At 35.8% G+C, this 54,370-nt stretch carries 33 protein-coding genes (1 of these 33 running past the window's edge); 11 read left to right on the top strand and 22 right to left on the bottom strand.

The window, feature by feature from the left end:
* Positions 1 to 328 precede the first annotated feature (328 nt).
* On the bottom strand, positions 329 to 2,122 hold the full coding sequence (locus tag AVL50_RS32550) for a hypothetical protein (protein ID WP_062622266.1): 1,794 nt from the start codon (positions 2,120 to 2,122) through the stop codon (positions 329 to 331).
* A complete protein-coding gene (sbcB, locus tag AVL50_RS32545; protein ID WP_062622265.1) occupies positions 2,122 to 3,585 on the bottom strand; it encodes an exodeoxyribonuclease I in 1,464 nt (487 codons plus the stop codon). The genes AVL50_RS32550 and sbcB overlap by 1 nt, the downstream gene beginning before the upstream one ends.
* Positions 3,586 to 3,770: 185 nt before the next feature.
* On the opposite strand from sbcB, the gene AVL50_RS32540 reads away from it, so the two are divergent.
* Positions 3,771 to 4,205, top strand: coding sequence for a hypothetical protein (locus tag AVL50_RS32540; RefSeq protein WP_044209801.1), 435 nt, complete (start codon positions 3,771 to 3,773; stop codon positions 4,203 to 4,205).
* 243 nt (positions 4,206 to 4,448) lie between these two features.
* Here AVL50_RS32540 and AVL50_RS33775 read toward each other — a convergent pair whose 3' ends face one another.
* Positions 4,449 to 4,580: a hypothetical protein gene (locus AVL50_RS33775; RefSeq protein WP_256366148.1), complete on the bottom strand. Its 132-nt coding sequence runs from the start codon at positions 4,578 to 4,580 to the stop codon at positions 4,449 to 4,451.
* A gap of 657 nt (positions 4,581 to 5,237) precedes the next feature.
* Between AVL50_RS33775 and AVL50_RS32535 the strand changes: the two genes are divergently transcribed.
* Together AVL50_RS32535 and AVL50_RS32530 are read left to right on the top strand one after the other, a co-directional pair.
* On the top strand, positions 5,238 to 5,837 hold the full coding sequence (locus tag AVL50_RS32535) for a GNAT family N-acetyltransferase (protein ID WP_062622263.1): 600 nt from the start codon (positions 5,238 to 5,240) through the stop codon (positions 5,835 to 5,837).
* A gap of 175 nt (positions 5,838 to 6,012) precedes the next feature.
* Positions 6,013 to 7,554 (top strand): SDR family NAD(P)-dependent oxidoreductase, encoded by a 1,542-nt coding sequence (locus AVL50_RS32530; RefSeq protein ID WP_062622261.1) that lies wholly within the window; start codon positions 6,013 to 6,015, stop codon positions 7,552 to 7,554.
* A 158-nt stretch (positions 7,555 to 7,712) separates the two neighbouring features.
* Here AVL50_RS32530 and AVL50_RS32525 read toward each other — a convergent pair whose 3' ends face one another.
* Both AVL50_RS32525 and AVL50_RS32520 read right to left on the bottom strand, forming a co-directional pair.
* The gene (locus tag AVL50_RS32525) at positions 7,713 to 9,482 is read right to left on the bottom strand and encodes a DUF5060 domain-containing protein (protein ID WP_172826969.1); all 1,770 of its coding nucleotides are present in this window, start codon (positions 9,480 to 9,482) and stop codon (positions 7,713 to 7,715) included.
* Between the two features lie 16 nt (positions 9,483 to 9,498).
* Positions 9,499 to 10,386: a family 16 glycosylhydrolase gene (locus AVL50_RS32520; RefSeq protein ID WP_062622257.1), complete on the bottom strand. Its 888-nt coding sequence runs from the start codon at positions 10,384 to 10,386 to the stop codon at positions 9,499 to 9,501.
* Positions 10,387 to 10,664: 278 nt separating this feature from the next.
* Between AVL50_RS32520 and AVL50_RS32645 the strand changes: the two genes are divergently transcribed.
* Complete coding sequence (locus tag AVL50_RS32645; protein WP_063851056.1) at positions 10,665 to 13,565, top strand: carbohydrate-binding protein; 2,901 nt, start codon at positions 10,665 to 10,667, stop codon at positions 13,563 to 13,565.
* Positions 13,566 to 13,635: 70 nt separating this feature from the next.
* On the opposite strand, the gene AVL50_RS32510 is transcribed toward AVL50_RS32645, so the two are convergent.
* Complete coding sequence (locus AVL50_RS32510; RefSeq protein ID WP_062622255.1) at positions 13,636 to 15,870, bottom strand: glycoside hydrolase family 3 N-terminal domain-containing protein; 2,235 nt, start codon at positions 15,868 to 15,870, stop codon at positions 13,636 to 13,638.
* Between the two features lie 437 nt (positions 15,871 to 16,307).
* On the bottom strand, positions 16,308 to 17,927 hold the full coding sequence (locus AVL50_RS32505; RefSeq protein ID WP_062622253.1) for a tetratricopeptide repeat protein: 1,620 nt from the start codon (positions 17,925 to 17,927) through the stop codon (positions 16,308 to 16,310).
* A gap of 251 nt (positions 17,928 to 18,178) precedes the next feature.
* Between AVL50_RS32505 and AVL50_RS32500 the strand changes: the two genes are divergently transcribed.
* The 5 genes from AVL50_RS32500 to AVL50_RS32480 all read left to right on the top strand — a co-directional run bounded on the left by AVL50_RS32500 (position 18,179) and on the right by AVL50_RS32480 (position 26,303).
* Positions 18,179 to 21,346 carry a DUF1553 domain-containing protein gene (locus AVL50_RS32500; protein WP_253764349.1) on the top strand — a complete coding sequence of 1,056 codons (3,168 nt, stop codon included), beginning with the start codon at positions 18,179 to 18,181 and terminating at the stop codon, positions 21,344 to 21,346.
* A gap of 5 nt (positions 21,347 to 21,351) precedes the next feature.
* Positions 21,352 to 22,833, top strand: a complete 1,482-nt coding sequence (locus tag AVL50_RS32495; RefSeq protein WP_062622250.1) for a DUF1501 domain-containing protein — start codon at positions 21,352 to 21,354, stop codon at positions 22,831 to 22,833.
* Positions 22,834 to 22,839: 6 nt separating this feature from the next.
* A complete protein-coding gene (locus AVL50_RS32490; protein ID WP_062622248.1) occupies positions 22,840 to 23,952 on the top strand; it encodes a hypothetical protein in 1,113 nt (370 codons plus the stop codon).
* Positions 23,953 to 24,268: 316 nt separating this feature from the next.
* Positions 24,269 to 25,570 (top strand): c-type cytochrome domain-containing protein, encoded by a 1,302-nt coding sequence (locus tag AVL50_RS32485; protein ID WP_063851054.1) that lies wholly within the window; start codon positions 24,269 to 24,271, stop codon positions 25,568 to 25,570.
* Positions 25,571 to 26,036: 466 nt separating this feature from the next.
* Complete coding sequence (locus AVL50_RS32480) at positions 26,037 to 26,303, top strand: hypothetical protein (protein ID WP_062622244.1); 267 nt, start codon at positions 26,037 to 26,039, stop codon at positions 26,301 to 26,303.
* A 280-nt stretch (positions 26,304 to 26,583) separates the two neighbouring features.
* On the opposite strand, the gene AVL50_RS32475 is transcribed toward AVL50_RS32480, so the two are convergent.
* From AVL50_RS32475 to AVL50_RS32430, 10 genes are all read right to left on the bottom strand, one after another.
* Positions 26,584 to 27,435 (bottom strand): IS3 family transposase, encoded by an 852-nt coding sequence (locus AVL50_RS32475; RefSeq protein ID WP_062617404.1) that lies wholly within the window; start codon positions 27,433 to 27,435, stop codon positions 26,584 to 26,586.
* 32 nt (positions 27,436 to 27,467) lie between these two features.
* A complete protein-coding gene (locus AVL50_RS33595; protein WP_062617403.1) occupies positions 27,468 to 27,863 on the bottom strand; it encodes a transposase in 396 nt (131 codons plus the stop codon).
* Between the two features lie 112 nt (positions 27,864 to 27,975).
* Positions 27,976 to 28,719, bottom strand: a complete 744-nt coding sequence (locus AVL50_RS32465; protein ID WP_062622242.1) for a hypothetical protein — start codon at positions 28,717 to 28,719, stop codon at positions 27,976 to 27,978.
* A 22-nt stretch (positions 28,720 to 28,741) separates the two neighbouring features.
* Entirely contained in the window at positions 28,742 to 29,218 is a 477-nt protein-coding gene (locus AVL50_RS32460) for a hypothetical protein (protein ID WP_062622240.1), read from the bottom strand.
* 4 nt (positions 29,219 to 29,222) lie between these two features.
* The gene (locus AVL50_RS32455; protein ID WP_062622238.1) at positions 29,223 to 30,569 is read right to left on the bottom strand and encodes a RagB/SusD family nutrient uptake outer membrane protein; all 1,347 of its coding nucleotides are present in this window, start codon (positions 30,567 to 30,569) and stop codon (positions 29,223 to 29,225) included.
* 11 nt (positions 30,570 to 30,580) lie between these two features.
* Positions 30,581 to 33,595 (bottom strand): SusC/RagA family TonB-linked outer membrane protein, encoded by a 3,015-nt coding sequence (locus AVL50_RS32450; RefSeq protein ID WP_082796109.1) that lies wholly within the window; start codon positions 33,593 to 33,595, stop codon positions 30,581 to 30,583.
* Between the two features lie 8 nt (positions 33,596 to 33,603).
* Positions 33,604 to 36,387, bottom strand: a complete 2,784-nt coding sequence (locus AVL50_RS32445) for a pitrilysin family protein (protein ID WP_082796108.1) — start codon at positions 36,385 to 36,387, stop codon at positions 33,604 to 33,606.
* Between the two features lie 556 nt (positions 36,388 to 36,943).
* Complete coding sequence (locus AVL50_RS32440; RefSeq protein WP_062622233.1) at positions 36,944 to 38,047, bottom strand: phosphatidylserine/phosphatidylglycerophosphate/cardiolipin synthase family protein; 1,104 nt, start codon at positions 38,045 to 38,047, stop codon at positions 36,944 to 36,946.
* 303 nt (positions 38,048 to 38,350) lie between these two features.
* A complete protein-coding gene (locus AVL50_RS32435; protein WP_062622231.1) occupies positions 38,351 to 39,685 on the bottom strand; it encodes a hypothetical protein in 1,335 nt (444 codons plus the stop codon).
* A gap of 30 nt (positions 39,686 to 39,715) precedes the next feature.
* A complete protein-coding gene (locus tag AVL50_RS32430; RefSeq protein ID WP_062622229.1) occupies positions 39,716 to 42,484 on the bottom strand; it encodes a TonB-dependent receptor in 2,769 nt (922 codons plus the stop codon).
* A 1,189-nt stretch (positions 42,485 to 43,673) separates the two neighbouring features.
* On the opposite strand from AVL50_RS32430, the gene AVL50_RS32425 reads away from it, so the two are divergent.
* Positions 43,674 to 44,732: a hypothetical protein gene (locus tag AVL50_RS32425; protein WP_062622227.1), complete on the top strand. Its 1,059-nt coding sequence runs from the start codon at positions 43,674 to 43,676 to the stop codon at positions 44,730 to 44,732.
* Between the two features lie 743 nt (positions 44,733 to 45,475).
* Here AVL50_RS32425 and AVL50_RS32420 read toward each other — a convergent pair.
* Positions 45,476 to 47,257, bottom strand: a complete 1,782-nt coding sequence (locus tag AVL50_RS32420) for a sulfatase-like hydrolase/transferase (RefSeq protein ID WP_062622225.1) — start codon at positions 47,255 to 47,257, stop codon at positions 45,476 to 45,478.
* A gap of 1,073 nt (positions 47,258 to 48,330) precedes the next feature.
* Between AVL50_RS32420 and AVL50_RS32415 the strand changes: the two genes are divergently transcribed.
* Positions 48,331 to 49,884, top strand: a complete 1,554-nt coding sequence (locus AVL50_RS32415) for an arylsulfatase (RefSeq protein WP_062622223.1) — start codon at positions 48,331 to 48,333, stop codon at positions 49,882 to 49,884.
* A gap of 91 nt (positions 49,885 to 49,975) precedes the next feature.
* Here the strand turns inward: AVL50_RS32415 and AVL50_RS32410 are convergent, their stop codons facing one another.
* From AVL50_RS32410 to AVL50_RS32395, 4 genes are all read right to left on the bottom strand, one after another.
* A complete protein-coding gene (locus AVL50_RS32410) occupies positions 49,976 to 51,349 on the bottom strand; it encodes a DUF4493 domain-containing protein (RefSeq protein ID WP_082796107.1) in 1,374 nt (457 codons plus the stop codon).
* 273 nt (positions 51,350 to 51,622) lie between these two features.
* Entirely contained in the window at positions 51,623 to 52,189 is a 567-nt protein-coding gene (locus AVL50_RS32405) for a YdcF family protein (protein WP_062622219.1), read from the bottom strand.
* A 1-nt stretch (position 52,190) separates the two neighbouring features.
* On the bottom strand, positions 52,191 to 53,018 hold the full coding sequence (locus AVL50_RS32400) for a hypothetical protein (RefSeq protein ID WP_157491798.1): 828 nt from the start codon (positions 53,016 to 53,018) through the stop codon (positions 52,191 to 52,193).
* A 179-nt stretch (positions 53,019 to 53,197) separates the two neighbouring features.
* On the bottom strand, positions 53,198 to 54,370 hold the 3' portion of the coding sequence (locus AVL50_RS32395) for a hypothetical protein (protein WP_157491796.1). The gene runs 429 nt beyond the window's last position; 1,173 of the gene's 1,602 nt are visible here — the last part of the coding sequence; its start codon lies beyond the right edge, outside the window — the gene reads right to left on this strand; it ends in the stop codon at positions 53,198 to 53,200.

Below are 54,370 nucleotides of genomic sequence, written 5' to 3'. Positions count from 1 at the left end.
TAGAAACTTAATTTGCATTGCTGATTTTCAACTGAATCAAATACCTTTTCATTATATCAATCACCCTGAATCGGGTTATCACATAGGATAACCCCTACGTGTTTTTTTCAGTACCTTCCTTCTGAAGACGGATGCAAAGGTAAGGCGAAGATTTAGATTTCCAAACTTTAGGTGAAAGTAATTTCTAAATGCACGTTAAGTTCATAGATTCTTCATTTTTATTCTTCATTAAATACCTAATCATCAAAGAGATACACAAAAAACACTTTATGAATCTTTTTTCAAGAAAACATAAAGTGCTTTTAAAGAACTACCAAATGGGTGTTCACTATTCGTTTTTATCTAATTCCTTTTTCAAAAAGGTTAGGCCTTCTTTAAAGGACACATCTTCTAAAGAGGACTCTTTCATAAGGTCTTCCATTTCTTGATACAATTCTTTTTTATGCTTTAATGCCACCTCTTTTTTATAGTCAGCATATTTAGATTTTACGAGACTAATAATTCTTGGAGATAGAATACCTAAAACAATAAGTATAATTAATACAATCCCTAAGACAATTTCCATTAGGTAATCCTTTAGAATTTCTGTCCAAGGCTGTTGAATTAATTCAATACTTGTAGTCGTGTTTGTTCCATATATATTTAATGAAAGGGTATCTACCTTGGTCTTATGAAAATTAATAGAATCATAAGGTGTCAAATAAATAGATACATACCCTTTCTGCCAAGGACGAACTCTTGGTGTACCATAATACATTTGTATGCCTTTTGGAACTTGAAGCTCATTAATAAAGGTTTTGGGTGAAGGATATACTGCATTTTTTCCTGTATTCAAAAACGGAACCTTTATCTCGAAGGTATCTTTGTGTGATGTAAACTGTAATTTCTCTGGTATATTATTCTGAACTTCCTTCATCAACTTTTCAAATGGCTTGTATTCAAATTTATGTGATGTGGAAGAAGAGTCCTCTTTTACTGTTACGGTGATCTCTCCTTTTAGATCTTTAGACAAATCATATGATTTTACCAAAGTCAATGGAATTTGTATGGCATCCGCAGATCGAGGTTGTATGTTTTTTGCATTCCACTGATACTTTAAACTTGGTGGTAATTGAATATCAATCAAAGAATCTATAGTGAATAAAGTATCATAATCACTATCATTATAAAAGGAGGCATTCAACCAAATTGTGTCTAATGGTGAATATAATTTTTCTTTAGCAAATGTAATATTATCTGAAAGTACTGCTGTAGTATCTTTCCAGAAGATCTCTCCTCTAATTTTAGATACTCTACTTGTGATAAAAATGTGTTGCTCAACATAATTATTTTTTAGAATCAGTTCTCCATATTTATCACCCAATATAGTGGCAATAGGAAAAAATGAAAGTACAAGGCTATCTGAAGAAGGAACGAATGTTTGTTTTACGTTTTCCTTTATAGTATCTCCTTCAATCATGAAAATAAAAGCGTCATGATCTCCAGAATACTGTACTTCTAGAGGTAATTCGCCTAAAGTTGTAAAACTAAAATCAGTAAATCCTGTTGAATCTGCTTCGACAAGTCCCAAATTCAAGTTCACATCTTCCCTATCACTTAATACAGCATTCTTTGTTTTTGACTTTAATGCCACTCGATAAAGTTGCTTATCTATTCTAAAAGCAAGGAAAGCTTTATGTTGCCCCTTTTCTAAATTCTTTGCTCTTATTTTGACTTTCAAGTCTTTTAATGGCCTTTTTATAAACTTAGTTTCATGAAACTTTTGCCAAACATTTTGTACTGTATCTATATCTATAGAGAAAAAATCCGTATTGCCTACATAAAATACCTCCACCTCAGCATCAGAAAACCCACCAGTACAGAATAAGTTCACTTCTTTTGATTTTCCATCAATAACTCCAAAATCAACCATTAATGCATCAGTAATCAAGCTATTGGATTTGGATACTTTTGATTCTTTAAAAATAACTTGCTTCCATCTTGTATTTTTATTCCCATTAGGAAGAACTTTTGTTGTTATTTTTTCTGATGGTTTAGGCTTCTCAAATTTAAAAACTTGAGCATTTACGTTTTCTAGTGAAAAAAGGAAAACTAAAATGAGACTGAGGTAAAAATATTTCATTATTTGCTTATTTCTTTTTCTAATAGTTCAGCGTATTTCAAAAGTGAAGTTAAAATGCCTTTATCTCTATTACTTTCGGAAGCATTGAGCATGTCTGATACTTTCTCAACATATTCTGACATTGGCGTTCCTCCTCCAAAACCGTCGATCACTTTTGCTCTACAGTAAGATTTAAAAACCTTCAGTTCATCTGCTTCCAAAGCATCGTAAAAATTACGACCTTTGTATCTGAAAAGTAATTCTTTCAAGCGATCGTCCCTGAATGGAAAATATTCCAAGGAAAGATTTCTTGGATCTGTTTTTCCCATTGATGTAATTCGATCGCCCAGCCTCTTATCATCCCCACCGATAAAACCTTCATAAAGTTGCCCATCAACATCCTCATTTGTTGGATAAGGTGTGTTGTAAACCTCATTGATTTTTTTGATAAACGAAGAATCCTCCTGTATTATTTTTTCTAACTCTTGCTGATGCTTTTTGATTTTTTCCAAATCAATTCCTAAAGATTGAGCTCTTTGTGGATTTAACGTTTTTGGCGTCACAAACATGGAAGATTTATTGATAACTACCTGTCTTAATCCAGGTCTGTTTATTACTTTTTCATCTCCGTTGGACTTTTCATACAGCTTGTCTCGAATTTCATCAGCAGACAGTTCTTTCAGTACTAATGGTGAAGTAGATACATCTACACCGTTGTACGCGTTATTATTTTTTAAATCCTTTGATAAAGGCACAAAAAAAGATAAATGTCCATTGACTAGAGGAACGAAAGGCGTGATGTAAAGAATTGGAGAAATAGTATCTATACTCTCCTCAACCATTTTTTGAGTCACTTTTTTATCTCTTAAGCCAAAGGCATATTTAAATAGTTTGGGATTTACTTTCTCTACCAATTTAGCCATATGTATAGTAGCCCACACATCTGCCAAAGCATCGTGTGCGTTTTCATGTTCTATACCGTTTACTTTAGATAAATTTTCAAGTTTTAGGTTGATGGAACCGTCCTCATTTTTAGGCCATTGAATTCCTTCAGGACGCAATGCATATGTCATCCTTATAATATCCAATAAATCCAATCTTGAATTCTGATCCGCCCACTCGTGTGAGTAAGGGTCAATGAAGTTTTTATAAAACCCGAAACGAGAAAACTCATCATCAAAACGAACGTTATTGTAACCAATATGACAAGTTCCCTTTAATCCCAACTCATTTTTGATTCTTGCCATGAATTCATATTCACTGACACCTTGAGCTTCAGCAATTTGAGGTGTAATACCTGTCACTAAACATGCTTCAGGGTCAGGCAAAAAATCTTTTGAAGGTTTGCAGTATAAAACAATTGGGTCCCCTATTGGGTTAAAAGATAAATCAGTTCTAATTCCAGCAAATTGAGCGATTTTGTCTTTTTTGGGATCTTTACCAAAAGTCTCATAATCATAAAAGAAAAATGAAGTTGTATTCATAAAAATTACCGTTCGATTATTGTGTGTTACGAAGCTATAAAAAGTATAGAATTATTGAAATAATTTAAGGTGAAGATATGAATATTAAACTTTTTTTTATGTATTCACAGAATTTTTTGCTGAATAGTTGGAATTGCAAAAAGAAATTATCTATTTGTATATAACGTAATACGAATATATCTCATATGGCAAAGTACATTTACTACAAAAAACCTTTTGAAGAAGTCGATAAACAGGCCAAAGAGTCTAATAAATCTATGAAAGAGTTTATGAAAGACGTGCCTGCCAGTGAAACAAAAAGCTTTGAAACTAGGAAGGCTTTCTTCCAAAGTTTCACATCAAAAAGAAAAGCTTCATGGAAAGGCTCTGAGGAAGGTTCAATGATTTACGTGGACGGGGTTAAACCTTATGCATTATCAACAAGAGATTTTCTTGAAGAATATCGCATTGCTATCCAACATCGTGGGAGAAAGCCTCGAAAAACGGGAGGTTCTAACAAGATTGTTACTTTCAGAATGTCAGAAGATGAATACGCTGCACTGGAAGAACAAGCAAAGAAAAAAAGCATGAAAGTGTCGGATTATATCCGAAATTTAATTGAATCTGATTTGATTCAATAGTCGCTTTTACAAAGACACCTAGGGAAATCTTGTTTTCGCATTAAGAAAGACTGTTTTTTTTGGAAAGCAGTCTTTTTTTTATGAAAAAAGACTGAAATTTAATTCCAGCCTTTGTGCTTTCTAGTTAAAAAAATAAGTATCAAAAACAGCTAAAAAAATCATATTACCCCTTTTATGTAATACCCTTAACAATTAAGTTTCTTTAGAGTATGTTTGAAACATCTCTTATATATTCATCTTCAATTACTCTAATAGGTTCTGCTTTTCCTTCTTTTGTCTTCTCAAAACCCATAGTGCACCGATTGTCATTACTAATGTTTTTATTGCTTCCCCTCCTACCGTAGAGACTGTATACAGATCCAATAGGTCCTCCATTTTTTTCAAATTTAGTGATTAATAATATCCTTTATATGAGATAATATCAATTGTAAGAAAATGTCACTCTTTTAAATTACAAATCATTATATATAAGCATATTACCACTGAAATGAAATAATGTAATAACAACTATGAAGAGATTTTAGTCATCGTTATACTGCTATTAATTTCGTATATTGATAGTATAATAACCTATCAACACCCTGAACTTTTAAAGTTCAAAATTTCTAAAATTAGGAATTCAAAATTTGAAACTTCTAATCCAATATTAGAGCATTTTTGAAACAATTTTTTCTCTTAGTTAGAGAAATATTCCAAACATGCTAATATCAATAAATAACACACAACCATGATTGCTAAAGTAAAATACACCGTATCGAAAAACGAAGGAATACTCTCCGTAATTTGCAGACCAACTGACACTGTGAAAACGATTTTAAAAAAAGCCAAAACAATGCTTGTCAGATCTGGGCATATTGCCTCTAGTATTCAACAATTGAGTTTTTTAGGTAAAGCTTAATTATAAACACTATGCAAACGAGAAAATTAGGCGGATTCACCATTAAATCATATCTATAACCACCAACCTTCGCTAAATTTTCTCGTTTTTATTCCATCATTTACTTAATTTTCACTTTGAACCAAACGATATAGATGATGGACTTCAAATGGCTAAATGAAACTACTCTTCAAGGAAATACAGTAACACTTATACCTCTTAGTAGTACGCATCAAGATGAATTAATTGAAGCCGCTAAAGACGGTAATTTATGGGGATTATGGTACACCAGTGTTCCTTCTGAAAGTGATATAGAAGATTATATTTCAACAGCATTCCAACAATTTAATAATGACACAAGCCTTCCTTTTGCTGTTTTTCACAATGAAACTCAAAAAGTGATTGGTTCCACACGCTTTCTTAATGCCAATTCAAAGGTAAAAAGAGTAGAAATTGGTTACACATGGTACGCAAAATCTTTTCAGAGAACCGCCGTTAATACGGAATGTAAATATTTACTGCTTCAGTACGCTTTTGAAATCTTAGGTTGTGTTGCTGTGGAGTTTAGAACTCATTTCCATAATCAGAAATCTAGAAGAGCCATTGCCAATTTAGGAGCAAAACAAGATGGTATTCTTAGAAATCATACGATTGATAAAACGGGCAACCTACGTGATACCGTTGTTTTCTCGATTTTGAATACAGAATGGAATGTTGTCAAAACATCTTTAATGTATAAATTGAATAGTCTGTAACCTAAACTGCAGACCACTAATAATTATTGTTGTAAAAAATTTTCAAAATTCTTTTCCATTCTTCTTTTTAACTGGGCTTGTAGTTTACTTATCTTTTGAGTCTAAGTTGAAAATGAGGCTTATTATTGGGCGGAAATCCTTATATTTGGCGATGTTTTTTATGTAGTGAAGCATTATGGAGGAAGAGAAGAAAAAAATAAGTCTTGAAGAGGTTGAAAAGTGTACTTCTATTTTAGAAGATATTCTTGAAAATACCAATATGTTATATGAATTACCTGAAGAAAAGCGTATTGCGCTGATGAAGGCGGCAGGACGTTTGACTCGTCCAAACCGTGAGGAATTCGATAACAGAAGAAAGGATAAAAAGCGCGCAGCAAAGCGTAAGCAACAGGAAAAAGATAAACACTCTAGAAAATTCACAGGAATTAGAAGTGCTAGAGAAAATCATATTTTCATTGCTCCAAAAATCTTGGAGGATCAGGATATCCCAACAGAGATGCCTGAATTGGAATCACCTAGAAACTGCTATGTTTGTAAGAAGGAATATACACAATTGCATCACTTCTATGATCAAATGTGTCCTGAATGTGGCGACTTCAATTACGCAAAACGTTTCCAGGAAGCTGATTTAACAGGTCAGATTGCCGTAGTCACAGGATCAAGATTGAAGATTGGTTATCATATTACATTAATCCTTCTTCGTTCAGGTGCTACCGTAGTGGCAACCACGCGTTTCCCAGTGGACTCTGCCAAACGTTTTTCTAAAGAGGAAGATTACCATATTTGGAAAGATCGTTTAAAGATCCATGGCTTAGATTTAAGACATATTCCAAGTGTTGAAATTTTCTGTAACTACATTGAGCAGAAATATGGTCGATTGGATATTCTAATTAATAATGCCGCTCAAACCGTAAGACGTCCTTCTGGGTTTTATGCTCATATGATGGAGGATGAAGAGAAGCCTTTTGCTGCTTTGGATAGCGATACGCAACATCTTTTATCAGAACATCATTACTGTTTAGAACAGTTGGGCGAACTTTCTGATGGAAGTTCTAGTGCTAAAAATAGGAGACTTCCTGTAAAGTGGAGTACAACTGAAGCTGGCATTGGTATTAGAGCATCAGCTAAGTTATCTCAGATCCCTTATAGTTTTGATAATTCTATCCAAACAAAAGAGGTGTTCCCAGAAGGGAAACTTGATGTGGATTTACAACAGGTCGATCTTCGAAAAACAAACAGCTGGCGTTTGAGAATTGGTGAAATTGAAACTCCTGAAATGGTGGAAGTACAATTGGTGAACTCTATTGCTCCTTTTGTGCTTTGTAACCGTTTATCGAAGTTGATGCAGAATGATAGTACTGGGAAAAAGCATATTATCAACGTTTCTGCGATGGAAGGTAAATTCCACCGTTTCCATAAAGAAGACAGACACCCTCATACAAATATGGCAAAGGCTGCATTAAATATGTTGACGCATACTTCTGCAGGCACACTTGCTAAGGATGGTATTTATATGAATGCTGTAGATACGGGTTGGGTGACGGATGAAGATCCTGCTCATATTTCTGCAAAGAAACAAGAAGTTCATGATTTCCAACCTCCTTTGGATATTGTGGATGGTGCCGCTAGGGTTTTAGATCCATTGATTGACGGTATTAATACAGGAAAACATTGGTCGGGTAAATTCTTGAAGGATTATTTCCCTATAGATTGGTAAATTATTTGATGTTATAAATAGAAACAGCCTTTCAGATTTTTAGTTTGAAAGGCTGTTTTTTTGTGCTTGTTCATTTAAGTACTAGCAGGCGTATCATTTGCGTAGCAGGCTACCCTACTACAGAGATCCAATAATTAAGATAACGGAAGAGACTATGATTATAATTTTCGAACTAAAACTACCCAATCTTCATTCAATGTTGGTGAAGGGCCTAATGCTACCTTACTACCTGCATTGACTGTTTTAATTTTGGTTTTGATTAAGTTCCCTCCACTTCTTGGATTATGCCAATGCACACTGAACTTACCGGATTGTCCTTCCAAATTCAATGTAGGCTGTCCTCCTTCTTTCAAATAGACACAATACGTATCACCTTCTTTCGCAAAAGTATAACTGTCTTTCACATCTGCCAATGTATTATCGGCCTTCATCTCTGTAAATGGCAGATACTTCTGGAAGAAATCTGTGGCTACGTATGTCATCTTCCAAATACGATCTCTAGTATGCCAATCTTCACAGTTAAGGTCATTGTGAGGATATTTATAACCGAAGTAGTGTTCTATTCCACCACCCCCAGCCATGAGGTTAGCCCAAATCACATCTTTTCTTACTGTATCCTGCTGTGCTGGATAATTATCTGGTAATACACCTGCTTTTGCTGGGCCAATTTCATCTAGCCAAATCACCCATTTTTTCCCTGCCTTTTCTGATTCATTTCTCCAATGCAGAGTAGTTTCATAAGTATGGTGAAGGTTGTGAATTTGGAATGAAATACCGTCCAATGATTGATTTCCTAATAATGGCTTTACGGTATTTTCATGGTCTTTCTTATTAGGTAAAGTATGAATGTCTACCATATTGCCATAAGGGTCCAATGCTTTCATGTATTCAATCATTGCAATCCTCATTTTGTTAGTCTGACCAACCGGAGACCAAGTTGTAATACCACTTTCTTCTCCCATGTTCCAAATGATACCTGGGTGATGTGCAAATCGTGCGACTAGTTCTCTGTAATACAACTTTCTCTGAATACCTGTGTGACCAATATCCAAAAGGTTTTCATTTTCAGTTTCCTGAGTGATCACATGTTTTACCAAACCCACTTGATCCATATGAGAAAATAGTAATTCCCATTGCTCTAGTTTACTTACATCGAAACGATAACGCTCATGTTCTTCTGTCCAAGGCCACACATTTTTACCGTCACCCATTACATTCATCGTAAGGAAATAAACAGTATTAATACCAGTAGAAGAAAGGTAGTTCATACCTCCTACTATTCCTTTTCCTTTACCATTTTTCCAAGTTAAATCACCTTCTTTCCATTCTGGAATGTGGCTTTCAAACTTATGTTTCTTTGGAGTTCCGTCAAATTCATGATAACCCAACAAATCCTCTGGACTATTAGCACCACCTTTGATAAAGTATTCTTTATTTCCTTCAAATTGAAGATAATGCGTATCTGATGGCTTCAATCTACCTTTCCCTCTGAGATCCAAACCGGTTTTATCAGTAGCGAGGACATCAAAGGTTCCCGATGTACCATCTGCCGATAATTTTTCTGCTTTTGAAATATCATCTGCAACGGCAACATTCTTCCCTTTGACAAAAGATGCTTTGTAAGACCACTGACCTGTTTTGTTGGGAGCAAAGCGTACTTTCCACTTATTCCCTTTGTCTGCACTTGACTCTGCAGCATTACCATCTGCCGCATAAAAACCTGGTATTACAAATTGCTCTTCGCCATTTGTAAAAGTGACATCGAGCCGGTAGTCAAGAAACGGGTTTGTAGGATCTTGTTCGTACGTTTCAGGGCCGTCAAAAATGAGTGTTACAGTATGCCACTCTTTTAATTCACCTGAGATTTCCTGTGCGTGTAGTTGATGAAAAAATAAACTACAGATTAGTAAAATTAGTTTTAGTTTCATTTGTTTAATAAGGTTGTTACTTTCCATTTGAAGCATTCCTTTTCTCCCAAACTCTGAAATATTTCACATGAAATTCCCCATCTAGTCTGTTATCATCAGGAAGGGCTCCAAACCATTTATTCGATTCGTTGTTAAAATTCACTTCAAGGGGCTGATGCCAATGTGTGTTTTTTGCTTCTCTAAATAAGATACCATCGATGTAGAATCGAATGTATTCTTCTGTCCATTCCAAGCCCCAAACATGATAATCTTTTTGTAATTCTACAGGAATGTAATATTTTTTAGTTCTTGAGAAATGCTCTTTTACATTACCCTGATCTTCAGGTGCTCTGAAAACATGGATATTTGAATTCAAATCATTTCTATTGTAAGATAGTCCTGGAGCGTTTTCACAAATATCTATTTCTGTCCACCAATCTTTGCTGACATTTGTCATCCAAAAACCAGAAACCCAAGGCGCATCCATTAATTTCATTTCTGCCTCAAAGTAACCATACAAGAATTTGTTTTTACTTTTTATGAAACCTGCTGTATGTGTATAACCTTCTGGAATTTCTTCATTGTGTTTATTCACACGGAAAACTGCCTCACCATTTTCTAATACTACATTTGATCCATGAAAATAAGTTGGCTTTCTTCCTTTCCACTTAGGATTATTGGGATACCAAATCTTCTCATTGATTTTTGGTTTATCAAACTCATCAGAATATTTCTTCAATAATTTCCATTCACCTTTGTTGTTTTGATCTGAAAGTGGAAATTTGTTATTGGCCCTTTGAACTGACAGACTTACATCAACAGTGTCAACATAATTTTTGGGTGGAATTGTTAAATTCTGTGCCTGAAGTGCTCCAATTGAGAAGTATAAAATTATTATACCTACTAAATAGAATTTTGATTTCATAATTCGTGAAGTGATTGTTAGAAGTAAGGTTGATCATTCATTTCTGAAGCAATTTAGAGGGCTTTTGTAAGATTTTAAGTAAAAAACTATTCTAACTTAAGGGGGTAATTTTTCCAAAGTGAAACTTTTCAATTAGTGTAAGATTAACAAATAAAAAATTCCCCCCACTTATTTCAAAAATTTTTTGAACCTCCTTCCATCTCTGTAAAAGTAGATTGGCATTATAAACTTTAGCAGAACTCCTTTGTTCTGCGATGATTAACTACCAATAAATACTTATGATTAAATATTATTTCAAACAACCAGTTTTTACGACAACACTACTGGCATCTCTCCTTTTAAGTCTGTTAGTCAATGATGTAACTGCACAGACTACTGCGACAATCAACCACAAAGTCCGAAGGTACATCGGTGGAGTATCTAGCCTCGACCGAAGCAAGTTTTTCAATTTACATTCCAATTGGAAAGACAGCGAATTGAATAAATTCTACAATGACTACAACGCTTATCCGAGCCGTGGTTTTTGGGGACCTTATTCCTATTCTAAAAGCAAAGGAAATGCTGTTGGCACTTACCCTGGAGACAAATCAGGAAACAACAATCTTAAAAATGTCACTCGCTTTGTGGCCACTGAACACCCATATAATCTTTTCAAAGATGGGTTGAATGCTACCGCTGCAGCCAATTGGGCGGCAGAGTACTATAAAGATTATGTAAGTGACAGCGAAAGGCCTGAGTATTTTGAGCCCATGAATGAACCTTTTGTTCATGCAAATGATTACTATTCTGGTGGATGGAACTTGGCCGAAGAGGACCGTATTAAATTACAAATGGCAAAAGTTTTTGCTGCTATCGGTAAGAAAATCCATGATACGCCTGCTTTAGCTAAAATGAAAATCATTGGATATTCTTCAGCCTGGCCTTCTATGGAACTGAATAATTTTTCACATTGGGATGAAAACCAGAAGATGTTCATGGATATTGCTGGAGCAGACATGGATGCTTTTTCAACTCACCTTTATGACGGTGTAAACGTAACGGGCCAAAACAATCAGCGTTCGGGCAGTAATTCAGAAGCTATCCTGGATTTGATTGAGACTTACTCTCATGCTAAATGGGGCACTGTAAAACCTCATGCAATTACAGAATATGGAGCTATCGCAAGCGGTTATGGTGATAACTATTCGGATATTGAAAGTATTCAAACGGTAAGAGGTATCAACCATATGCTTTTTAATCTTTTAGACCGTGAAAATAAGATTGAAATCTCTATTCCATTCATTACGGATAAATCAACTTGGCATCTTACACCCGGCAACAACTATCAGCCTTATGGTGCGGCTTTATTTATCCCAACTAATATAGGGCAACCTACCGTGGCTGGTTGGAAATATTCTCCAAAAATTCATTTCTATGAGCTATGGAAAAAGGTGAAAGGTAATAGAGTACATGTAACAACTGACAATCCTGATGTTCAAATTCAAGGTTTTGCCAGCGGAAATATGTTGTATGTAGCTTTGAATAACCTTGATGATGCCAATCAAAATGTGGCTTTAGATTTTGTCAATGGTTTAGGTGGATTGCAAAGTGTTACTAAAAAATCATTGAAGATCTACAGTAATTCAGCACCGAATATGAATATTTCCACATCTGGAGCTGCTCCTAGTGCTCTTACTTTAATTGCAGGTGAGACTGTTGTTTTAGAATACAAATTCTCAAGTGCTATCAGCTTTGATAATACTATTCGCGACCACAAATATTACACAAGCAAACATCTTCAAGCCATCAATGCAAATACTGCTATTAACTTTAGCTTCAGTGGCGTTCAAACGGGAACGGGGCTTGCATCCATTCAATTAGGTATAGGTAGAAAACATGACCGATCTAAGAAACCAATTGTAAAAATCAATGGTACTACAGTGGCTGTTCCGAATAATTGGAAAGGATACGATCAAGCTAACCGTAAAGATTTCTTCGGTGTGATCGAAATACCTTTTGATATTAGTCTTTTACAAGCTTCTAACACAGTTTCAGTTACGTTTCCTGATGGTGGAGGACATATTAGTTCTATGATTTTGGAAGTAAAGAAATATGATCAAGCTGTGGTTGAAAATGAATCTGTAAAAATTGTTACACCAACATCAAGTGTGGAAAGTGCGAATCAGGTGAAAGTTTCATTATCTTATACTGCTAATTCTAACAGAGATATTGTGGCAGAATTTTGGTCGGCTAATTCATGGTTAGGTCAAGCAGTAAAAACAGTTAGTGCTGGAAGTAAAACGGAGTCACTGACAATTAATCTTAACAATGCTCCTGCCACAGGAAGCGGTTATATTGTGAAAGCAAGTATCCGTCCTGTTGGTACAAATTGGACATCTAATATAGGTTCTGATCAAGTCAATAATATTAATGTTGTTCCACCTGTTATTCAAGATCCTTATGGAGGAACACCTCATAAGCTTCCTGGAAAAGTGGAGGCTGAAAATTATGACACAGGTGGTGAAGGTGTTGCTTATCATGATAGCAACGCTACTAATCAAGGTGGCAAATACCGTACTGATGGAGTAGATATAGAGACTTGTTCCGATACAGGAGGAGGATTTAATATTGGTTGGATGGATGCTTCTGAATGGTTGGAATATACTGTTAACGTAAGTACAACTGATAATTATGACTTTTTCCCAAGAGTTGCAAGTCCTTCTACAAATGGTAAGTTCAAGCTTAATGTTGATGGTGTGGATGTAACAGGTAATCTCAGTGTACCGAATACTGGTAGCTGGCAAACGTTCCAAACATTACATATCAGAAATATCAACCTTACTGCAGGAAAGCATATTATTAGATGGGAAACAGTAAGCGGGGGTTACAACTTTAATAATTGGGCGGCTTGGCAATCTTCTACTTCAAACAGTAGAGCATTACTAGCTGATGATGCTTCAACTACTGTTTTAGTTTATCCTAACCCAATTACAAACCATCAAGTTTTCATCAGAGTTCCTGATCATAACGGCAACACCTCAGAAGTGGAAATTATCGATCTTCAAGGAAGAATTGTTAAGGTGGATACTTTTAATGGAGGCCAACACTCTGTTGATGTGAAGGGATTGACAAATGGTATTTATATCATCAATATCACTACACAAACAGAACAATTTACCAAAAAAGTAATTATCAAATAATAAAAAATCCCGACTTCAAGCCCTAAGTTTTGGGTTTGAAGTCGGGAGTATTGTTTATTACAATTGAGTATTATAACAACTCAAAAGAAACAGGTTTTGACGCTAATGCATTTGGTGCCAGCCAAATATTAAAATCACCCTTCTCTAATACATGTTCCAAATCTCTATTATAAAATTTCAATTGATCAGTGTGGAGTTTGAAAGTCACTTTCTTTTGTTCTCCTTTTTTCAATTGAATTTTTTGATAGTCCTTCAATTCTCTTACTGGTCGTGTAATGGAACCGATAACATCTTGAACATAAAGTTGAACGGTTTCTACTGCATCATACTCACCTTTGTTTGTAACAGTTACCTCCACTGTCAATTCTTCGCCTTCCTTTAATTGAGTTGAAGATATTTTTGTCTCTGAATATTCAATTGTTGAGTAAGAAAGCCCATAACCAAATGGATATTCCGGAAGATAACCTGCGTCTAAATAATGTGATTCATTACCCAACGAACTTTGCCAAGCACCTACAGGAATATCATACATAGAAACAAACTTTTCTTCCATTGCAGGTCTTCCTGTATTCTTGTGGTTATAGTAATAAGGCAATTGTCCTGAAGTTTTTGGCCATGTCACAGGCAAACGTCCCTCTGGTTGCATCTCTGCATAAAGCACCTCTTTCAATGCTGGACCTGCCATAGTACCGCCATGCCAAGCCATCACTATACCATCTAGTTTATCTTTGATTTTCCCAATTGTAATCGGACGTCCTGCCATGATCGTCAACACAATTGGTTTTCCTAATTTGGCTAATTCAAGGATCAAATCTTCTTGTGCACCTGGAAGGTCAATCTCTGCTCTACTGTGAGCCTCTCCAGAAAGGATGGCTTCTTCACCCCCTACAAATAAAATAACATCCGCTTTTTTTGCTAATGTAATAGCTTTACTAAACGACTGTTTGTTTTTATCTCTACTATAATCAAGTGTCTTTTCAAAACCAATCACATGATCTTTCAAAGCGGAAAAAGGAGTCTGTGAATGCTCTTTTTCTCCATCAAATGACCATGTTCCCATTTGATCCAAAGGCGCGTCTGCTAATGGTCCAATCAAAGCCACTTTTTTGTTTTTAGTAAGCGGTAAAACTTGATTTTCATTTTTTAAAAGAACAATACTTTTCGCGGAAGCTATTTTAGCCTTCTCTAAATGATCTTCAGCATACAGCTTACCATCGTGTTTTTTATCTCTAAAAGGTGTCTCAAATAGCCCCATTCTGATCTTTACCCTAAGAATATTTTTCACTAGAAAATCAAGTTGATCCATTGAAAGTTTCCCTTCATCGAGCAATGCCTTAATGTGCTTTTCATAAGATTGGCTGGTCATTTCCATATCAACACCTGCATTTGTTCCCAATTCAGCAGCATGCTTTTCATCTTTAGCATAGCCATGAGGAATCATCTCCGTTACAGAATTCCAATCACTGACCACAAAGCCATTGAAATTCATTTTCCCTCTCAATAAGTCCATCATGATTTTTTTATCTCCTGAAGCCGGAACACCATTCAACTCATTGAAAGAAGACATAAAAGTTTGAACATTTTCAGCAATTGCAGCCTTAAATGGAGGAATGTAGACATTATACAATAACGGATCGTGAATAATCGCCGTATTGTAATCACGCCCTCCAATAGCCGCACCATAACCTAAAAAGTGCTTTGCACAGGCAATCATACTCGTCTTGCTCGTCAAATCATCTCCCTGAAAACCTTTTACATAAGCGGCACCCATCAAACTTCCTAATAATGGATCCTCTCCTGGTGACTCGGCAATCCTCCCCCATCGGCTATCTCTAGCAATATCCAGCATGGGAGCAAAAGTCCAATTTACCCCTGAAGATGTCCCTTCAAAAGCGGAAACCTGACCTGTGATTTCTGCTTGTTTAGGGTCCCAAGTTGCTGCAACAGCCAATGGAATAGGGAACATTGTCTTGAACCCATGAATTACATCTCTGCCAAAAATCAGCGGAATCTTATTAGGACTTTCTTCTACGGCGATCCTTTGCAGTTCATCTACATAATCAGTATTCATGATGTTTAGAAAAGCACCGATTTCGCCTTTCCTTACTGCCTCTTTCAGGGACTCTGGCAAGTCACCTTTTACCCTGCTTGAGGTTCCTCTTAAGGCCGTTTGGCCAATTTTCTCTTCTATTGTCATTTTAGACAATAGACCCTCTACTTTTTGTTCAACTGGATCGAGTTGTTGGTTGGTAGTACATCCAAAAAAAAGTGTAGCTAATAATAAAGAATAATAATACAGTTTCATTTAAAAAAAAGATTGTCTTAGTTAGTAAAATAACCTGAGGTTAATGAACTCAGGCATAAAAAATCATTTCATTTAGATTTCTTAAATATAATGATAGTAGGATATTGATTGGGGTTTTTAGGAAAATTTATTATTTGGGATGCAACTTAGAGCATGTTTAGAATATATATTTTGAAAGGGATGCTTCAAACATGCTCTTATTAAGTTGCACATCATTCTTTATGTGGTATCAAAGCAAATTTTAAAGTTGCTACTTCCAAAATTTGCATTTAGGTATGCTTCGCGATTAGAAATAATTGTGTAAAATGACCTGCATAACCATTACACTGCAACAGTCATACATCAACTGCAATACACAGTCGCACTAGTCTCTATTCGAAGGGTAAAGTAGGAGGAATTTCATACTATAGTAAAAGATAATTATGTTTACGAACTGTTTAAGCAGTCTGCTTAGAGTTTGTCACCACATTCCCCAGGTAATTCACCAAGTCTTCTCCTTTCACCAAGCCCAATCTTTTCCTTAATCGATAACGAGAAGTATTCGCACTTTCGGGAGAGATCCCTAAAAGTCTCGCCATTTCCTTTCCAGAAAAATTAAGTTTAATAAGTGCACAAATTTTCAAATCATAATTCGTAAGTGAAGGATGTTTTTCTTTTAATTGAGAGAAAAAACTAGGGTTGACAGACGTAAATCGATTTTCAAATTCGAGCCAACTATGATCCTGATTGAGTTTGATGGCATTCATTACTTTTTGAACTTCTTTTGATTTCGTTTCTTTATAAACATCTTTCAACTTTCCTTTTATGGAAGTCAATAATTCATCTTTGGCTATAATTTGAAGGGTGGTATTGGTCAGTTCACTATTTTTGACATACAGAATTTCTTGATTTTTCTCTTCATGCAATTTTTGTTTCTGCTCTATGGCTTCTTTCTCTAATGCATATTTCAGTTTTAATGTTTTCACTCTTGTTCTCACCATAAAGAATACCCCCAATATGATTAAAAATAGAAGGGCAACAGTTAACCATAGAATCTTCTGTTCCTGCTTATAATTTTCTAATTCTTGTCGTTCAATCTCTAATTGTTGGGCCTGTTCTCTCTTTTTATATTCATCTGAAATTTCAAATAACGACCTGTTTCTTTCACTTTTACTACTGTAAAGCCATTGATTTAAGCTGTTTCCCACCGTGGCAAACTTTAATGCAGACTGATAATCTCCAATCATTTTGTAGGTGTCTACCAATTTTTCATAAAGTAATGGAGTAAAATTCAAATGAGCTTTCTCTAACTTCGCCACTTTTAAAGCTTTCTTATAATAATCGATCGCCTCTTTGTAGTGCTGTATTTTATAAAAGTAATCTCCATAAGAGGAATAAAAAATCACCAAATAAGATTCATTACCTTCTAAACCTTCCAATTGAGGCATCAATGTTTTAAAGGATTTTCCCGTTTCTACAAGCTCTCCTTTCAGTAAGGATAAAAAGGTTTCTTCACTTTCTAATAAAATTCTAGAAACGTTATCCTCCATTGGAATAGAAGTACAACTGTCATAATAAAGTTGCGTATTTTCAGCATCTCCCTCATACCTATAATGCACCATCAATGAGTGATAATTAGGACGTAAATTCTCTAAAGGGATCACTTCATTCTCTACCAGTTTTCTATTCATAGACAAGGCTTGCTTATAATATTTCACTGCTAAATCGTTTCTTTCAAACAAGCTATACAAGATGCCCATACCTCTGTACACTTTAGCTTTCAGCATGGGGTAATTCTCCTTATCCAAAAGAAAAAGTGCTTCCCAATACGACTCGTATGCTTTATGATAATTGACCCTATTACAATAAAGTCCTCCTAACTTTAAATAGGCTCTTATCTCCCCTCTTACATCGCCTGCGTTTCTAAATTCAAGCAATTCTTTTTCGGCAGAAATAAGATCATCATCTTCATATATTTCCTTTAAAAAATCCGTGGTAATGATAATATCAGTATCGCTTGCAAAAACTGAAGTCGAAAAAATGACACAGAAGAGTACTATTAATATTTGTCTATACATAAAAATTGAAGTTTTGGGATTGTCTATTGGAAAAACCCTCCTAAATATGCCTGTAATAAGGTTTGTCTACAATTTTTTTGATGTAAAATTCACACTTGTCTATATAGAGTCTATGTCATTTTTTAGGGGAAGGAGGAATTGTTCATGAAATTTAGAGTCAGAATTATCTCACACACTCAAACTTTTTTAATGGAATGAAATCTCATAGCTTATTTATTTTGCTATTGCTCTACTTGCTATCCTCCTGTAAAATGGACTTACCCCAAGAAGTGGAAATAGCGTATGAAGAACTACCGGCTGAACTGGATTTTAATAAAGATATCAAACCAATATTATCGGATAAATGCTTTGCTTGTCATGGACCGGATAAAGGAAAAATTGTAGCCGGATTACAATTACATAGTTATGCAACGGCTACGCAAGAACTGACAGAATCGAAAGGTAAATATGCTATCGTTCCGGGTAGTCCAAAAAGCAGTGAAGCAGTCAGAAGAATCTTAACGGAAGATCCTGAATTGATCATGCCCACTCCCGAATCTCACCTTAGTCTTACAGCAACAGAGAAAGCGACGCTGATTAAATGGATTGAAGACGGTGCAGAATATAAACCGCATTGGTCTTTTGTGCCTATGGCGAAATCAGAAGTTGAAAAAGCAGAGGGTTGGGGACAGAATGAGATAGATGATTATGTATATAAAAGGTTAAAACAGGAAAAACTAAAACCATCAGTGGAAGCTGAAAAATCTCTTTTGCTCAGAAGAGTTTCGCTTGACCTTACCGGACTTCCTCCTACTCAACAAGACCTTGATGCATTTCTGAATGACAATGATGAGAATGCGTATGAAAAGCAAGTGGACCGATTGATCGCTTCTGAAGCTTATGGTGAAAAAATGGCGACCGATTGGATGGACCTTGCCCGTTATGCTGATACTCACGGCTATCAAGTGGACCGCTACAGAGATATGAGTCCATGGAGAGATTGGGTGATTGCCTCTTTCAATAATAATATGGCGTATGATTCTTTCTTGATTTATCAGCTGGCAGGTGATTTACTGCCAAATCCAACAAGAGATCAAGTGTTAGCAACTGGCTTTAATCGACTTCACCCTCAAAATGCTGAAGGTGGTATTGTAGATGAAGAGTTTAGAGTAGAATATGTAGCGGATAGAACTGCTGTTGTAGGTCAAGGCATGATGGGTTTGACTTTCGCTTGTGCGAGGTGTCATGATCATAAATACGACCCGATCACTCAGAAAAATTATTACGAGATCTACAGCTTCTTTAATAATGTCAATGAAACCGGTCAAATCTCTTGGGACCCTAACGATATTCCGGTTCCTACGATGACATTGCCAACGGAAGAACAAGAAGAAGTGATTGCTTACTTAGAAAAAATCTGTCAGCAAAAAGATGAAAAAGTAAAATCGGCGGAGCAAAAAGCGGAAAGTACTGCGGAACAGTGGATCAATACCTCAGCTTATCACACGGCTTCTCTTTCGGCTAGAAAACATAAAGTCGCTGATTTCTCTTTGAATGGCAATTTGAAGAACGACATCACGGGCAAGAAGGCTAAAATGATTCGTAAAACTTCTAAAAATGAAGTCGCAAATTATACGGAAGGAAAAGAAGGGAAAGGTATTTTACTGAATGGTGACACATGGATTGACATGAAGCCTGTTGGTGTATTTGACCGTAATGATCCTTTTTCGATTAGTATTTGGGTGAACATTCCTGAAGGCCTAAAAGAAGGGGTGATTTTCCATAAAAATAAAGCAGTGATGCTTCACTCTGTAAAAGGTTATACGCTGTATCTAAAGGATAATAAACTGCAAACAATGCTTGCGCATACCTACCCAGAAAATGCTATAATTCAGGAAACAAAAGACGATTTCCCAAGGGATCAATGGGTGCATTTGACATTGACCTATGATGGAAAAAGCAAAGCAGAAGGCGTGACTTTATATGTTGATGGTACAGTCGCTGAGATGAACACCACCAAAGACAACCTTACTAAAAGTATCATTTTCAATAATTATGAAGACGTGATCTATGCCACTCCAATCGAGCCAGGTTTACAGGTTGGGGCACGTTGGAGAGGGTTTGGTTTAAAAGACGCTAAAGTGGATGAAGTAGATGTGTTCAATACCTGCTTGACGCCTTTGGAAGTGCAACACCTTTTTGCCCCTCAACATACAAAAGCACTGCTTGCTAAAAATGTTTCTTCTTTATCAGCGGATGAGAAAACGCTATTGAAAGAGCATTATAAACAGAGGGTTTCTAAGGAAGTGCAATGGGCCAAAAATGATTACCTCAAGTCCAAAAAGGAATTGGATTATACTTATGACACTTTGAAAGAGGTAATGGTGATGAAGGAAATGGAAACGCCTCGTCAAGCTTATATTTTAGAGCGTGGTGTGTACAGCGAACATGGCGAAAAAGTATATCCTAATACACCCAACGCAATCCTCCCTTTTGATAAAGAGCTTCCTAAAAACAGATTAGGACTGGCAAAATGGATCGTAGACCCTCGTAACCCACTCCCTGCTAGAGTAGCCGTGAATCGCTATTGGCAAAACTATTTTGGAACTGGCATTGTGGAAACTACAGGAGATTTTGGCAATCAAGGAAAACTACCCACTCACCCTAAACTTTTGGATCATTTGGCATTGGAATTTATTGAAAGTGGATGGGATGTAAAAACACTTCAGAAGAAAATCGTGATGTCGGCCACTTATAGACAAAGTAGTCATTGTTCACCAGAATTAAGAGAAAAAGACCCTTACAACACACTTTTGGCTAGAGGACCTCAATTTAGACTGAGTAGTGAGATGATGAGAGATAATGCACTACTAGCCAGTAATTTACTAAAACCGAAAGTAGGCGGTAAAAGTGTGAAGCCTTATCAACCTGAAGGATTATGGAAAATGAACGGTGGCACTTATGTGCAAGATCACGGTGATGATTTATACCGAAGGAGTTTATATACCTTTTGGAAAAGGACGGTTCCCAATCCTACGCAATCGACTTTTGATCAGCCTGAGAGGAGTGAATGTGCTGTCAAAAGACAAAAAACCAATACGCCACTTCAAGCATTAGTACTTATGAACGACCCGACTTACTTGGAAGCCTGTAGAAAGTTAGGGGAAGAAATTACAAAGAGTGATTTTATTGATGAAGGCATTCAAACGGTCTATTACAAATTGACAGGTCGCGCTATTTCCAATCAAGAATTAGCACTATTAAAAGAAGTGCAAACAAAAGAGATACAGCGTTTTGAGACTTCACCAGAGAAAACAAAAGGTTGGCTTTCCGCCGGTGAATCAGCCTTGGATACTCGATTAAATCCATCAAAAGTGGCCGCCAATGCCATTGTAGCCAGCTTGATTCTCAACTCAGATGCTACCATTACCAGACGATAAACATTATGTGTAATAAAAAGAAATTCAGATCGAATAATAAAGACCTTCAATCTGTAGAAAAGAAAATGGACAGAAGGCACTTTCTCACCACCACTTCCATGGGAATCGGTGCATTTGCATTGGGTTCATTGATGGGTTTGGAAAAGGTTTTTGGAAGTCCAAAAAAGACTATTCAAGAAGAAATAACGCAAAGTCTCCCCCACTTTTTACCAAAGGCGAAACGTGTTGTGTATTTGTTCCAAAGCGGTGGCCCCTCACAATTTGAGACGTTTGATTATAAGCCAAAACTAACAGATATGTTTGGCAAAGAACTTCCCTCTTCCGTTCGTCAAGGGCAACGTTTGACTGCCATGAGTGCACAACAATCTTCACTTCCCATCGCTCCTTCCAAGTTCAAATTCAAGCAACATGGAGAGAGTAGAACTTGGGTAAGTGAATTGCTTCCGCACACGGCTTCAATGGTCGATGACCTCTGCATCATCAAATCCATGTACACCGAACAGATCAACCACGACCCTGCCATTACCTTCTTCCAAACCGGACACCAATTACCGGGGCGTCCGTCGATTGGATCATGGATGAGTTATGGATTGGGTTCTGATAATAAGAACTTTCCTAATTTTATTGTTTTAACTTCCGGAAATGGTGGCCAACCCCTTTACTCTAGGTTATGGGGGAATGGCTTCCTGCCTACTCAACATCAAGGAGTGCAGTTTAGAAGTGGAAAAGACCCCGTTTTGTTCCTCAATAATCCTGAAAATTATCATCATGAGGACCGTAAAGACATGCTTTCTTATTTGAAGGAATTGAATGAGGTGCAGAATTCTGCTTATGGTGATCCTGAAGTGGATGCTCGAATTTCACAATATGAAATGGCCTTCAGAATGCAAACTTCCGTTCCAGAAGTGACTGATATGTCAGACGAACCGGATGAGGTTTTTGAGATGTATGGCAAAGACAGTAGAACACCAGGCACTTACGCCGCCAACTGTTTGATGGCTAGAAGACTTTTAGAGAAAGATGTGAAGTTTATACAATTGTACCACCGAGGATGGGATCATCATGCTGGACTTCCTTGGGGAATGAAAAAGCAATGTGAGATGACAGATCAGCCTACCGCCGCTTTCTTGAAAGACCTAAAACAAAGAGGTTTACTGGAAGATACGCTTGTGATTTGGGGTGGTGAATTTGGTAGAACGGTGTATTCTCAAGGAAAATTAACGCCTCAAAGCTACGGTAGAGACCATCACCCGAAATGCTTCAGTATGTGGATGGCAGGAGCCGGAGTAAAAGCAGGAATGAGCTACGGAGAGACGGATGATTTCAGCTACAATATTGTAAAAGATCCTGTTCACGTACATGATTTCCATGCTACCCTAATGCACATTATGGGCATTGACCATGAAAAACTTACTTATAAATTCCAAGGACGAAGATTTAGACTGACTGATGTTCATGGAAATGTTGTCAACGATATTTTATCTTAATTTACCATGAACTCAAGAAGACAATTTATAAAAAACACAAGTATTGCCGTTCTTGGTGGTGCTATGGCTTCTCCGCTTTATAGTTTCAATATATTAAAGAAAAAACCAGCTCCAGAAATCATTTTAGGGCATGGTGATTATCAATATAAACTCAACAAAGATTGGGCACAAATCAGCAGTGTCCGCAACCCAATTCTTAACTGCCATGAAATGGTGATGGACAGCAAAGGAAGATTGATCATGATTGGTGATAATACCGACAACAACATCATGATTTTTGATAAATCGGGTAAGCTTTTAGATTACTGGGGCACTGCCTATCCGGGTGGTCATGGTCTGACTTTGAGCAAAGAAGGGGAAGAAGATTTCCTTTATTTGACAGATTCAGGTTGGTTCTTGGATAAAAGCGGAAAGTGGGTGCATCACAACGGTAGAGTCTCTAAAACAACATTAGATGGTAGAGTCGTTTTTGATATCGGCCACCCTCAAACAGTAGGTGCATACGAACCCGGTGATTTATTCTGCCCCACTGAAGTTGCCATCGCACCCAACGGTGATATTTATGTGGCAGATGGCTACGGTAAAGACTACATTTTACATTATGATGCCAAAGGACAATTTATCAGAAAATGGGGCGGGCATAAAAACAAGGATAAGAACTACAATTTGATGAATGCTCATGGGGTGACGCTAGATTTACGTGATCCTAATCAGCCACTTTTATGCTGTTCGTCAAGAAGTGAAAATATGTACAAGTGGTTTACTTTGGATGGAAAATTCGTCAAAAAACTTCACCTCACCAACATGTACATTTGTCGTGCAGTGTTTGATGAAAACAATTTATATGCTGGCGTTTGTTGGTCTAGACCTGAAGATGGAAGCGGTCATAACTGGAAAAAACACACTGGTTTTGTGACTATTCTGGAAGATGACAAAGTGGTTTCCAACCCAGGTGGTACGGCTCCAACTTATAAAAAAGGTGAGCTTCAAGCTTCTTATCAGCTTCCTACTCAACCCATTCTTCACGGTCATGATGTATGTGTAGATGAGGATAAAAACCTGTACATATGTCAGTGGAATGCAGGGCATACGGCGCCTTTGAAATTAGAGCGTGTATAAATTAATAGGAATGATTTAATGCGAATCAAGGTTTCACGGGAACTACCCTATTCTAACCAACATGTATTTTTTTAGAAATCAGGAGATTTCTAGTGATCTGTAGGCACGGATGACGCTATCGCTTAACATCCGCGCCAGTGGTACTGATTCCCACGACCTAGCGCAAATGTTAAGCGACAGCGTCATTTGTGCTTGAAAGATCATTAGAAGTCTCCGACTTCTAGTTGAAAAACATGTACGGTTATAGAAAACAATATTCAGTTTTATCACAAATCAATACCTCTTGATTCTCATTGTAAATTATAAATTCAACGAAATGGATTTTTCAAATTTTTCTCTCTTTATAGGTCGATTTCACCCGCTATTGGTACACCTTCCCATCGGTTTTATCTTTATGGTTTATATCATTGAAATCGCCGAGCATTTTAAAATAATAGAGCACACCAAAAAGGTAGTCAAACTGATTTTACTTTCGGGGGGTGTGAGTGGTATCATTACATGTGTTTTAGGTTATTTCCTTGGAAGTGGTGAAAGTGACTACGATTTTGAAAGTATTCAGCTACATCAATGGTTAGGAATTATCACAACATTGGTGGTTTTTGGAGCCTATTTTTTAAAAGAAAAAGACAATCAATTTTATAAACCTTCATTAGGTTTACTTTTTATATTACTCAGTGCAACAGGTCATATGGGCGGTAACCTCACACATGGCTCGACTTATTTGACACAGTACGCACCCATCAAATTCAACGAACATCCCAACGAATTTGAAAGACCTGAAATTACTTCTATTGAAGAAGCTCAAGTATTTGGTGATTTGGTTTACCCTATTCTTGAAACCAAATGTATCAGTTGTCATAATGAAGAAAAAAAGAAAGGGAACTTATCACTGACAAATAAAGCCTCTATTTTGAAAGGTGGTAAAAATGGTACTTTTGTGGTTGCTGGCAATTCTGGTAAAAGTAGTTTTGTAGAGCGAATTTCCTTACCACATCATCATGATGATATTATGCCTCCTGAAGGGAAAAAGCCTCTTTCTGATCAAGATATTGCATTGATTACATTTTGGATCGATCAAGGAATGGGCAGTTTTGACACTACCCTAGTGGCTTTGTCACCTGATGAAAAATTAGAGGAAATTGCACTTCAACGATTAGGGTTCAAGGCGAGTAAAAGTAGCTATGCATTTGAAGCCATTGATCCGGCAATTATTACTCAATTAAAAGAGAATCATTTTGAGATTAGAGAACTAATAGTGGGAAGTAATGCTTTGGATGTTTCTATTTCAAAACAAATTGATATACATCAAGACATTCAAGCATTAGAACCGATCAAAAACAATATTCTTTGGCTAGACTTAAAGGAACAGGAAGTCAATGGAGAAGATTTGAAGAAAATTGGGCAATACACTCATCTAGTCAAACTCAATTTAAGTAAAACATCAATTCAAGATAATGATTTAATGGCCTTAAAAGGGCTTCAAAACTTAGAGGTTATCAATCTTCATTCCACTAATATCAGTGATGAAGGACTTGAGATTTTAAAGGGAATGCCTTCTATCAAAAAGATTTACTCTTGGAATACCAATGTAGGAAAGCGTTTAGCCGAAGTAAAATAGAGATTAAAAATTGGACAAAAAAAAGAGCACTTTATCGATCACCATGCTGGAAGGTAAAGAATCGCAGCGATCAATAAAGTGCTTAAATGCTTAGTGTACTTTAAATAAATTTCAACAATGAGATGAATAAAAACAAAGTCTCTATCCTTCTTTAACAATAGTAAAGATAGATAACATTACATAAAACTGTACTACCCTTAAGGGTAGTTTTTTAAACATAAGTTAATATTTAAGTAGAAAAATTACATTTTTTAGGTGCTTACCGTCATTTTTCATTAAATAATCCAAATGTATTCACTGAAAATAATATGTGATACAATTATCTTAGGATGACAACCCTCATCAAATCAGAAACTCTCTATTTTGTTCTATGTTATTTAATTAATTAGCATTTTTTAACACCTCTTTGTGGTTATAAAATTAAAAAATGAAGACTAATAAGTAGACTGACTTAAAGAAACTAATTATGAAAAACTATCTACTTCTTTTTATTCTGTTTGTACTATTAGGGTGTAACAGCAGTGCACATTATACTGATAAAAGCTCCTTTGATATGGAGGTGATTGATAAAAATAAGCAAACTCTTGTCCTATCGAGTATTATATGGACAAAAAAGGGTTCGTATTATTATAATAATCAGCTCCTTAATGTGATTGATTTGAAAAAATTGAACAGTAAGCAAATTAAGAGCATGGAGGTCATTCATGATACATTGCATATTACTACTTATTAAAAGTCTTTTCTATTGCTTCTATTCCTCTTTCGTCAATCATCTATTAATGATAAAAACGAAGTAAAGAAATTGGAGCTGTGAAGACAATATGTAATGCCCTGAAAAAACGATACAGTTTTTTAGTGAATTAATTTTGATATAAGACTCAATAATTTAAAAATTATTGGGTCTTTTTTATAGGTAGCCTTCAGTTTTTATTTCGCTACCGCGAGTTCCTCAAATTTATTGATGCAAAATTGATTCGCTTCGCTGTCAATTTCACCTCAATAAATTTCGAGGCTTATTGTGTGACTTTTACTGTCCGATAAGTCCTTCGTTTCTTACCTCTTGTTTTATGCATCTGAATAGGAGTTCTCATATAACATGACATGTGTGGTCTTATAAAGTTATATGTTTTTATACATTCTTTTAAATAGGCTTCAAATACGATTTCATAACTGACATATTTACTTAAGTTAAAGTCATGCTTTATTGTTCTGTTAATGCGTTCTGCAATAGCATTTTTATACGGATCATAAGTTTCTGTCATACTTGTTATGATTTTCGATTTCCTAAGTAACTTCTGATAGGCTTTACTACAATATTGGACTCCTCTATCAGAATGATGTATCAATGTTTCTCCTTTATATTCACGTTGTTTTATCGCCATTTTCAAGGCTCTAATTACTCCCTCTTTATCTAAAGACCTAGATAAGTCGTAACCCATTATCTTCTTTGAATAGGCATCCGTTACTAATGCCAAATACCAAGGGTTGTCTCTTGTTCCTACATAAGTAATATCTGCTACTACAACCTGTTCAGGTCTATTTATCTCAAGACCATCTACCAAATCTGGATAAGTTTTAAATCTATGGTCTGAATCAGTTGTGACATGATAAGCTCTCTTAGCTTGTATTTCTAAGTGGTTAGCTTTCATAATTTGAAGTAGCTTATCACGACCTACACCTAAAGACTTTAATTGAGGATAGAGTAGTGAATACAGCATCCTATGCCCACTATTAGGAAGTTTTATCCTCTCGTTTTGTATTAGTGCTACTACTTGCTCAGAAATTTCCAGATCTTTCTTCTTACGATGGATGGAGCGGTAGTACACTTGACGATCTTTCCCAAGTAACTGACTTGAATATTCAATACTTATAGAATATCCATTTCTGAAATCATCAACTACTTGGGTGAAGAGTTTTTTCTTATGTCAATTTTATACTCTTTTTCGGCCAGGTCAATCATCATATCGAAAATGATGGCCTTATGATCTGCTTTCTCAGCTTCTGCTTCTAATCTATTGATTTTCTTTTTGGCGGTTTCCAATTCCAGTTTGAGCTCTAACAGTTCTTGTTCAGGTGTTTTCTTCTTCATGGTACTGACTTTATGGTTCCAGTCAAAGTTACCATATTTTTGTAACCAAACCTTTACTGTTCTATCTCCCTGTATTCCATATTTACGTGTAGCTCCTTTTAAACTTAATTGACCACTTTCAACTTCTGAGACAATTTGAAGTTTTAAGGACATTGAATAATCCTTCTGAGTTCTTTTAACATATTGACTTTTATTGTCTTCCATAATAACGATTGTTTTAGTGTATCGTTATTTTAGGACTTTACAATAGCAATAAAAAAGCACCTTTCTATTAAAAAGGTGCTTCCTCTGTCAATTTTCAATATCTCTAATCTAATTATTCAGCTTTTTTGAATACATAGTGAGATGTACCAGTACCGTAAATGTTATCTGTTGTTTCCATGATCAACTGACCTTCTTCAATGAAGAATACTCTATCACTGTTACCTTCAATCACTTTTGTGTAATTTAAAAGCATATCTTCATACGATAAGTTTGTAACATCATATTGTTTTACATCAATTGTGATTTCTCCAGTATCAGGATCAGATGTATCACCAACCTCAACGTCATCTTTCGCAAAAGAACCTGCTAATACTTCTTTCACTTCTGCTACTAATTCCGTTTGAGGGAAAACTAAAATTCCCCAATCTGCAAAATCAGGATATAATGTGTTTTGGTAGTTTAGCACTAAGTCGTATAAGTCATCTCCTTCAGCAGGAATATCCACTGAGATAGCGTATACATCACCTTCTTTATTGAAAGACATTGTCATGTCAAAAGGTTCTGCAGCTGTTGCTCTTAAAATTTTTGTGTTTGCAAATGTATTTGGACCAATTTGATCTCCATCTTTAGCCGCTAACATTTCAGCTGAAGGCACGAACTCTACTAATTTCCAATCGCTTTCTACTACAGCATTGAAAATCGAATCTGAAGTTGCAGCCAAAGCAATTCTTGTTTGCTCTTGTAATTCTTCTTGTGTTGGTGGTGGTGTCACTTCGTCTTCTTCACTTGAACAAGAGAATACTGACAGTGCTAAAAAGCCTGCCATCAATAATGATAATAAATTAAGTTTTCTCATTTTTTTGATGAATTTAATTGAATTAATATTTAAACAGGTATGTTTTCAGACGAGGACGTCTGTCTTCATTTTCTTTCTTGATACCCATCATTCCTGGAATAACATTAGGTTGATCACAGCTCTCAATGTAAATGACAAGCTGAGTACGTGTAATCATACTTGGATCAATGGCATTTGCAGTGACTTTATAATAACCATAACTTGCTCCTGCGGCTATTTGCACATCCGTTTGAACTGAATAGTCTACCCCATAAGCACCCGTACTTGTTGAATCTACTTTAAGCAATACCGTCAAAGGTTTATCAATTGGGGTACTGATAGAGATGCTGTCCAAATGCTCCAGCCTGATTTCATTAGTAGTGTCTTTAGATAAAGTCAACATTACCTGATCATCACTTAAGCTTACAAATGGATTGCCTGTGTAAAATTTATCTTGAGATACCTTGTCATTACAAGAGTAAAAGAGTATGGCTATCAAGCTGATGTATAGGTATTTCATGATACTAATTGATATAAGGGTTGGCATTTGTTTCTTCAATAGGTATATCAAACGTATACCTGTCGTCTCCTGGCACAAGTTGATTTCCATTTGGTCTTGTAACCACAATTCCTAATTTCTTTGAAAGACGTTTTAGATCATAGAATCGATTTCCTTCTTGGAACAGTTCTTTTCTCCTTTCCAATAAAATGGATTCTAAGGTTAAGGTATTTAATGGATCAATGCCTCTTGCTATTCTTACTGTATTAAGGGCTTCCAATGCTTTATCAGGATTGCTTTCCAATGCTGCTTCTGCATATATAAGGTATTGCTCTGCTGTTCTGAAGTGTTTGTAGTAAAGCATCCTTGTTTCTTCAGCATTATTTTCATCTTCTAAATACAAATATTTAAGAGGACGTTTTGTTGACCTATCAATATATTGTGTTCCCTTTCTAACATCTGAATCATCCAAACTATTATAAAAATTCAACTCCAATGATACATTATTGGTCTCATATTGATTATGATAATCCAATAATGGGCCTTGATCAGTGTCTGAAAGGTTGTCGGTCATAAAAATCACTTCCGTATTTTTGAAACCGTATTGATCACCCCAAAGCATCCAATAATCATCAGCATTCAATAAATCTATATTTATAAAATAGCTTGAATAGTCTCTTGCTGTTTCCAAATCACCTTTGTATAAAGCTATTCTCGCTCTTAATGCTTTAATTGCAACAGTACGAAAAGCAAAATAGCTCATTTCAGAAGAACTGTTTTTAAGCTTTTCTTCTGCTTCATTAAGATCCTTTTCAATTTGATTGAATACTTCCGCTAATGTTGATTGAGGTAAATATTCTCTATCTAATTTCAATTTCAATGGAATGGCTAATTCATTCCCATTTGACCCATCATAATGTGGTGCATAAATTGTGGTAAGATTAAAGAAAAACCACGCTCTCAATGCCAATGCCTGAGCATAAATTTCATCTTTTAAAATCTTTTCATTTACATTTTGAACAGGAACGATATCATAATTATCAATGACCACATTGGTGGCAGCAATCAATGCATATTGTTGAACCCATAAAGAAGGTTGAGGTCTTGCCTGATAATCCCACAGGTAAATAAAATAATTCATCTGCTCATACCCTTCTATCACATTTGTGAAATCATCGGTAGCATAATCAGTAGATGAAATATTATTTAGAGGAACTGTTAAATCAAAATACACCTTATTCAAAGCCTGTTGATAATAAGTTACATTATCAAATGCTTTTTCAGAAGAAACGACATCAACTGGATCAATATTAATTAATGCACACCCTGAAAGACCCACAGAAATAAAGATGAATACTATTAATTTTTTCATGAACTTATTATTTAAAAAGTAACATCAACACCAAGAGTATAAGACTGTAATAAAGGCTGACCAATACCTGTGACCTCAGGATCAATTCCTTGGTACTTTGTGAAAGTATAAAGGTTGTTGGCTTGTGCTGTGATCATAAAGTTCTCTACATGCTTCAACCTCAGGTATCGTTTTAGATTGTATCTTACCGTAATGTTTTTAATTCTCACATAACTTGCATCTTCTAAGAATAAGGAATTGGCTGTATTGTCAGAAAAGAACTTAGGGTATGGGAAAGGTTTACGGTCTCCAGGAGCCAACCAAATCTCATCATAGAAACCTTCAAATGGCACTTCACCATTTTTTGAATTCTGAATCATGGTGCTTTTGAGGTTATTGTTGTTTACTCCTCCAAACGCGTAAGTAAGCAACATAGAAACCTCAAGGTTTTTATAATTCAATATGTTTGTGAAACCGCCGGTATATGGATGATCAAAAGTACCGAAACCAATCATTTGGGGAGCATTACCTCCTGTTACTAATTCTCCAGAACGAGAATAATAAATCGGCTGACCATTTACAGGGTTTACCCCTGCCCAGTGCCTCACAAATGCTGAGTTAATCGGTTCTCCTACTTTAAAATAACCTTCAGAACCTACTCTTATTTCATCTTGACCATACAAGTCGGTGATTCTGTTTGTGTTGTATGCTAAATTTAGTCTTGATGTCCAACGAAAATGATCGGTTCTAATGGGTACTCCACTCAATGTCAATTCAATACCCTTGTTTTGTAAGGCACCAATATTTTGAAGTAAACTTGTATAACCATTACTTGCTGGTATGCTGATTGTTGACAGTAGATCATCTGTATTTTTAATATAAGCTTCAAGTGTACCATACAATCTGTGATCCATTACACCAAAATCTATGGCTGTTGACCACTGTTTTGTTTTTTCAAATTTCAAATCAGGATTGTAGAACTCAACTAAGTTGATAACCCTTTCACCTCTGTATGTTGCAGTACCTGTAAAGTCATAAAATGGCATTCCTAAAGTTTGGCGGATACCTCCTGAATTATAATTCAGGCCATACGAAATTCTCCATTTCAACTTATCAATTTTTGATTTAGAGGCCATAAAATCCTCTGCTTTAATATCCCAAGCTACACCTGCACCATAAGCGGCTACAAATTGCCTATCTACGGGCAGAATAGATGAACCATCAAACCTTACCGAACCTGTAAAGTCATATTTTGACTTATAACTGTATGATAAACGGCTGTAGAAACCAAGTAATGCATCATTGTATTTGGAATTGCTGATCGTTGCCTGTGGATTGGCACCAATAGTAGGATCTACTTTCGGTGATATACCAATAGCTCTATAACCAAAACCCCAGTTATTATTATTGACATATTCTGTTCCTCCAACAAGAGTAACGAAATGATCGCCAAACATTTTCATAAAATCAGCACTTAGGTTCAATCGATTTGTCAATCCTTTCGACTCACCTTTCGATACCTGACCACCCGTTTGCGTTATATTCACACCATCAGGATTTGCTAAACTAACACTGATATTTTCAGCCTCAGAATAAGCTATTCCATACTCGGCACGAACGTTAATATCATTCGTTACTTTGTATGTAATTTTAGGGTTGATGTTCAACCTCCAAGTGGTGTTCTCGCTGTAGTTATTGTATAGTTCATCAAAAGGATTCTCAAAGTTGACACCACCAATATTTGTTTTTCTTGATATAAAAGACGTATCATTGACCGTTTCATAAGGCTGTAATGTATAAATCAACCTTTCTGGGCTTGTCAAAGACTTTGAACGTTGGCTTCGAGCAATTGAGGCATCAAAACCAACAGACAATCGGTTATTGATATTGTGATCTAAACTGAAACGAGTAGCAAAACGTTTCGCCCAAGAATTCTTGTAACTACCGTCTTCATCATAGTAATTGGCAGAAATAAAATACCTTGTATCTGCTACTCCTCCAGAGATACTCATTTGCAAATCCTTCACTTCACCCACTTGAGAAAGCTCTCTGTACCAATCCGTATTGATACCTTCTAACTCCGCATATTTTTCAGCTTTAAAATCCAATACTGGTTTAAGATCACCCGGCCTTGGAGAATACACATAACCCAATCCATTTGTGATTCCGAGTTCTCTTTCCAAAGCCAATTTCTCAGGAGATTTCATTAAAGAAATACCACCTAAATCACCAATAGGTCTCACTGTGTGCTGGTACCTGACATTGTAAGTTGTTTTACCAACAATACCTCTTTTGGTTTTAATTTCAATGACACCGTTAGCACCACGTGTACCGTATTCCACTGTAGACAAACCATCCTTCAAGACCTTAATATCCACAATATCGTCAGGGTTGATTGTTGCAAATACAGCAGAAGAAATAGGAATTCCATTCATGATATACAACGGCTCGTTGGCTAGATTGAAGGTGGACAATTCTTCATCTGTTGAAACTCTCTCTCTCACGCCTAACGAGTTGTTACCTCGTATTCTAATTTGAGAAGCTTCGCCTGGATTACCATTGGCTTGTACAGCTAAACCGGCCACTTGACCTTGAAGTAGTTGATCAAAAGAACCCGCAGGTGTACCTGTTGTAAATACTTTGGTGTCTACTTTACTGACAGAGCCTGTCACCGAACGCATATCTTTTTGGCTTTCGCCGAATACCGTCACAGTTTCCAAATTCTCTACTGCTACTCTGAGTTGTACGTCTATAATGGATTTATTACCTACAGTAACAGTCTGTTCACCGTACCCAACGTAGCTAAAAATCAAAGTTGTACTTTTACTCAAACCACCAAAGGTATAGTGTCCGTCATAATCGGTTACAACACCCGATGTTGTTCCATCAATAATTACTGTGACACCAATTAAAGGTTCACCATTGTCGGCATCTGTTACCATTCCTTTTACGGTAACTTGTTGCTGTGCCAGGGCAAAATGAGCAACAAAAGCCAACCCTATAGACATGATAAGTCTATAGATACTATGTTTGCCAGCTATATTCATAAGTCAGATTATTTCTGAGGGCTAAGCATGAAAGTCAGAACTTCGCCTTCTTTAAGATATTTTTTTGCAGTGGATTGAAGTTTCTTGGAATTAATCTTCTTTACATCTTCTGTATAATTCTCAAATTGCTTACTTCCCTCCCCTCTTCTATTGTAGTTTGATAGTAATTTTAACCAGTAACCATTATTTTCCAATGCTTTATCACGATGATTCAGCAACGCTTTTTTGACTTTATCGATATCCTCCGCTTTTATCTCCTTTTTCAACTCATTAACTACAGACAAAGCTACTTTTCTTAATTCCTCTGCCTGATCAGGTGAAGTGGTAAAAACGATATTAAATTGATAGTGATTGTAAGGGATATTTTCAACATAAGCAGAAGCAAAAGGAGCATAAGCACCACCCATTTCTTCACGTATTACTTTTGTAAGACGAATAGTTGTGATATCACTTAATAATTGTATTGCAATACGCTCTTTTTGAGTAGAAGGGTATTTTCCAGTGAAACGTAAAATCACTTTTGTTTTATCCGCTGTATTTTTATCTACCACAATACTTTTACCTACTGGAGGTCGGATACCATGATCTTTATACCTCTTTTCAATAGTTTTTGATGGAAGACTTCCAATATACTGATCCAAAAGTGGTTTTAAGCTGTCCACCTCAAAACTGCCCACCATCATAAATGTCATACCATTGGCTCCTCCAAATCTTGAAGTGTAAAAGTCAAAAGCTTTGTCTAAACTTAAATTGTCTAATTGTTCAGGCGTCAATAAAGTCGCAGTCCTGGGACTGTTATTCATCATTACTTTATTAATCTCATCCGCAAAATAAGTCTCTGGATCATTCATGCTGTTTTTATTGAATTCCTTCTTGTTTTCAATAAAACGCTCCACTTGATCCTTATCTTTTCTTGGTGCAATAAATGTAAGGTAGTTCAACTGCAGGAGTGTTTCCAAATCTTCAACATTAGAAAAACCGCTCACTCCTTCAGTATATCGATGGATAAATGAACTCAGTGCCACACGTTTATCACCAACAATTTTCTCTAGTTGTTGCTGGTCAAAATCTCCTAAACCGCCCAATTCCACTAAGGTATTGGCCATAGAAGCATTATTAAACTCCTCATCAGAGGCTAACGAGTAACCGCCATTTCTTCTGCCCACAAACCTTATTTCATCTTTCTTATAAGTTGTTGGCTTTAAGATTACTTTTACACCATTCTGATAATGTAAAGTTGTTGTTCCTAAAACTTCATCTGTTTCTTCTTTTTGAAGTGTACCTTTTTGTGGTAACACTGCCAGCAGAGGAGCATCAATTTCATCGCTTGCAAAAGGCTTAATTGCCTCATAATCGATATTATTAATGGCCTTTAAAACTTCATCTTCCGAAGGAATTTTTTCAACGGCAGGAGCTGTTACAAAAACTACTCTGTTCTTCTCACTGTCATTGATGTACTCATCTGTCAGTTCCTGAATATCTTCTAACGAAATTTCACCAATAACATCCAATAAGAAATCATTTTTAAATTCCGAAGAAGTATATTCCTCTCCATAAATCACATGACTCTGCAACATGTTGATATATTGGGCAGAAGTTAACGTACTTTGCTCCAGAATACTCGTTTTCACGTCTTTCTCAAAGATACTTTTCTTTCTATTGAATTCAGCCTCTGTGAAACCGTATTTTTTAATTCTGTATAATTCTCTTTGTAAAGCCTCAATGCCATTAATTACCTGTCCTGTTTTCACAGAAGCAGTAGAAACATATCTTCCCTTGTCACCAGAACCTCCTTGAGCATATGACTGAGCATACATAAATGCGGCTCCTTTTTGCTTTGAAACCTCAGAAAGACGCTCATTGACCAAATATGTATACAAAATGTTGGCAACACTTCTTTTCAGATCTTTCAGTGTCTCTTCTTTATGCTTTGGAATTTTTGTAATGATTTTGACAGAAGTGGACGTAATTTCCTCGTCTTGAATATTCTTGATTAAGGTCTGATCGTGATTCTCAATTGTATAATAAATTCTTTCTCTCTTATTTTCTGGGTTTTCAATGTTTGAAAAAGATGCTTTAATTCTATCTTCAATCTCCTTTTCATCAATATCACCAATCACTAAAAGTGTGGCTAAATCAGGGCGATACCAATCTTTGTAATAACGGCGTAATGCCTCTTCATTTCCCTTATTTAATACCACTTCATTCATCAAACCAATAGGCAATCTGTTTTTGTACCTAGAATTGTAATACAGTAAAGGGTACATATCATCTCTCAAGCGATCAGATAAGCCTGTCGTTGTTCTCCACTCTTCATGAATAATTCCTCTTTCTGCATCAATATCTTCTTTATCCAACGTCAATCCGCTTAGAATATCAGAGAAAAAGAGGAATGCATTATCCAATGTCTCTTTCTCATTATTAGGAACAGGAAGCATATAAACCGTTTCATCATATCCAGTATATGCATTAATATCACCACCAAATTCTACGCCTATACTCTGAAAATAATCAATCAACGCATCTTTAGGAAAATGTTTACTGCCATTAAAAGCCATGTGTTCAAGGAAGTGAGCAAAACCTCTTTGATCCTCGTCTTCAAGGATTGACCCAACATTCAAAATCAAGCGAAATTGTACTTCTTTTGAAGGAGTTTGATTTTTTTGAATGTAATACGTGAACCCATTCTCTAACTGTTTTTTCTTAACTGCAGGATTTAATGGAATCGTTTGTGCATTGACATATTGCAGTGTCAATAGCATGAATATTATTAAAGATTTTAGTGCTTTCATCAGATTGATTGATAGTGGCGAATAGAAGCTTCATTTAGGAGCTTCCTAAGTAAAGATCTATTGGTTTATGAAAGCAAAGTGGATGATTAAAAATTAAATGTCAATTATATAATATTATCTATTAAAAGTAATTAAATGTAAATACTACATTAAAATAATTCCGTTTTTTTTTAAAAGGGTGCTGTTCAGGTGTTTTTAATTAACCGTACCTTATACACTATATAAATCAACTGTGTTAATGAATCCTTCAAGCTCTAGTAACGTTAACTTACAATAACATTAATTTTAATAGATTTTAATGAAAAAGCAACTTTTGATGATTATTCATTCATTAATTTTAATATAAAAATTATTCAATTTAATGTCCGTTAGCAAAGCTATTTTGGTGGGTTCATCTATCTTTAATCACTTTATTGAAAAGTGAAATATAACACAATATAAACTAAATTTTCGTCAACTTTTAATAAAAATTTAAACACCTTTTTAAGGTGGATGATTTTTAACTAAAAGAGATGTTTCAAACATGTTCTAAAGCCACACTTACAATCCTACTTCTTTAGTATTGTTCAAAAATCGTCTCCAGCCAAACCTTATAATCGGAAATAATTGAAGCATGCTGTAGTTTTAATATCACTTCATTATTGTATCGCAAAGACCTTTGCCTGAAGTTGTGGGCTCCTGTCCAAACTGCACTATTTTCTCCATCTTCTATTAAGATGGTCTTATTATGGATTGACCTTTCACTGATCCATTTTACGGAGCAATTTTCATAATTCTCGTTCCACTCGTTAAGGGTGTTTTCCCAAGAAACGTCCAAATTATCTGTTCTTGAGGGAGGTGCCATAATATTTATTTTCGTCCCTTGATCCAACAATCCTTGTAGCGTTGACTTTAAGGTTGGTCGATCGTCTTCCCATTTTGAATTCATGATGGTCACGACGGCGGTACTGCTTACACCTGAAAAAATATCTACTGCAATGTCACCTCCAGTAATTTTAGGTAAGAACCCCACAGTGGCTTGTCCGTATTGCTCCCATTCAAAAGTCCAGTCTCTCAATTTCTTTTCAGCATGTGCCACTTCCATCTTTTCATAATTGCTCACAAAAGCATTGTAAAGTTCCTCATCGGCAAGCATCACCATATCTTGGTATTTTGAATTATCGTTGGAAGTGAAGTTATAGCTTGTTTGTAATACAATATTTTTCCTGATTGATTCCGAAGTTTTAATTCCTGAACTTAAGAGGTATTTGTTGTGATTGATGGCTTTTGCAGAAAGGTAGTTGACATAGCGTACAAAAGTAGTGGCACTGTCTTCCAACACTTTTGATGTATAATTATTGACAGCATCAATATCCAACATCACATGTACTTCTACTCCCCTTCTTACAGCTTCCATTAAATGATCCCTGATTGAACCATAAGAGAATTTAAATAGATTGATATGAATTGTCTCTCCAGCGGGAGTAGCATCAATGATATTATTTACATTTTCATAATAAATCGACGATGAGTTTTTTAGGTCTTCATCAGTAGGCAAAACAGTGAGTGGAAATTCCTCATCAAAAGTAAAAGTGTGTTCTGGTATTTCAACAATGGTGTTGTCAGAAACTTCACAAGAAAAAAAGAATAGGGGAAGGAAGAGGAGTAAAAGATGTTTCATTCGTTTAGAATATTAAAACAGGTATAATTTATATTCTTACTATCACGTAAACCAGATGATAAGCTTCCTTCTTCTTCATTTTTTCCATTGCTGAAATAACGAAGAAAAAATAGACTTAGAATACTAAAAATATTCGAAAGCTTAATTTAGTATAAACGAGTAGTAAGATTTTATGTAAATAGGAAAGAAGGAATAAAGTGTGTTAAGGGGAAACTTAGGTCACTTTATTCCTTCTGGAACTACTTTTAAGTACAAATTCAAAATTAATTATGATTTATTTTTGACTTAGTACTTCTCTAAAAATTACTTCGTGCCAAATGCACCGATGTAATCTGATGATGCAGGAACTGAGAATGTTTGTCCTCCAATTGAGAAACTATTCATTGGAGTGATTTGGTCACTACCTTTTCCTAATAGTTGAGAACCTGAAGATAAGTGGAAATCATATTGTTTCCAGTCGTCAAACTTCACGTTTTCGCTTGGAGTATAGAATGCCTCTTCACCCTCAATTGCTGAGATAGAGAAAGCATCTACATCAAAGTTAACGAAACCTGGCTTACCTGAAGTGATTGATGAAGTTGAAACTTCTTTTAAAACACCGTTGCTTGGTGCAAATTCATTTTTGATGATATCATTGTAACCATAGTAGAATTGGTTTCCGATAGTAGTGTTTGCTAAGTCTACGTTTGTCTCACCTGTTTCAGCATCACCTACAATACGTACACCATAACGGCAGTTTACAATCACGTTGTTATGAATTTTACCTTTCGCTCCTTCTTCTACGTTTACAGAACCACCACGGCCTGACTTGCTTCTTCTCCAACCGCTTGATACGATAGTGTTATTGTAAGCATTGATGTTTGTCTGAACTGCTTCACCGTTTTTGTTTGACCACTTTGGACCGTTTGTAGCAATGTGGTAGAAAAGGTTGTAAGCTACATCACCTGTAGTGCCTGCTTTGATGTTTAAAGCTTCACCACCTGTTGCACCGATAAATGCAAACACGTTGTTGTAGAAAGAAATTTGACCTCCCTCTGGACGGAATGCGTCATCTACCATATAAGCAATTACAGAGTTGTGAACTACTACTTTTGTTTCTGAGTTTTCAGAATAGAAACCATAAGAAGGCTCACCTACTTCAAAACCAAGATCTTTTTGGATAGAAATATGCTCATCTGTCAAAATACCGTTTGCAAATTCCATTACTACATGGTTCAATACGAAAGTCTCAGCAGTAGCCGTACAGATAAAACCACCCCAAGCTTGTAAGTTGAAGATGTTTGCTTCAGTTCTATCAGCATCCGGTACAGTGAAGTAAATAGGAGCATCTGCAGTACCTAAAGCGTGTAAGTTACCTTCAATTAAAAATTCAGGAACTGTATTTTTGTCAACAAGTACTTTTACACCTGGCTCGATTGTCAAAGTAGCACCTTTTTGGATCACTACGTGGTTACCCAAGTTTACTGTTCTACCTGCTTCCCAAGTCTCATCTTCTGAGATAGTGTAAACACTTGAAATTTCAAGATCTTCTGGAGGAGTCACTACTGTAACTTCGTCTTCAGTTGAACAAGATACTACTACAAATAGTGTTGAAAGAACTAGTAAGCCTCTCAAAAGTAAAGAGTTGAAAGTTTTCATTTTAAACTTAAAAAATTGTTTTCGAATAGATTATAATTTGTATTTAAGGCCCAACTGGAAATTACGGCCGTAACGTTCATCACGCACCTTTAAGTTGTCCCCCGGATTACCCTGAGCTGGGTATTTAGATTGCTTTTCTGTTGCAGGTTGATTGACATACACAATAAATGGTGTGTCTAAAATATTTCTTGCTTTCACAAAGAGTGTCAACCCAAAATCAAAATGTTTTTCTACTGAAAAGTCCATTTGCCACCTTGCTTCTTGCCAAAGGTCCTTTTCATAATATCTTATCACTTGATCAATTCTTTTGCCTGTAATTACATTAGCCAACTGTACATCTAAACCGTGTTTTTGGTTTTTATATAATAATGAAATATTACCGATGTGTGCTGATTGTCCTTGCAGTGGACGAGTTTGATCAATCTCTTGTGATCTGTTGTTTTGATCCTCTTCTCTTACAAATACCACTTTTGTTGTGGTAATACTTGACTGCGTAAACGTATAGTTGGCCTTGATTCCAAAGTTTCTGAAGTACTTTGTGGCATCAACTTCTAAACCGTAGTTTACCGCAGTACCATAGTTGTTGGGCTGTAAGAAAGTCTTTCCTCTTTCATCCGTTTTCACACCCATTTCTATTGGGTCTTGAATGTTCTTATAGAAAGCTCCAATAAATAAGTTGTCTCTTGTTCCAGGAAAAACTTCATAACGGAGATCGATATTATCTGTAATTGTACGTTTCAAATCTGGATTTCCTCTTTCCTCGGCACCGCTGTCAGTTGTTTCTTCACCCAACGTGTAAGGCACAATTTCAAAGAAGCCTGGTCTGATTACAGAACGGAAGTAAGAAGCTCTGATGTTTGAGTTTGCATTCAACTTATATCGGAAATGTAAACTCGGTAAAACATCCATGTATTCTTGCTTCCCCTCTGGCTCATCATCATATCTTGGAAACCTCAGCGTATAACCTTGATCGGTGTGTTCCATACGTACACCACCTACAATTTCTGTACGTTTTGAAGGCTCAATTTTATACTCAGCGTAATAAGCCAAGATATTCTCATGTGCATCATAATTCAGCGGATTCGTCTTTCCTCCCTTAGGGTTGGATAATGACCAATCTACCTGATCATACTTCCAGTCTTCTCCTGTTTTTGTTTCATTGTTCAGTGGTTTGAAATTGTAACGGATGTAATTGTTAGTTCTTTCCTTGTTTCTATACATTCCACCCAATTTCAACTCACCAAAATTGTTCAGATCAAAAGTATTATTGATATATCCCGTGTAGTCTCTATCAGAATTATCTTCCCAGATTCTGTACTGCCCGCCAAAATCCTCTACTCTTACCTGCGTTGGCACACCATTTACATAGGCGGCATTTCTTGTGAAAATAGTTTGATCAGGACGGTTTCTTGTTGCCAATGAATAAACGGCTGACCAATCCATTTTCCAAGCCGGCAAAATCTGATGCTGGCCCTGTAATGTTGAATTGTAAATCTGTTGTTCTGTCGTTCTTATTCTAGTTACAAAAGTAGCAGTTCCGCTGTTGCTTTCTGGGTCATACTCACCATCCCAAAGTCTATATCGGACGGTTTCTCTTACTTGGTCTTCTCTTTCGTAGATCCATGCATTGTACAAGCTGATGCTGTTTTTGTTGTTGAAAACATAATCAATTTTGTTGTGCACACCGCCCCTTGTCATGGCAGAAGAATACTGTCGGTGCTCGTACGTTTCAAGTTCTACTAGGTTGGTAATTTGGTTGTAGCCCACATCATATAGGTGCGTGTCTGATCCTCTATGAAGCTTTTGTAAACTACCCGCCAAAACAACGCCTAGCTTACCACCTAAAAAACGGTTGCTTACAGAGGCTCCAAGGTTATAATCCACAGGATTATACTTTGGAGTTGGTACTAAATTGTCAGTTGTGAAATCGTCGAAAGATGCTACATAACCTTCAACGTTTTGGTTATGCGGTGCAACGTAATTGGTTTTTGATTGATCATAGGTTAAGAAAGGTTGGCCTCCATTTTCAGAAAATAATGTGTTCATACCACCCGATGCATTGACCTTAAAACTAAAGTTATCTTTCGCATTTTTCATGATCAAGTTCATCGCTCCACCCACTGCATCACCTTCCATGCTAGGTGTTAATGCCTTTGTCACTTCAATACGGTCCAACAACTCAGAAGGAAACATATCCAACGGTACATATCTATTTTTATTATCAGGAGAAGGGATTTTCACTCCATTGACCAAAGTGTAAGAATACCTTTTCGGCATACCTCTCACAATGGCATAACTTCCTACACCTGAATTACTTTGCTCTAATGAAACACCTGATACTCTCTGCATCACATCCGCCACATTTAAGTCCGGAGAAAGTTCAATAGTGCTAGCAGAAACCACATTCAATACCATTGGCGAATGTTGTTCTGTTGCTCTTGCACTTGCATCAGTGTCCAGTTCTCTTGAAGCTCTGATTTCTACTTCATCCAATTCTTGATGATCGTCTTTCAACACAAAATCAACTACTGTCTCTCCACTTACAGTCACTGATTTAATTTGTGTCTTAAAACCGATAAACGAAGCCTTAAGATTGATAGCAGCACCATCACTTACGCCTTTTATAATGTAGGTGCCATTTAGCCCTACCATTGCACCATTTGTGGTGCCTTCCACTACAACAGATGCACCTATCAGTGCTTCTCCACTACTATCTGTTATAGTGCCTTTAATAGTTTGTGCTGATACAGAAAAAATCGTCAGATTGAACAGAAAGCTCAGCATTAAAGACTTATACATTTGTCTAGTTTAGATTGATTACGGGGGCAAAATTGAAGAACAGATTTTTAATTTCGGGTATAAATCAGGTTACGTTTTTTTGTAAAAAGAGTGAACGTCTTATGAACAATTATGACTTAAATGAATTGCATCTTACGGAAAAGAAAACCATTTATTAACAGTGAGTATTCATTCAAATTGATTTCTTAACTTATAACACTTGATCATTATTTATAAGTGAATAAGAATACATTAAAACAGTTAACCATTGATTATATGACACTTACAAACTCATCTAAATCAAACGTTAACCCCATGTAACAAAGCATACTGTTTTAGAATGGATTTCCAATTTTCCTTGTTCACATTACAACTTGAATTTTTAAATTAAGAAAAACTAAAAATGAATTCGGATTTACATCCTCTCTACATTGTTCATCATCCGATAACACATTTTCTCTTTTCTAGAAACAAAGCAGTGCTAGAATTCTTTGAAAAGAAAAAAATACCTACTCTCAATGTTGAAAGCAGGTATTCCACAACTGTTTTTATTCTGATGAAAATACTAAGTACTATGGCAGAATTATTTTAAACTCAATCTATTTTTTGCTTAGCACTTAGTGTAATATTATCTCACAGTCCACCTGCATCTTCTTGAGGATGTACTTGCATCAAGCAAAATCTACTTGTCAATTCAGATGCATTCAATGTGATGGACTACCTGACCTGATGTGTTCCTTCTTTGATACCTCTACTACCCCAATAAGCTGCATTGGACACAAGGTTAGAGTAAAGCTTTATTGTATAGGATTTTTCATATGATTAGATACGACATCCACCTACCATATTCCTGATATAGAGGCTTCTTTTTGTTCGCACCATAAATATATTTTCATAATTCACTTTTAGTTTTTAGCATTTAAAATTAGTCAGATAGTACAATCATAATTATTATGTATTTCGAATGAAAGTTAACAGACAAAACCCGTTACTTTTACGCTTTGTTATTGATGTTTATTTAATCATTTTGTCGCTAGAAGCCACTGCTTCCAATTTCATTTTCAAGAATTACGATACATTAATTATAATGTTTCTCTACTTCTACTGATTATTGGTGACAATCTGATTATATTGCGCTTTCAAAATTATTTTTATTGAGAAATAGATTAAAGATTTAGCTTTAATTAAAATATAGCTCCAAAAGAATTCAATGGGAAAGAATATTAATTTAACAAAATACTTAACTGAAGAATTTGAAACGAGAGAAGGTTTAGATGCCTTACTTGAATTTGTGGTATCCAACTGGAATGATGTTCAAAGTCTAGAGGTTTCTAGTAGTTTGGAAAATTCTGAAACTCCAAATGATCAGATTTTGAGTTTCCTTTCGAAAATAGATGCTCAACTTGATTATGGACAAGGTTACAGAGATTTTGAAAACAATCTGCTGCCCTCTCTTCAGAAAATCTCGGATAGAATCAACAAACAGTTTGATGTTGTATTAAATCCATATTTCAAGAAGAGATCTATCACAAGTGAACACGAGCGTAACGTTGAAATTAAAGACCTTACGAACTTAATTGTTTTGATGGAATCTTTATTGATCAACTATGACCTTGAAGAATACGATGAAGATATTGAAATCTACAAAAAAGTATTCCTAGACGGCAAGATTGATCAAAAACCTTTTGGAGTGAAAAACTTCTTGGCAAAAACAGTGGGCAAGTTTTTAGTGATGGCCAACAACAATGTCAAGGTTTATGAAGACAAGGCATTGGCAGAGAAGCTTGTGACTTACAAGAAAAGATTAACGGCAGATATTTTGTTCTTGATCTTCAATGTAAGCTGGTTGCCAAAAGAAAGAACTTACAAGAATACGCTAATACTGAACTTGCTTCAGTCTATGGAATTGGGTGACAATATTGATGATTATGGTGATATCATGACGCAAGTATTGGCTTATACTCAAAAAGTGAAGAACTTGAATCCTAGTATTGTTCGTGAGTGCACGGTATTCCATGATTACACTTTACCAAAATACTTGGAGTGGAAGCAATTGGAAATAAGAGAAAGAACTTTCAAACCTCTTGGAGAGGTAGAGGAATTCAATATTCTTTTTGCAAAGAAATTAGGTTTCTTCACTGTGGATACTATACAAAGTAATGGCAATAGTGATATTGTAAGAGCAGGTTATCCTATCGTCAATGGTCACTTTGTTTGGGAAAATATTCCTATGGGTGATAAGGCTAATAAAAAAGTGATTTATCAGTAAACAATTTTAGAGCATGTTTGAAACATCTCTTAAGTATAAATAAGAATCCCACTTTCAGGTTTTGCTTGGAAGTGGGATTTTTTTTTAATGCTATTGAAAAAGGTGATGGACTGTCACGTGGTAAGGTGATAGACCGTCACATGGTAAGGGGACAGACCGTCACACGGTAAGGTGATAGACCGTCACATGGTAAGGGGACAGACCATCACATGGTAAGGGGACAGACCGTCACACGGTAAGGTGATAGACCGTCACATGGTAAGGGGACAGACCGTCACACGGTAAGGGGACAGACCGTCACACGGTAAGGGGACAGACCGTCACATGGTAAGAGGACAGACCGTCACGTGATAAGGGGACAGACCGTCACATGGTAAGGGGACAGACCGTCACATGGTAAGGGGACAGACCGTCACATGGTAAGGGGACAGACCGTCACATGGTAAGGGGACAGACCGTCACATGGTAAGGGGACAGACCGTCACATGGTAAGGGGACAGACCGTCACATGGTAAGGGGACAGACCGTGGTAAACTCCCCTTTCTCTAGGGATATTTTGTTGAATTTTTATGTCTTGGTACACTGTAAACTAAATTATCATCTACTTTGAATCTAAGGATGAAAAAACGAAGCAAAAAATTCTAGGCTTAGAAGTCAAAAACTAAATTTCACTCCTCTCACCTAAATGACTTTCTAATTACACATCCTAAGAAGATGTTTTGTAAGCATCTACAAGTAACTTTCTAGAAATCAATGGCACTTCGGCTGTAAACTGATTTTGTATCGGTACATGAGTCCAATTGGAAATCGATAGTATGAGTGGTGGTCTCAGTGACTTTGATTGTTCTTTTTTTTCGTTTTCCTGAATAACTGTATTTATAAATTACATCATCTCCTATTTTCAAAGTGCTGACAACCTTTTCGAGATCTTTTAATGAATTGATGGGCTTTCCGTTCAACTCGTATAGAATTTCATGGATCACTGCTTTGGCTGTATTCTGGTCTTTTTTAGTGACTACATAATCCATCAGTACAATGCCCTGGTTTGGAGATACATCATTTAAGATTTTTTTGAGGTCTTCATTGTTTTCTTGAAATTGCCTTTTCCCCCATCCTAAGCCTACAGCCTCTCTTTTTACAGGTTTTAAAGCACCTGTTTCTTCTACCCAATGATCATATACTTTGGTGAGTGATTTCACTTTTTCGGGAAATTTCAACGACAGATCTTTGTATTCACCAATGTCATCAGAGCGTTTGTATAATTCTTTCTTGTTGGAAGTCAAATGGATGATTAATTTGAATTCTCCATCATTGACGGCCGCCATGGGTGAAGCTATCCACTGTCCTTCTGCTGTTTCTTCGGGGTGAGGTACATACGCTGGAAAATGAAATACCACAGGCTTCTTTCGGTTTATTGACTTCCTTTTCAACCATTGATTTTTAAAGCTCTCTCCATCTAAGATATATTCCTTCTGCTTTTGGTATTGATCACTATTGATGCCCGCTATCTCAAGAAATGTAGGATACAAATCCGTCCCCACAATCAAATCCTCTGACACCTGCCCTTTTCTGATTTTATTGGGCCAGCTGACAATCAACGGCACACGAATACCTCCTTCGTATACATTATTTTTTCCTCCTTTTAATAGATTCGAAACTCCTCCATTGGCTGACATAAATACAATCAATGTATTCTCTAAAACTCCTTTTTCTCTGAGTTTTTTGGTGATCAGCTGTACACATTTGTCCAAATTAAGCGTCATGGCTGTCATTTCAGTATCTGGATTCATTTTTGAGTTTTTTGTTGCTTCTTCCACAGAAGACCCGGGCCCTTCAATAGAGTCATTTACAAAAAACTGTGAGACCATCATAAAAAAGGGTTTGTGGTCTTTTGCATGTCTTTCAATATAAGACACAGCATTATCCGTAATAAAATCTGACAAGTAGGTTTGCTCCTTCAAATAGCGGACGCCACTCTCACTTTCAATTGCCTCTAACGATGGATAAGTTGCTAAGTTCCCATGCTCATTTTGGATAGATTTGTTGATTTGAAAACCTTCTTCAAACCCTCTTTCATTAAAGCGATATCCTCTTGCTTCTCCTACATTCCATTTCCCAAAAAACGCAGTAGAATAGCCCGCATATTGCAAGGCATTACCCAGCGTAAATTTATCTAATGGAAGTTCCTTTTTACTAGCTGGAGAAATGGTTGATCTGTATTTTGCCAGGCCCTGTGTTGCGTCAACTGCATTGTAAATTCCTGTTCTGGCATTTACCTGACCGCTGATGATTGAAGCCCTTGATGATGTACCATTAGGTGAATTGGCATAAGCGCTTGTATACTTTATTCCTGAATCGGCTAACTGATCGATATACTTTGTTTTGTAAAACGTACTTCCATAGCAACTTGTGTCTGACCAGCCTAAATCATGTGCTAAAATAAACACTATATTCGGACGGTTTTGTGCTGATAATACGTTTGAATACAATAGACTGATAAGTAATGTTGTAATTATCTTTTTCATACTATTTGGTTTTGATTCGAAGAGAAGGTTTGCTTATAATTTAATTTTGAAGAGTTCTTATTATTCCTGCTTGTTAAGCTTTTCTTAGAGCATGTTTGAAACACTTTTTAATCAAAGGACGACGATACAAGTCCTGATTCTAAGTACTAGGACAGAAGAAAACGAGTGTTTCTTGCACCATAGTTAAAACTATGGGCAGGTGATAGGACAACCTAATCAAGACTAAAGTCTTGAAGGTTGATAACGTAAGCAACACTTTAGTGTTGGTGAAGTCAGTATCACCTGCCCATGACTTCAGTCATGGTGCACGTATATTTATTATTCCATTTCTTCTGTCCTAGTACTTAACGATAGAAAAATTACCAAATCATTTCTGACTTACATAATACGTTTTTTTTATGGAAGATGCATCAATAAGCACATCATTTTCAATCTGAACCTATAATTTAGGATGATTCAATTTTAGAGCGAAAAGAAAATCCTTCCCTTTTAAATACAAAAAAAACAATAAATAGAATTAACTATGATTTATTTTTGATTTAGTACTTATATCGAAATATTTGATTCAAAAGCACCATAAAAACTGTCAGAATAAGAGTATTTATGGAAACAGACATTTTCTGTATTGACAATCGCATAGTGTTCTAATAGGTCAAATTATATTGAAGTGTGAAAACTAGAAAGTGTCGTTTGATTGAAAATAGAAGCCTTTGGAAAAGAGTAATTTTAAGTCCTATTAGGCGAGAATAACGAAAAATGTCGCTGTTTTTGATCAAAACACACCTGTTTTTACTTTGACAAAAGCATTAAATTTGTTGAGAACAAAATGAAAACAATGTCAGCATTTGTATCAATAATGTCCAAATAAGTACTAAGACAAAAGTAAACGAGTGCTTCAGAGTTAACGTTAATTTGGTTTACAATGTATTCAGTAGCACAGCAAGTTGAAGTGTTACTTTTTGAACTATTTATCAAGTATTATATTCTTTTGATGGGTAGGTTGACAGTGGATATAATCTACATAAAATAGGTCTTCTTCCTTCAAAAGAACTATTATTTTTTTACTATTTGAAATGAAAAAATACAGCTTATTTATTACTATTTTAGGTTTGCTTGCAACGATGGGGTGTCAGAAGCAAACCACGGCAAACAACGAGTCGCAGAAAGAAACTAAACCAAATATCATTTTCGTGTATTTAGATGATCTTGGCTATGGTGATTTCAGTGCCAACGGAGCCAAAGGTTTCAGAACTCCTAACATTGATTATTTAGCCAACAATGGTATTAACTTCTCCAATGGCTATGCGTCATCTGCCACTTGTACACCATCAAGATACGCTGCACTGACGGGTGCTTACCCATGGAGAAACAACTTGAAGATTTTACCAGGCACCGCTCCTTTGATCATTGATACGAAACAACCCACTGTTCCAAAAATGCTAAGAACTGCCGGGTACTCAACAGCCATTATCGGTAAATGGCACTTAGGACTTGGTACAGCCGACAAAAACTGGAACGAGCATATTTCACCAGGACCAAATGAGGTCGGATTTGATTATTCCTATATCATGGCGGCTACACAAGATCGTGTACCTACTGTTTATATTGAGGATGGTGATGTGGTGAACCTTGATAAAAATGACCCTATTGTAATTGATTATAATGTAAAGTTTGATGATGAGCCTAATGCCATTGACAACCCTGAGATGTTGAAGATGAAATGGCATCATGGGCATAATCAAGCTATCGTCAACGGTATTCCGAGAATTGGATATATGAAAGGTGGAAAAGCGGCGCTATGGAATGATGTGGATATGGCAGATCATTTCCTTAACAAGGTAAAATCATATATCACAGCAAAAGCTAAAGAGGACAAACCGTTCTTCTTGACTTATACCATGCAACAACCTCATGTTCCTAGAACACCCCACCCTCGTTTTGTAGGCAAATCAGGTAAAGGTCCTAGAGGTGATGTGATTTTGGAGGCCGATTGGTGTGTAGGTGAGCTATTGAAAACGCTTCGCGAAGCTGGTATTGAAGAAAACACAATGATCATTTTCTCTTCAGACAACGGACCTGTATTGAATGACGGTTACTATGATAAAGCAGTTGAACTATTAGGTGATCATAGCCCTAGCGGTGGATTACGAGGTGGAAAATACTCTTTATATGATGCCGGTACTCACGTTCCATTTATCACTTACTGGAAAGGTAGAATCAAAAGTGGTAAATCTGATGCTCTAGTGAGCCAATTGGATTTATTCAGTTCATTAGCATCACTAGTAGGCAGTGAAGAAAGAACGGGTGATTCTCAAGATGTTCTTCCTGCTTTATTAGGAGAAAGTAAAGAAGGTAGGTCTTCGATCATTCTTGAAGCAACAACAAGGACTTCTTACCGCAAAGGTGATTATATTTTAATTCCAGCTTACAAAGGGCCCAAGATTAACAAGAAAGTCAATATTGAGCTGGGTAATAACGAGGAAATTTCACTTTATAACCTGAAGGAAGATCCTTTCCAGCAAAATGACATTGCTTCTCAAAACCCTGAATTGGTAAAGCAGTTGATGGAGGAGTTTGTACAAAAAAGAGGAGATTACAATAAGACTCAGAAATTGATTTTGAAGTAGTCTCAGATTGTATTATTCATAAAAAAGTCATCTTCACCTTATCGTCATTGTATAAGGTAAAGATGACTTTTTATTTTAATAATATGATTACTTACTGCCTACATAATCCATTTTCGAGAGAAGTTCTTGAAGGATTATATTTATTACTCCTACAAGCAAAACTACCTCTATTTTTAATTAGAATATTAGGATCAAAATCACAATAATCAGATAAAAGCTTATTATTTTCAAAATTTATATCACCTTCAATTGTATCTAAATCATCAAAACCAGTTAAGGATGATAGAAAATAGCAGGATCTAATTTCAAAGTCTCCTCCTACATATTTCAAATTAGATAAAAAACCAAAGCTTTCTGCTTCTACTGGAAGATTTGCTATGTAAAGATCTCCTTTTACAGAGTCTAAAGCTGCAAAGTTCAAAAAGGCATCAAGTTTTGTCTGGAATTGACCATATACACGAAGGTCACCACCAATTTTTTTCAGATTTCTAAAACCATCTAAATTCACAATACTTGAAAGACCTGTTAAATATACATGGCCAGTTACCTCTCTTAAAGTTGATAACCTACTTATATCTGTAATTTCATCAGTATTGATACTCAGACTTCCTTCAATTTTAGTAATTCCTAATTCAACAAAATTATCAAAGCCTACTTGCGTAGTTAGTGCAACATGATCAGGGAAAACAACCGAAGTTGAATCGTCACCACTTCCGGGACTTACTGGTAAAATGTATCCATCTTGAACAGGAACATTAAAATCGAGGTCAATAATGTTTTCTTCCTCAATAATTAAACTGAATTTACCACCTTGATTAACTGCTGAAAAAGTAACACGGTAAAAGTCATTCTTTCTTACATTAGGAATCTGAAACGTCAACCAGTTTTCTTCTGGGTCAGTCTCATAATTTACATCTAAATATATATGTTGTGGAAGTACATATAATATTTGATCAACATCCTTATCAATAACAACTGAATGAATTGTATCTGCACGAACTGTGACATTTATATCAGGATATAAACTTTGAAGAGTATCTGAAAATACAATTTTAATCTTTGCATTCACAAGAGATACAGAGACATTTACTTGCGAAATTTGGCCTGGAAGAACCTCAAAAGTTGATTCTCCGTAATAGACAGGATTATCAAATACGAAATCATTTGGTGTTCCATAATTGACTTCTACTTTGTAAAAGCCTTCACTTAGTAAAATTCCATTACTCATATCCTTGTAAGGAACATCTTCAATCACAGCTGTTGAATCATCAGAATATATGCTGATCAGCAGGTCATCGATTGATACGCTTGAGATTCTCTCATTAGATTTTTCCACAATGGTTTCATCTAGGATAGAGAGATTGAGTTTAAAATTTCCTTCAAGCTGAGGTTCCGGTTTGTCTTCATTTGTACAAGAAGACAGCATAATACAAATGGATAGAATTGAAGTTATTAGTTTTCTCATTAGATAAAGTGTTTTAATCACCTTTAATTAGCTAAGGTAATTGGTTTTAATTAGTTATAGTACTCTTGCTAATTAGATACATTCAACTCTATTAACTAATCATTTATCATAATTAATGTTAATTTTTAGAACATTATTTACTGTAACACAGTGCAATTATGCCAACTGAAAATTAGGTCTCCTATAAAAGGAAATAGTTATCTACCACATAAACAACACGCTATAATATATATACGCTATAAAAAGATTTATTTCACTTGATGAATAACCTATTTAATGATCAAAACTGAGAATGAAGTAATATTTATAAAAACCAAAAAATTCCCTGAACAAACCATACAAATCTCTCCACTCAAAATAATTCGGACTTGCTCCTGACACTTGATCTATATCTATTTTTCGAAACGCTAATTTTGATCTGGTAATGTGATAGAATTGTGAAACTACCACTACTGATTTACAGTTGGGAAATTGTTTTTTAAAGTTTAATGCTGTCAGCCAAGAAGTATTTCCTTCATCATCTATAAAAATAGCATTGGCAGGAACACCTTTATGGATCAAGTACTCCGCCATTTTCTGCCCTTCATAATGTCCCTCTTTTCCCAATCCACCACTTACAAAAAGCTTTTCTACTGTATTTGATTTATATAATTCTAATCCTTTCTTCACTCTCTCCTCCAAACGTCTAGACAATGTCCCGTCTTCGTTTACAGTATTACCAAAAATTATGGCAAATTCACTTTTTTGAGGCTGTGAAAATATCCCGTCAAATATGGTGTATAACTCATGTATACTAAACCATGAAATACCAATGTAAATTAAAAATTTGATTGTTTTCATATTAATGTACTTCTGCTAATTCAATCATCAGCTTTTGATGACCATAATTTAAATACTCGAATTTCACAAAACCTAATTCTTCATGAAACCAATAGTTCAGTTTTGATTCTCCAAAAGAGTACGTAGCCTTACTTTCAATCTTCCAGCAATTTTGTATTTCGGCATATTTTGTTCCTATATTTTCTCTGGCAACCACCTTATATTTGAATGATCCAGATGAATTTTCCCAATCACCCCAACCTTCTTGAAGCGACAATCGCCCAGTCCAAGATTTCCCTATACTTAAAGGAAAAATAACTTCTGGAAAAGGCGCTACTTCTGTAAATGTATATTGATTGAACCTAAAAGGGTGCATCCATACTTTTTCTACATTTTCAATTACTCCTTCTGTAGCTTCATTAATCCAGTGATCAAAACCTAATTTTGTATTGAGTTGATGCTCCTTACATTTTTCATAATCCTCGGCTGTGTATTCATATTGAAGTGCAACCTCCACTTGTTTTTCAGGTTGAAACTTCCATTTTCGGCCCGTAGCCATCATTTTTATCCTACCACTCGAAATAATCTCATTGTTTTTATCACTGAACTTGGTTTGATAAATCATCTCTCTACAAGGCTGAAATACTGTTGTTTTACGTTCAATTAGGTCCAATAAAGTATCTCTTAGTGGAATTCCATGATCATCCATAATAGTCCCGACAATACTATCGTATAGCGGTAATGGTTCAGGATTACATTCTAGAGTGGTAAATTGATTTTGGTTAGCTTTCTTACAACTAAATTGAACAAAAAATAGGAATAAAATCAGGAATATATTTTTAGAGTACATATACAAAAACAGATTGCTTTAATAGTTTCAAACCATAAAATAGAAGTTTTTTATTTAATAATACAAATATCAATTAGAACATCAAATGAAAAGAAGGGCTATAATAGTTTTCAGAAAAAAATGAACAACCAGTATTCACCAGTTGTTCATTTTTTTATGATTCAAAGTTCAGGCTAGAACTATTCAGGTCGATCATCGTAAACTTCAAGACTTAAATCTCTGATGCTGTATGGACCGTTGTTGCCCAACTGCAAAATAAAGTAAGCCCCAAATTTATCAGCAGTTGTTTTTTCATAAACGAACTCATATTCCTCCCACTGATTTAATTGTCTGCCTTCAAACTCATTTGTATTGAAGACTACATTTGGATCACTCCACCATGAATCTTCCGCAAGGAATATTTTGAAACCTTTAGCATTAACTTCTGACCATAACTTAAAAGTAATCTTATACTTAACACCATTTTTAAGGTCAAATCTTAGGCCTTTACCATCCAATTGAAGAGGTCCAGAAGTTTTTACCATATACATCACTTTATGGCCATCTACTACTCTTTCTTCATATGTTGTGTTTTCAGCATTATCAACTGTTGTAGTAGCTGGAACATATTGATCCCCTTCTAATGAAGGAACGTGAGGCTCAATAAGAAGTGTTTTGTGCATCTGTACAGTTTTTGTGAATCCAGAGCTTGATCTACCATCTGTTGCTTCTAAACCTCCTTTATACGTTACAATCACTTCATCGTTGCTGTAAATTGTTTCATCCAATTTGATATTGATTTCAGCAAAGTTACTTTCATTTCTTACCACAGAAGAAATCGTTGCGTCTGTGCCATTTACAGTTACAGAGAATGCGTCTTTACCTGCCGCACTTGTAAATGATTTGAAGAAACCATTGTAAGCTAGTTTCAATGTCTGATCTTCTAACTCTTCTACTTCACCAGATAACTCAAATGGTTTTGTAGAGGCAATCACGTTGATTTTAGCAGGTAAATTGAAGAACTTAGATGTGTTAGGCAAGTTTTGATCTTCTCTTTTCGAAGTCATAGTTACACTTAGATTACCCAACTTCGTTGTTGTGTACTCCACTTCCTGATCTTTAAACTCTTCACCACCAATTTTCCATAAACGTGCATCAGGTTCACCTTTTGTTGTCACATCTTTGAAAATCAATTTCTCACCGAATTCAATATCATAAGTAGTAGTACTATCCATGATATTCTCCAATTGCTCACCATTCTCTCTATAAATCTCAATCTCAACTGTGATGGTATCATATACTTTCACATAGAAATCTCTGTCCATTACCCAAAGGTTATTTTCAAAAACAGCCTCCATGGTATCAATACCTGC

The organism is Flammeovirga sp. SJP92, from assembly GCF_001583495.1.
In the GTDB taxonomy this organism is placed as follows: domain Bacteria; phylum Bacteroidota; class Bacteroidia; order Cytophagales; family Flammeovirgaceae; genus Flammeovirga.
This window is presented reverse-complemented; position numbering and strand designations above follow the sequence as displayed.

Coding starts and splice junctions, on each gene's coding strand:
- AVL50_RS32550 (WP_062622266.1), bottom strand. CDS start 2,122: ATGAAATATTTTTACCTCAGTCTCATTTTAGTTTTCCTTTTTTCACTA.
- sbcB (WP_062622265.1), bottom strand. CDS start 3,585: ATGAATACAACTTCATTTTTCTTTTATGATTATGAGACTTTTGGTAAA.
- AVL50_RS32540 (WP_044209801.1), top strand. CDS start 3,771: ATGGCAAAGTACATTTACTACAAAAAACCTTTTGAAGAAGTCGATAAA.
- AVL50_RS33775 (WP_256366148.1), bottom strand. CDS start 4,580: ATGGAGGACCTATTGGATCTGTATACAGTCTCTACGGTAGGAGGGGAA.
- AVL50_RS32535 (WP_062622263.1), top strand. CDS start 5,238: ATGATGGACTTCAAATGGCTAAATGAAACTACTCTTCAAGGAAATACA.
- AVL50_RS32530 (WP_062622261.1), top strand. CDS start 6,013: ATGGAGGAAGAGAAGAAAAAAATAAGTCTTGAAGAGGTTGAAAAGTGT.
- AVL50_RS32525 (WP_172826969.1), bottom strand. CDS start 9,482: ATGAAACTAAAACTAATTTTACTAATCTGTAGTTTATTTTTTCATCAA.
- AVL50_RS32520 (WP_062622257.1), bottom strand. CDS start 10,386: ATGAAATCAAAATTCTATTTAGTAGGTATAATAATTTTATACTTCTCA.
- AVL50_RS32645 (WP_063851056.1), top strand. CDS start 10,665: ATGATTAAATATTATTTCAAACAACCAGTTTTTACGACAACACTACTG.
- AVL50_RS32510 (WP_062622255.1), bottom strand. CDS start 15,870: ATGAAACTGTATTATTATTCTTTATTATTAGCTACACTTTTTTTTGGA.
- AVL50_RS32505 (WP_062622253.1), bottom strand. CDS start 17,927: ATGTATAGACAAATATTAATAGTACTCTTCTGTGTCATTTTTTCGACT.
- AVL50_RS32500 (WP_253764349.1), top strand. CDS start 18,179: ATGGACTTACCCCAAGAAGTGGAAATAGCGTATGAAGAACTACCGGCT.
- AVL50_RS32495 (WP_062622250.1), top strand. CDS start 21,352: ATGTGTAATAAAAAGAAATTCAGATCGAATAATAAAGACCTTCAATCT.
- AVL50_RS32490 (WP_062622248.1), top strand. CDS start 22,840: ATGAACTCAAGAAGACAATTTATAAAAAACACAAGTATTGCCGTTCTT.
- AVL50_RS32485 (WP_063851054.1), top strand. CDS start 24,269: ATGGATTTTTCAAATTTTTCTCTCTTTATAGGTCGATTTCACCCGCTA.
- AVL50_RS32480 (WP_062622244.1), top strand. CDS start 26,037: ATGAAAAACTATCTACTTCTTTTTATTCTGTTTGTACTATTAGGGTGT.
- AVL50_RS33595 (WP_062617403.1), bottom strand. CDS start 27,863: ATGGAAGACAATAAAAGTCAATATGTTAAAAGAACTCAGAAGGATTAT.
- AVL50_RS32465 (WP_062622242.1), bottom strand. CDS start 28,719: ATGAGAAAACTTAATTTATTATCATTATTGATGGCAGGCTTTTTAGCA.
- AVL50_RS32460 (WP_062622240.1), bottom strand. CDS start 29,218: ATGAAATACCTATACATCAGCTTGATAGCCATACTCTTTTACTCTTGT.
- AVL50_RS32455 (WP_062622238.1), bottom strand. CDS start 30,569: ATGAAAAAATTAATAGTATTCATCTTTATTTCTGTGGGTCTTTCAGGG.
- AVL50_RS32450 (WP_082796109.1), bottom strand. CDS start 33,595: ATGAATATAGCTGGCAAACATAGTATCTATAGACTTATCATGTCTATA.
- AVL50_RS32445 (WP_082796108.1), bottom strand. CDS start 36,387: ATGAAAGCACTAAAATCTTTAATAATATTCATGCTATTGACACTGCAA.
- AVL50_RS32440 (WP_062622233.1), bottom strand. CDS start 38,047: ATGAAACATCTTTTACTCCTCTTCCTTCCCCTATTCTTTTTTTCTTGT.
- AVL50_RS32435 (WP_062622231.1), bottom strand. CDS start 39,685: ATGAAAACTTTCAACTCTTTACTTTTGAGAGGCTTACTAGTTCTTTCA.
- AVL50_RS32430 (WP_062622229.1), bottom strand. CDS start 42,484: ATGTATAAGTCTTTAATGCTGAGCTTTCTGTTCAATCTGACGATTTTT.
- AVL50_RS32425 (WP_062622227.1), top strand. CDS start 43,674: ATGGGAAAGAATATTAATTTAACAAAATACTTAACTGAAGAATTTGAA.
- AVL50_RS32420 (WP_062622225.1), bottom strand. CDS start 47,257: ATGAAAAAGATAATTACAACATTACTTATCAGTCTATTGTATTCAAAC.
- AVL50_RS32415 (WP_062622223.1), top strand. CDS start 48,331: ATGAAAAAATACAGCTTATTTATTACTATTTTAGGTTTGCTTGCAACG.
- AVL50_RS32410 (WP_082796107.1), bottom strand. CDS start 51,349: ATGAGAAAACTAATAACTTCAATTCTATCCATTTGTATTATGCTGTCT.
- AVL50_RS32405 (WP_062622219.1), bottom strand. CDS start 52,189: ATGAAAACAATCAAATTTTTAATTTACATTGGTATTTCATGGTTTAGT.
- AVL50_RS32400 (WP_157491798.1), bottom strand. CDS start 53,018: ATGTACTCTAAAAATATATTCCTGATTTTATTCCTATTTTTTGTTCAA.